The following is a 56056-nucleotide window of genomic DNA, read 5'->3' on the forward strand; positions in this document are numbered from 1 at the left end:
GCCTTCGAAGTCCTGCTCGGCCTCCTGGCACAGGGCCTCGTAGGCGGCCATGCCGCTGATGCGCGCGCCGGCGCTGGCGCGCGCGTCGGGCGGGAACACGCGGTTCTCGACCAGGACGGATTCGATGTTCTTCGATGCGCTGCTGCTCATTTTCTTGTCTCCTTGATCTAGGTGCGGCCGTAATGTCGGCGGGTCCACTTACGGGCCACTGACGATTGCGATGTTAGGGCCTGTTCACCCTGCCAGCGGAGATCCGTTGGCAGGGTGAACAGGCCCTCGCAGGGTTATCACGAGTCGGACATGGGGGCACCTCTAGAATCGCCGGTCGTTTCCAATCATCCTCTCCATGTCCGCTCCCGAATCCTTCGACCGCCCGAATACGCCTGTTCCAGCCCGCGGCTCGCCGCTCCGGCCGCTGCCCAAGCTGATTTTCGCGAGCCGTTGGCTGCAGTTGCCGCTGTACCTGGGGCTGATCGTGGCGCAGGCTGTGTACGTGGTGCACTTCCTGGTCGAGCTGCTGCACCTGGTGGAGGCGGCCTTCGGCAGCAAGGACGCGCTGCAGGCGCTGATCACCAGCATCGGCTACAAGACCACCGCGCCGGTGGGCACGCTCAACGAAACCGTGATCATGTTGGTGGTGCTGGCGCTGATCGACGTGGTGATGATCTCCAACCTGCTGATCATGGTGATCGTGGGCGGCTACGAAACCTTCGTGAGCCGCATGGACCTCGAAGGCCACCGCGACCAGCCCGAGTGGCTGAGCCACGTGAACGCCTCGGTGCTCAAGGTGAAGCTGGCCACGGCCATCATCGGCATCAGTTCCATCCACCTGCTGAAGACCTTCATCAACGCGGACAACTACACAGACAAGGTGCTGATCGCCCAGACCGTGATCCACATCGCGTTCCTGTTCTCGGCCATGGCCATCGCCTACACCGACAAGCTGATGAACGAGGCCGCGGCGGCCAACACGCGCCACTAAGGCATGTCCCAGGCCGGCGTTTCCGTGAAGCGCGCGGCCAGGAAATCGAGCATCGTGCGCAGCGTGGCCGGCATGTGCTTGCGCGAGGCGTACACCGCATACATACCCACCACCTGCGGCTCGACATCGCCGAAGAGCCGCACCAGTTCGCCTTCCTTCAGCAGCGGCGCCGCCAGATAGGTCGGCAGCATCGCGATGCCGGCCCCCGCCCGGGCCAGGCACATCAGGCTTGCCGCATCGTTGGCCGACACATTGCCGCCCACGGCCACCGACGCCGGCTCGCCGGTGTCCTTGCGCGTGAAATTCCAGAGGCTGCGCCCGAAGTACGAATGCGTGAGGCAATTGCGCTGGGCCAGCTCTTCCAGGCGCAGCGGCTGGCCATGCTCCTTCAGGTAGGCCGGCGACGCGCACACGGCCGAGCGGCAATCGGTGAGCCGCCGCGCGATCAGGTTGGGGTCGATCTCCGCGGCCACGCGGATCGCCAGGTCGATGCGCTCGTCCACGAGGTTCACCGCCCGGTCGAGCAGCACCAGGTCGACGGCCACGCCTGGATAGAGCCGCACGTACTCGGCCACCGCATCGGCCAGCTGCGCCTGCGCGAACGAGGTGCTGGCCGTGATGCGCAGTTGGCCGCGCGGCGCCTCCGCCGGCTGCCGCACGGCTTCCTGCATGTCGCCCGCGAGTTCGAGCACCTGGCGGCAGCGCGGCAGCAACTCCTCGCCCGCCGCCGTGAGGCTCAGCCGCCGCGTCGTGCGGTGCAAGAGGCGTGCGCCGGTCCATTGCTCGAGCTCGGCCACGTAGCGCGTGACCACCGGGCGCGAGAGGTCGAGCTTGTCGGCCGCGGCCGAAAGGCTGCCCGCATCCACCACGGTGACGAACACGCGCATTGCATTCAATCGGTCCATTCGAACGATTTTAGGAATAAACAAGCGCGCATTTCGAGGTATTTCTTTCGAAACCAGAAACCTAAGATGCGGTTCATCCCAACCATTTTCAGGAGCCATTCAATGAGCCACATCGCCATCATCGGCGCCACCGGACGCGCCGGCGGCCGCCTTCTCGAAGAGGCGCTGCGCCGCGGCCACACCGTGACGGCCATCGCGCGCAAGGCGAGCGAAAAGCTGTCGGGCCGCGCCAATGTGAAGGCCGTGGACCTCGACGTGCTCGACGGTACCGCGCTCGAAAAGGCACTGGTCGGCCACGACGCCGTGTTCAGCGCCGCGCACTTCGCCACCGTGCCGCCCGCGGCCATCATCGAGCCGGCCAGGCGCGCGGGCGTGAAGCGCCTGCTGGTGGTCGGCGGCGCCGGCAGCCTGTTCGCGGCACCGGGCCTGAAGGTGATCGACACGCCGAACTTCCCCGAGGCGTACAAGGCCGAGGCCTCCGCAGGCGCCGCATTCCTGGAGGTGCTGCGCAACGAGAAGGAGCTCGACTGGACCTTCCTGTCGCCCTCCGCCGAATTCGTCGAAGGCGAGCGCACCGGCAAATTCCGCCTGGGCAAGGACGACCTGCTCGTGAGCGCCGAAGGCCGCAGCTGGATCACCTTCGAGGACTACGCGATCGCATTCATCGACGAGCTCGAGAAGCCCGTTCACTCGCGCCAGCGCTACACGGTCGGGTACTGATCGCTCAACGGCCCGTCATGTTCTCCGGCACCACCCATTGGTCGAACTGCTCGGCCGTGAGGTGGCCCGAGGCAATCGCGGCTTCGCGCAGGCTGGTGCCCTCCTTGTGCGCCTTCTTCGCGATGTAGGCCGACTTGTCGTAGCCGATGTGCGTATTGAGCGCGGTCACGAGCATCAGCGAACGCTGCACCAGCTCGGTGATGCGCTCGCGGTTCGGCTCGATGCCCACGGCGCAGTGGTCGTTGAAGCTCACCATGCCGTCGGCCAGCAGTCGCACGCTCTGCAGGAAGTTATGCGCCACCATCGGGCGGAACACATTGAGTTCGAAATTGCCCGAGGCGCCGCCGATGTTGATGGCCACGTCGTTGCCGAACACCTGCGCGGCCAGCATCGTGACGGCTTCGCTCTGGGTCGGGTTGACCTTGCCCGGCATGATCGACGAGCCGGGTTCGTTCTCTGGAATGCTGAGTTCGCCGATGCCGCTGCGCGGACCACTCGCGAGCCAGCGCACGTCGTTGGCGATCTTGTTCATGCTGGCGGCGAGCGTCTTGAGCGCGCCGTGGGCATGCACCAGCGCATCGACGCTGGCCATGGCTTCGAACTTGTTCGGTGCGGTCACGAAGGGCAGGCCCGTGAGCCTGGCCAACTCGGCCGCCACCTGCTCCGCATAGCCCCTGGGCGCATTGAGCCCGGTGCCCACGGCCGTGCCGCCGAGCGCCAGTTCGCACAGGTGCGGCAGCGCGGCGCGCACATGCGCCTCGCCATGCGCGAGCTGCGCGACGTAGCCCGAGAACTCCTGGCCCAGCGTGAGGGGCGTGGCGTCCTGCAGGTGGGTGCGGCCGATCTTCACGATGTCGGCGAAGTCATTCGACTTCTGCTCCAGCGTGCCGCGCAGCTTGGCGATGGCGGGCAGCAGCTTGTGCGTGATGGCTTCGACCGCCGCCACGTGCATGGCGGTCGGGAACACGTCGTTGCTCGACTGGCTGCGGTTCACGTCGTCGTTCGGGTGCACGAGGCGCCCTTCCCCGCGCTCGCCGCCCAGCAGTTCGCTCGCGCGGTTGGCCAGCACCTCGTTGACGTTCATGTTGGTCTGAGTGCCCGAGCCGGTCTGCCACACCACCAACGGGAACTCGCCCGAATGCTTGCCGGCAATGACTTCGTCGGCCGCGGCCACGATGGCCTGGGTCTTCTTTTCGTCCTGCAGGCCCAGCGCATGGTTGACCACGGCCGAGGCGCGCTTGACCTGCGCCAGCGCCTTGATGATCTCGCGCGGCTGCTGCTCGCCGGAGATGTCGAAGTTCTGCAGCGAGCGCTGCGTCTGCGCACCCCACAGCTTGTCGGCCGGCACGTCGATCGGTCCGAAGGTATCGCGCTCGGCACGGGTCTTGGGGGAAGTCGTCATGGTGAAAAAAGCTCCGCAGTCTTGGATGGGTGCACCCGCTCGCCGGGCGCGAGGCCGAGTATGACCTCGATAAGAATGGCTCGCATTTGACGAGGCTTTGCTGCCCCATACATCCGGCCGACGATACGCCGTGGGCTTGACTCACGTAATGTCAAAAAGTTATAATTGCGGTCTTCAGACGACCAACAAGTCATGTTGGTTGCCCTTGCGCTACTCGCGGATCACCGAATCCCGTCGCGGTGCAAGGCTCTTCCCGCCGGGCCCTGCCCGGCAAACCGGCCGGAACTTTCCGGCCCCATTGCCACGTCACGCTCATCCAGGCGGCGCCCCTCGACCAGGCCCGCCGCTCTGCGAATGAAGCATCCGGCGGGCACTGGTTTCGTCGCCATGTCGTCTTCAGTGCCTGCTGGCAGCCCTCGAGGCTCGCCGGGCCATTGCACGCGCTTTTCTTCACGTGCTCTCTGTTCGGGCAGCCCCACCGGCTGATGGCGCGGCCGTTGCCGCCCTCCGGGGCGGCGCTGTGTCCAACCTTCACACAAGGAGCCCCGGCGTATGGCCAAAGGAATTCTCATCGACCATGTTTTCAAGGTGTTCGGCGACGCGCCCGGGCAGGCCCTGGAACTCGTGCGGCAAGGTTTCTCGAAGAAGGAAATCCTCGCCGAGACAGGCCAGTCGATCGGCGTGTTCGATGCCACCTTCGAGATCCAGGCCGGCGAGATCTTCGTCATCATGGGCCTCTCGGGTTCGGGCAAGTCGACGCTGGTGCGCCTCTTGAACCGTCTGATCGAGCCGACCGCCGGGCGCATCGTGATCGACGGCGCGGACATCAACGAGCACTCCGACGCCAGGCTGCGCGCGCTGCGCCGCAAGGACATCAGCATGGTGTTCCAGTCGTTCGCGCTGATGCCGCACATGACGGTGCGCGAGAACACCGCCTTCGGCCTCGAACTGTCGGGCACGAGCAGGAAGGAGCGCCTCGCCCAGGCCGACCTGGCGCTCGCGCAGGTGGGGCTCGCGGGCTGGGGCGACAGCTATCCCGACGAGCTCTCGGGCGGCATGCAGCAGCGCGTGGGCCTGGCGCGCGCGCTGGCCTCGGATCCTTCGATCCTGCTGATGGACGAGGCCTTCTCGGCGCTCGATCCGATCATCCGCACCGAGATGCAGTCGGAACTGCTGCGGCTGCAGAAGGAGCAGCGCCGCACCATCGTCTTCATCTCGCACGACCTCGACGAGGCCATGCGCATCGGCGACCGCATCGCGATCATGAAGGACGGCCAGGTGATCCAGGTCGGCACGCCCGACGAGATCCTGCGCAGCCCCGCCGACGACTACGTGCGCAGCTTCGTGCGCGGTGTCGATGCGGCGGCCGTGTTCAAGGCGGCGGACATCGCGCGCAAGTCGCTCACGGTGGTGTGCGAGCACCCCGAGCGCGGCGCGCGCGCGGCGCTCAAGCTGCTCGAAGACCAGGACCGCGACTTCGCCTACGTGACGAGCCCGAACAAGCGCTTCCTCGGCGTGGTGTCGGCGGACACGCTGCGCGGCGCTCTCGACGGGCATTCAGGCTCGCTGGGGCTGCAGCACGCATTCATCGACGATCTGCCGCGCATCGATGCCGAAGCCCCGGTGGCAGGCCTGATCGGCCAACTCGCGCAGGCGCCGTGCGCGCTGCCGGTGGTGGCGAACGACGGCCGCTTCTGCGGCGCGATCAGCAAGACGACGCTGCTCAAGTTCCTGGACCGCGACACGCCGCCGATCGAGCCCGTCCTGCCCAACGCCGCACCCGCGCTCGCCGCAGAGCCGCACTGAATTCACGAAGGCCCCTGAACGATGAACGACAACACACTTCCTTCCGACCCGAGCACGCCCGCAACCCCCGCCTACGTCGATCCGTGGGAAGCGCTCTCGGCCGCGCCCGACACGTCGGCCACCAGCGCCTGGCTCGATGCGCCCGCCGAGCCGGCCCACCAGTTGGCCGGCTCGGCCGATGCGGCGGCCAGCGGCTTGCAGCTGCACCGCCTCTGGGACGGCTCCCTGCCGGTCGAATCCTGGATCAACCAGGGCCTCGGCTGGGTGGTCGAGCATTTCCGCCCCTTCTTCCAGACCGTGCGCCTGCCCATCGACAGCACGCTGAACTGGGTGCAGGGCCTGCTGACCGGCCTGCCGACGCTCGCGATGATCGCGTTGATCGGCCTCTTTGCCTGGCAGTTCGCCGGTCGCGCGCTCGCCATCGGCACCACGGTGGCGCTGCTGCTCGTGGCCATGCTGGGCATCTGGCCCGAGGCCATGGTGACGCTGTCGCTGGTACTGACCTCGCTGGTGTTCTGCATGATCATCGGTTTGCCGCTCGGGGTGCTGCTGGCCAGCAGCGACCGCGCGCAGCGCCTCATGCGCCCGGTGCTCGACGCCATGCAGACCACGCCCGCCTTCGTCTACCTGGTGCCGGTGGTGATGCTGTTCGGCATCGGCAACGTGCCCGGCGTGATCGTGACCATCATCTTTGCGCTGGCACCGCTGGTGCGGCTGACCAACCTGGGCCTGCGCCAGGTGCGTCCGGATCTGATCGAAGCCGCGCGCGCCTACGGCGCCTCGCCCTGGCAGATGCTCGTGAAGGTGCAACTGCCGCTGTCCATGCCCTCGATCATGGCGGGCATCAACCAGGCGCTGATGCTGTCGCTGTCGATGGTGGTGATCGCCTCGATGATCGCCGTCGGCGGCCTGGGGCAGATGGTGCTGCGCGGCATCGGCCGGCTCGACATGGGCCTGGCGACCGTGGGCGGCCTGGGCATCGTGCTGCTGGCGATCTCGCTCGACCGCCTCACGCAGGCCATGGGCAAGTCGCGCCGCAGCGCCGGGCGCCGCTGGTGGCACACCGGGCCAGCCGGCCTGGTGCTGCGCCTCTTGCAGCGCCTCGTGGGCACGCCGCCCCGCGGTGACGGTGCGAGCGAACCCGCTCCCGCCCTCGCCGCGCAAGCGCAATAAAACCGCCACGCAGGAAATCAACGCATGAAGAAAATCAATCTCATCATCGCCCGCGGCCTGCTGGCGCTCGGTTTCGCCGCCTTCGGCATGGGCGCACAGGCCGCGAATGACCTGCCCGGCCAGGGCGTCACCGTGCAGCCGCTCAAGAGCTCGCTCGCCGAAGAGGCGTTCCAGACGCTGCTCGTGATGCGCGCGCTCGAAAAGCTGGGCTACACCGCCCTGCCGATGAAAGACCTCGAACCCGCCACCGAGCACCTGGCCATCGCCAACGGCGACGCCACTTTCATGGCCAACCACTGGAGCCTGCTGCACGCCGACTTCTACAAGAACAGCGGCGGCGACGCCAAGCTGTGGCGCAAGGGCGTGTACTCGGACGGCGCGGTGCAGGGCTACCTGGTCGATCGCAAGACGGCCGAGCAATACAACATCACCAACATCGCGCAGCTGAAGGACCCGGCCATCGCCAAGTTGTTCGATGCCGACGGCGATGGCAAGGCCGACCTGACAGGCTGCAACCCGGGCTGGGGCTGCGAACTGGCGATCGAGAACCACCTGACGGCCTACCAGCTGCGCGACACCGTCACGCACAAGCAAGGCAGCTATGCCGCGCTGATGGCCGACACCATCGCGCGCTTCAAGCAGGACAAGCCGGTGCTGTACTACACCTGGACGCCCTACTGGGTCAGCGCCGTGCTGCGCCCGGGCGCGGACGTGGTGTGGCTGCAGGTGCCCTTCTCGTCCTCCCAGGGCGGCGATGCAGACACGCAGCTTCCCAACGGCAAGAACTACGGCTTCCAGGCCAACCAGGAGCAGATCGTCGCCAACCGGGCCTTCGTCGAGAAGAACCCGGCCGCCGGCCGGCTGTTCGAGGTGATGAAACTGCCGATCGGCGACATCAACGCCCAGAACCTGCGCATGAGCCAGGGCGCCAGCACGCAGCAAGACCTGGAGCGCCACACCGATGGTTGGATCAAGGCGCATCGGCCGCTGTTCGACGGCTGGATCGAGGAAGCCCGGGCGGCGGCGAGGTAGGCGCATCGGCTGAGATAATCGGGGGGCGTTCCACACTCCAAAAAACACCCCCCCACCATGACGACCACGATCCAGCAGGCCGACCTGATCGAATCGATCAGCGCCGCGCTGCAGTACATCAGCTACTACCATCCCGCCGACTACATCGCCCACCTGGCCCGCGCCTACGAGCGCGAGCAGAGCCCCGCCGCCAAGGACGCCATCGCGCAGATCCTGACCAACAGCAAGATGAGCGCCACGGGCCACCGCCCGATCTGCCAGGACACCGGCATCGTCAACGTGTTCCTCAAGGTCGGCATGGACGTGCGCTGGGGCGGCTTCACCGGCTCGCTGGACGACGCCATCAACGAAGGCGTGCGCCGCGGCTACAACCACCCCGACAACACGCTGCGCGCCTCGGTCGTGGCCGATCCGCAGTTCGACCGCAAGAACACCAAGGACAACACGCCCGCGGTGATCTTCACCGAGATCGTTCCCGGCAACACCGTCGAAGTGACGGTGGCGGCCAAGGGCGGCGGCAGCGAGAACAAGAGCAAGCTGGTCATGCTGAACCCCGGCGACAGCGTGGTCGACTGGGTGCTCAAGACCGTGCCGACCATGGGCGCCGGCTGGTGCCCGCCGGGCATGCTGGGCATCGGCATCGGCGGCACGGCCGAGAAGGCCGCGCTGATGGCCAAGGAAAGCCTGATGGACGACCTCGACATGCACGAGCTGCAGGCCAAGAAGAAGTCGGGCGCCGAACTCAGCAAGGTCGAGGCGCTGCGCATCGAGCTGTACGAGAAGGTCAACGCGCTGGGCATCGGCGCGCAGGGCCTGGGCGGCCTGGCCACCGTGCTCGACATCAAGATCAAGATGTACCCCACGCACGCGGCCAGCAAGCCCGTGGCGATGATTCCCAACTGCGCGGCCACGCGGCATGCGCACTTCGTGATGGACGGCAGCGGCGCGGTCTACCTCGACCCGCCCTCGCTCGATTTGTGGCCCGACGTGAACTGGGCGCCCGACGAGAAGAAGAGCAAGCGCGTCGACCTCGACAAGCTCACGCCGGCCGAAGTGGCGAGCTGGAAGCCCGGCGACACCCTGCTGCTCAACGGCAAGATGCTCACCGGCCGCGACGCCGCGCACAAGCGCATCCAGGGCATGCTGGCCAAGGGCGAGAAGCTGCCGGTCGACTTTACGAACCGCGTCATCTACTACGTCGGCCCGGTCGACCCGGTCGGCGACGAAGCCGTGGGCCCGGCCGGCCCGACCACCGCCACGCGCATGGACGGCTTCACCGAGATGATGCTGGCCCAGACCGGTCTGATCGCGATGATCGGCAAGGCCGAGCGCGGCCCGGTCGCCATCGAAGCCATCAAGAAGCACAAGAGCGCCTACCTCATGGCCGTGGGCGGCGCCGCCTACCTCGTGAGCAAGGCCATCAAGACCGCCAAGGTGGTGGGCTTCGCCGACCTGGGCATGGAAGCGATCTATGAATTCGACGTGGTCGACATGCCCGTGACGGTGGCGGTCGATGCCGGCGGCACCAGCGCGCACATCACCGGCCCTGCCGAGTGGCAGAAGCGCATTGCGAGCGGCGAGTTCAAGACCATCATGATGGAAGAGGCTTGAACAACCCGGTCGGCGTCTTCGACAGCGGCGTCGGCGGGCTCAGCGTGCTGGCCGCGCTGCGCGCCGAGCTGCCGCACGAGCGCTTCGTGTACTTTGCCGACACCGCATTCGCACCGTACGGCGAGCGTGGCGATGGCTACGTGATCGAACGCTCGCGCAAGGTGGCCGAACAACTGATGGCCGAGCACGGCATCAAGGCGCTGGTGGTGGCCTGCAACACGGCCACCACGGCGGCGATCCACCTGCTGCGCGCCGAGCATCCGGCGCTGCCCATCGTGGGCCTGGAGCCTGCACTCAAGCCCGCGGTGGCGACCAGCCGTACCGGCCACATCGCGGTGATGGCCACGCGCGGGACACTGGCGAGTGCCAAATACGCGGCCCTGCGCGACTCCTTCGCAGGGGCGGCCGATGTCCGTCCCGTGCCATGCGACGGACTCGTGAAGGCGATCGAGGGCTTCGACACCGCCGCCATCACGCAACTCTGCGCCCGCTACATGGCCGAAGCCGGTCCTTTGGGCGACGCACCCGGCCAGGTCGATACCGTGGTGCTCGGCTGCACGCACTACCCGCTCGTGAAGAGTGAACTCCAGCGCCATGCGCCGCCCGCGCTGCGTTTCATCGACACCGGCGCGCCGGTCGCGCAGCAGACCCGGCGCGTGCTGGCTTCGCTCGGCCGCCTCGCGCCAAGCGGTGAAGGCGGACTGATCATGCAAGGCAGCGGCGATGCGGCCGTGCTCGAAGCCGCCGCCGCGCACTGGCTGCAACAGCCCCAAGCTGCTCCGGCCGCCTGAAGCCGACCCGACAACAACATGCGTCTTCGTCCTTTGCGCTGCGCCCTGTTGCTGCTTGGCCTCTCGGCAGCGGGCCTCGGCCATGCGGCCTGCGAGAGCGGCCTTGCCGAGCGCATGCATGCCAAGCTCCATCCGAACCGCCCGCTCGACGAGCGGCTGGCCGCCTGCAAGCTCTGGCCGGCCTTTCCGGGCCGCAGCATCGTGGTGCTGCCGGTGCCGCGCGAAACCAGCAGCACGGGCGCCAAGGTCTTCGACCTGGAGCTGCTGCTGATCCAGCGGCCCGACAACGGCAACACCGAGCGCGACACGGTGATCGGCCGCATCTTGCAGCCCGAGGCGCTCGACGAAGACGCCGCCACCGCCATCCAGGACATCCGCATCGACACCTCGCGTTATGTGCTGTCGTCCGACACGCGCGCCTTCGGGCTGCGCGTGCGCTACAGGGGCACGGCGCCGGGCAGCAAGGCGGCAAGCGAAACCATCCGCCTCTATGTGCACCACGGCAGCAAGCTGCGCCAGGTGCTGCAGGAGATCGAACTCGACCACGACAGCGGCGAATGGGACAGCAGCTGTACCGGCCGCTTCGAACAGCTTCGCACGATGCTGTCGGTCGGCAAGTCGGCGAGCAACGGCTATGCCGATCTGCAGTTGTCACGCACGCTGGTGCAGAGCCGAGCGCAGATGCAGGAGGACCAGGGCTGCACCGAAAAGGCCATGCCGGCGCACTTCAATACGGTGACGCTGCGCTACGACGGCGAGCGCTACCGCGTGCCAAAGTCGCTGCGGCAGCAGATGCCCTGAGCCGTCCGGTTCAGGCGCTGCGCAGCGCAGCCGCCCTGCCACGCGCCATGTCGATCGGCAGCAACAGCAGCAGCCCTGCAACGAACAGCGCTGCGGTCGAAAGAATCGCGATGCGCTGGTTGCCGCCCGCGGCCCAGGTGATGGCACCGAACATCAGCGGACCGATGATGCCTGCGAGCCGCGTCGCAAAGGTCCAGAGCCCGAAGAACTCCGCAAGCTGCCGCGGCGGCGCGAGGTAGCCCGTCATCGCGCGGCCGGCCGACTGGCTCGAGCCCATCGCGAGCCCCGCAATGGCGGCGGCCCACCAGAAGGTGCCCTTGGTGGTCGCCATCGCGGCAATCACGCAGACCGCGATCCATGCCACCAGCGTGCCGGCCAGCGAGATCTTGTGGCCGACGCGGTCCTGCACGTAGCCGAAGCCGAAGGCGCCGACGGCGGCCGCAATGTTGAGCACGAAGATCAGCACCATGGTCTCGCTCGCCACGAAGCCGATGACCTGCTCGGCATAGATGGCCGCGAGCGTGATGGCCACCGCCACGCCGCCCTGGTAGCAGACGGTGCAGACCAGCAGCTGCATGAAATCGCGGTAGGCGCGGGCCTGCCTGAAGGTGGCGCGCAATTGCTGCCACGCGCCCGCCGAACTGCCGGCCGTGCGGGGCTGCGCACGCTCGGGCAGGAGCGCAAAGGTGGCGCAGGCGGCAGCACCGTAGATGGCCGCCGTGATCAGCATCGTGACCGGAACGAAGTGCGACGCAGGCAGCCCTTTCGCCTGGGCCGACAGCACGTAGGCCAGGCACAGCCCGAGCGCCAGCATGCCGCCGACGTAGCCGAAACTCCAGCCCCATCCGCTGACCTTGCCCATGCCCTCGGCGGTCGCGAGTTCAGGCAGGAAGGCACCGGTCAGCGACTCGCCATACGAATAGAAGGTGTTGGAGACGATGATCAGCGCCATCGCCACCGCAACGCCCATGGGCCCGGCAAATCTCGGCGTGGATGCGAGCGCGGCCGTGGCAAGTACGCAGCCCAGCGTCGCCACGGCGAGCACGCGCTTCTTGGCGGCGCGCCGGTCGGCCCAGGCGCCGATCGCGGGCATCGACAGCATGACGACGGCGTAGGACGCGCTGAGCGCCGCAGTCCAGGCGAAGGCGGCCCATGGCGCCCCCTTGGCAATGCCGCCCACGAAATAGGCCGCAAACACGGCCGTGATGACGACCGTGGTGTAGCCCGAATTGGCAAAGTCGTACATCGCCCAGCCGAACACCTCGCGCTTGCGCACGCCGGCATTCAGGGCAGATGACGGAAACAGCGCCATGCGGCGACGGATGATCAACCGGGCGCCAGGCGCAGCCTCGGCCCGATCGGATCAGTGCAGGTGGCGCGGGCGGCGGCCGCCCCCATGCCCACCGCCGCTGCCACTGCCGCCGGTGCCGCGCGGCCGCTTGCCGATTTCGAGCGAATTCACGAGCGCATCGAAGCGGTCGCTGAACAGGCGGTCGATCTCGGACACCACGCCACCGAGCTCGGCGCCATCGAAGTGGCGCTCCATCAGGTTGACGACGTCTTCCACCAGCAGGTCGCGCTGCACCTGCATGATCGCGGCCGGATTGGGGCCGACGAACAGCATCAGGAAGTCGTCGCGCGATTCTTCGTCGGGATCGCCCTCTTCCTCGTCGAAGTCGGTGTCGTAGAAGGTGACCTCGATGGCGGCGCCGCGCTCGGACAGTTCGTTCAGGGCCATGCACATCTCGTCGAGCGCCTGGCGAAAGTCTTCGTCGCCCGGCACCGTCCAGCAGATCTGGAGCATGTGGTCCTTCTGCTCGAAGCGGATGCCGGGTTCTTCTTCGTAGGTGCTCGTCGCGCCGTCGGCCAGCGACTTGGCACCCGCATAAGCCCACAGCGGCTTGAGCGCTTCCTGGATCTGGTCGAAGCCGACGTCGGAGCGCAAAGGCACGTCGCCGTGCACATGGATTTCAAATGGAGCGTTGTAACGAGGCATGGAGTGCTCCCTTGTCTAAATGTGGTGCCCGGAACGGGGATCGAACCCGTATGCCCCGATTAAGGAAGCGGCGGATTTTAAGTCCGATGTGTCTACCAATTTCACCATCCGGGCCTCGGGTTGAACATCGACGATAACCCAAACGAAACGGGCCCCGGCAACGCAGGTTGGCGGGGCTGGTTTTTTCGATGGAGGGCGGATCGAACTTGATCAGAGGGAGAGAGTGGAGGCGCGACCCGGAGTCGAACCGGGCTAGACGGATTTGCAATCCGTTGCATAACCGCTTTGCTATCGCGCCACGCTGCTGAAAACGAAATCGAATTCGCGAAAAAAAGGGAAGCAGCGCTTCCCTTTTTCAAAACTGGAGCGGGAAAAGAGTCTCGAACTCTCGACCTCAACCTTGGCAAGGTTGCGCTCTACCAACTGAGCTATTCCCGCGTTTCGAGCCTCGAATTATAGAACACTTTTTCGGGGCTCGGCAAGTTCTGTCGATCAATGTTTGACGGAGCCCTCTGAAGCCGGCGTGCCCGCGCGCTGCTTGGCCAGTTCGGCCACAGCAGCCGCGGAGGCGGCAACCTCCTCGTCCGACAGCGGCTCGGGCATCTTCTCGAGCGCGATCTCCAGGACCTTGTCGATCCACTTCACGGGCACGATCTCGAGGCCGTTCTTCACGTTCTCGGGAATGTCCTGCAGGTCTTTCGCGTTCTCTTCGGGAATCAGCACGGTCTTGATGCCGCCGCGCAATGCGGCCAGCAGCTTTTCCTTCAGGCCGCCGATGGCCGTGACCTCGCCGCGCAGCGTGATCTCGCCGGTCATGGCGACGTCCGCACGCACGGGAATGCCCGTGAGCGCCGACACGAAGGCCGTGGTCATTGCGGCACCCGCGCTCGGCCCGTCCTTGGGCGTTGCGCCATCGGGCACGTGGATGTGGATGTCGCGCTTCTCGAACACCTCGTCCTTGATGCCCAGGCGGCGCGAGCGGCTGCGCACCACGGTGCGTGCGGCCTCGACCGATTCCTTCATGACGTCGCCGAGCGAACCGGTGCGGCTGATCACGCCCTTGCCGGGCATGGTCACCGCCTCGATGGTGAGCAGGTCGCCTCCCACCTCGGTCCAGGCCAGGCCGACCACCTGGCCCACCTGGTTCTGCTTCTCGGCCAGGCCGAAGCTGTACTTGCGCACGCCCAGGAAGTCGTTGAGGTTGGTGCCATCCACCGTGACCTTGGGCGTCATCTGCTTGAGCAGCAGGCCCTTGACCACCTTGCGGCAGATCTTGGAAAGCTCGCGCTCGAGCGAACGCACGCCGGCTTCGCGCGTGTAGTAGCGCACGATGTCGCGCACGGCCTCCTCGGTGACGAGCAGTTCGTCTTCCTTGACGCCGTTGTTCTTCATCTGCTTGGGCAGCAGGTACTTGATCGCGATGTTGGTCTTCTCGTCCTCGGTGTAGCCCGAGAGGCGGATGACTTCCATCCGGTCGAGCAGCGCCGGCGGGATGTTCATCGAGTTCGAGGTGGCGACGAACATCACGTCGGAGAGGTCGAAGTCGACCTCGACGTAGTGGTCGCCGAAGGTGTGGTTCTGCTCGGGGTCGAGCACCTCGAGCAGCGCGCTCGAAGGATCGCCGCGGAAGTCGGTGCCCAGCTTGTCGATCTCGTCGAGCAGGAACAGCGGATTGCGCGTGCCGATCTTGCTCAGCCCCTGCAGCACCTTGCCCGGCAGCGCGCCGATGTAGGTGCGGCGGTGGCCGCGGATCTCGGCCTCGTCGCGCATGCCGCCGAGCGCCATGCGCGTGTACTTCCGGCCGGTCGCCTTGGCGATCGACTGCCCGAGGGAGGTCTTGCCCACGCCGGGCGGGCCCACGAGGCACAGGATCGGCGCCTTGACCTTGTCGACGCGCTGCTGCACCGCGAGATATTCGAGGATGCGGTCCTTGACCTTCTCCAGGCCGTAGTGGTCGGCATTGAGCACCGCCTCGGCATTGGCCAGGTCGTGCTTGATCTTGGTCTTCTTGCTCCAGGGCAGGCCGACCAGCACGTCGATGTAGTTGCGCACCACGGTGGCTTCGGCCGACATGGGCGACATCAGCTTGAGCTTCTTGAGCTCGCCCTCGGCCTTCTTGAGCGCTTCCTTGGGCATCTTGGCGAGCTTGATCTTCTTCTCGATCTCCTCGATGTCGGCGCCCTCTTCGCCCTCGCCGAGCTCCTTCTGGATCGCCTTGACCTGCTCGTTGAGGTAGAAGTCGCGCTGGTTCTTTTCCATCTGGCGCTTCACGCGGCCGCGGATCTTCTTGTCGACGTTGAGGATGTCGACCTCGCGCTCGAGCTGGCCAAAGAGGTTCTCGAGGCGTGACTTGACGTCGTCCAGGTCGAGCACGGCCTGCTTGTTGTCGAGCTTGAGCGGCAGGTGCGCGGCGATGGTGTCGGCCAGGCGGCCCGGATCGTCGATGCTGGAGATCGACGTGAGGATCTCGGGCGGGATCTTCTTGTTGAGCTTGACGTACTGGTCGAACTGCTGCATCACGGCGCGGCGCAGCGCCTCGACCTCGGTGCCTTTCTCGCCGCTCGCGGTCGCCTCGACGGGCGTCACGTTGGCCGAGAAGTGGGTCTCGCCGTCGTCGATGCGGTTCACGCGGGCGCGCTGCTGGCCCTCGACCAGCACCTTCACGGTGCCATCAGGCAGCTTGAGCATCTGCAGGATGGTCGAGACGCAGCCCACCTCGAACATGTCCTCGACCGAGGGCTCGTCCTTGGCGGCGGCCTTCTGGGCCACCAGCATGATGCGGCGCTCGGCCTCCATGGCCAGTTCGAGCGCCTTGATGCTTTTGGGGCGCCCCACGAACAGAGGGATCACCATGTGAGGGAACACGACCACGTCGCGCAGCGGCAGCAGCGGCAGGTCGATCGCGTCGGCAGGCAGGGGGGTATGACCGGACATGAATATCCTTTGATTGATCAGGCAAAGATGGATGGGTGTTCGGGCATTTCAAGCCCATGCACCCGGTCTTTGTCGAAGGCGCCGGACGCCTTGCTGGAAAGTGCCGGCGCCGCGTTCACTCAGGCCTTCTTGGCCGCTTCGCGGTACACGAGCAGCGGCGGCTTGTTTTCGTCGATTGTGGATTCCTCGACCACAACCTTGTCGACGTTGGTGGCATTCGGCAGCTCGAACATGGTGTCGATCAGCGACTGTTCGAGGATCGAACGCAGGCCCCGCGCGCCCGTCTTGCGGGCCAGCGCCTTGCGCGCGATGGCCTTGAGCGCCGCGGGGCGGATCTCGAGGTCGACGCCTTCCATCTGCAGCAGCTTGGTGAACTGCTTGACCACCGCGTTCTTGGGCTCGGTCAGGATCTGCACCAGCGCGTCTTCGCTGAGTTCGGCCAGCGAGGCCACCACGGGCATGCGGCCCACGAGTTCGGGGATCAGGCCGAACTTGATCAGGTCTTCGGGCTCGACTTCGCGGAACACCTCGGTGATGCTGCGCTGCGCCTTGCTCTTGACCGAGGCGCCGAAGCCGATGCCCGAGGCTTCGGTGCGGTTCTCGATGACCTTTTCGAGCCCGGCAAAGGCGCCGCCGCAGATGAACAGGATGTTGGTCGTGTCGATCTGCAGGAAGTCCTGGTTCGGGTGCTTGCGCCCGCCCTGGGGCGGCACGCTGGCCATGGTGCCTTCGATGAGCTTGAGCAGCGCCTGCTGCACGCCCTCGCCCGACACGTCGCGCGTGATGGACGGGTTGTCGGACTTGCGCGAGATCTTGTCGATTTCGTCGATGTAGACGATGCCGCGCTGGGCGCGCTCGACTTCGTAGTTGCAGCTCTGCAGCAGCTTCTGGATGATGTTCTCGACGTCCTCGCCCACGTAGCCGGCTTCGGTCAGCGTGGTGGCGTCGGCCATCACGAAGGGCACGTCGAGCATGCGCGCGAGCGTTTGCGCGAGCAGCGTCTTGCCCGAGCCCGTGGGGCCGATCAGGAGGATGTTGCTCTTGCTGAGTTCGACGTCGTCGCCCTTGGCCTTTTCCTTGTGGCGCAGGCGCTTGTAGTGGTTGTAGACCGCCACCGACAGCATGCGCTTGGCCGGCTCCTGGCCGATCACGTAGTTGTCGAGGTTGGTCTTGATTTCCAGCGGCGTGGGCAGGTCGCTGCGCGCCTCGCGCGCCTCTTCACCGGCCGGGAGCTCGTCGCGGATGATTTCGTTGCAAAGGTCGATGCACTCGTCGCAAATGAAGACCGAAGGGCCCGCGATCAGCTTCTTGACCTCATGCTGGCTCTTGCCGCAGAACGAGCAATAAAGCGTTTTTTCGCTGGAGGAGCCTTTTTTTTCGGCCATGGACAGGTGCCTCGTAAAGGGGTGGGGACAATGATAACTAAACAAAAACGGCGTTTCCCGTGTGGAAAACGCCGGTTTTTGCCTTTTTGGCGCCGCCGGCGCCGCGGCACGGGCTCAATTGCCTCAGCTGCGCTTCGCAATGACCTGGTCCACCAGGCCGTAGTCCTTGGCTTCGTCGGCCGTGAGGAAATAGTCGCGTTCGGTGTCCGACTTGACTTTTTCGAGCGGCTGGCCCGTGCGTTCGGCCAGGATGCGGTTCATCTGGTCCTTGGTGCGCAGGATGTCGCGGGCATGGATCTCGATGTCCGTGGCCTGGCCGCGCGCGCCGCCGAGCACCTGGTGGATCATGATCTTCGAATTGGGCAGCGAGAAGCGCTTGCCCTTTTCACCGGCCGCCAGAAGGAAGGCGCCCATGCTGGCCGCAAAGCCGATGCACATGGTGGAAACGTCGGGCTTGATGAACTGCATGGTGTCGTAGATGGCCATGCCGGCGCTCACGCTGCCGCCCGGGGAGTTGATGTAGAACGAAATGTCCTTGTCCGGGTTTTCGCTCTCGAGGAACAGCAGCTGCGCCACCACGAGGTTGGCGGTCTGGTCGTTCACCTCGCCCACCAGGAAAATGATGCGCTCCTTGAGGAGACGCGAATAGATGTCGTAGGACCGCTCGCCGCGGCCCGACTGCTCGATGACCATCGGGATCATGCCGAGGCCTTTGATTTCCTGTGCGCTCATTGAATTGCTCTCCGGAAAAGGGTTCGTTCGCTGTTCGAATTTACTGTACGCCTGAGTGAAATGGGGCTCGTGCCGCAAAGCACAAGCCCCATTGGCATGCAGGCGGCGGCGGATCAGCCTTGTTGCGCCATCAGCTCGTCGAACGACACCGACTTTTCCTTGACCTTGGCCTTGGAGAGCACGAAATCGGTCACGTTGTTCTCGATGACCACGGCTTCGACTTCGGCCAGGCGGTTGTTGTCGCTGAAGTACCAGCGCACCACGTCGGCCGGCTTTTCGTAGCTGGCGGCCAGCTCGTCGATGTGGGCCTTGATCTGCTCGGGCTTGGCCTGCAGGTTGTTGGCGCGCACCAGCTCGGCCACCACGAGGCCCAGGCGCACGCGGCGCTCGGCCTGGGGACGGAACACTTCGTCGGGAATCGGTGCCTTGTCGGCGTCCTTGATGCCGCGCTGCTTGAGCTCGGCACGGGCGCCTTCGACCATGCGGTTGACTTCGGACTGCACGCTCGCGTTGGGCAGATCGAGTTCGGCGTTGGCCACCAGGGTGTCCATCACGGCGTTCTTGTTGCGCGCCAGCAGGCGGAACTTCACTTCGCGCTCGAGGTTCTTCTTGATGTCGGCGCGCAGGCCCTCGACCGTGGCTTCGGCAATGCCGAGCGACTTGGCGAGCTGTTCGTTGACTTCGGGCAGGTGCGAGGCTTCGATCTTCTTCACGGTGACCATGAAGTCGGCCTGCTTGCCGGCCACGTCCTTGCCGTGGTAGTCGGCCGGGAACGAGAGCGGGAAGGTGCGGCTGTCGCCGGCCTTCATGCCGCGCACGGCGTCTTCGAATTCCTTGAGCATCTGGCCTTCGCCGACGATGAACTGGAAGTCTTCGGCCTTGCCGCCGGGGAAGGGCTCGCCGTCGATCTTGCCTTCGAAATCGACCGTCACGCGGTCGTCGTCCTGGGCCACGGCATCCTGCGCGCGCTGGGCGAAGGTGCGGCGCTGCTTGCGCAGGATGTCCAGCGTCTTGTCGATGGCCTCGTCGCCCACTTCGGCCGAGAGCTTCTCGACTTCGGCGTTCGACAGGTCGTTGATCTTGACTTCGGGGAACACTTCGAAGACCGCGTCGAAGGCGAGCTGGCCTTCGGGCGACTCTTCCTTCTCGGTGATGCGGGGCTGGCCGGCCACGCGCAGCTTGGCTTCGTTGGCGGCCTGCGAGAAGGCTTCGCCGACCTTGTCGTTCATGACTTCGTAGTGCACCGAGTAGCCGTAGCGCTGGGCCACGACGTTCATCGGCACCTTGCCGGGACGGAAGCCATCCATCTTGACGGTGCGCGCGAGCTTCTTGAGGCGCGAATCGACTTCGGACTGGATGGTGCCGACCGGCAGGGTCAGCGTGATCTTGCGTTCGAGCTTCTCGAGAGTTTCAACGGTCACGGTCATGGTGTCTTCCTTGTGAGGGGTGTGGCTGGTGCGCGGGGCCGGACTCGAACCGGCACGTTCTTGCGAACGTCAGGACCTAAACCTGGTGCGTCTACCAATTTCGCCACCCGCGCTTGCCAAATTTTTCAGGTGAATGCAAAGGCGGACGGCCCTGGTGCCGCGGGCATCCGATTGCCGGACACCCGAAGCCCAAAGACCGTCCGCCTGAAATCGGTCAACCGCGTATTTTAAGCGCTAATCGGGAGCTCTTTCGGCTCCCGCTTGACGCGGAAGGCAGCGGCGTACATTGCCGGCAGCGCCAGCAGGGTCAACACGGTGGCCACGATCAGCCCGCCCATGATGGCCACGGCCATCGGCCCCCAAAACACGCTGCGGGAGAGAGGAATCATCGCCAGCACCGCCGCCGCGGCCGTCAGCACGATCGGCCGCAGGCGCCGCACGGCCGATTCCACGATCGCGTCCCAGGCCGGCACGCCGGCCTCGCGGTCGCTCTCGATCTGGTCGATCAGGATCACCGCATTGCGCTGGATCATGCCCATCAGCGCGATCACGCCCAGGAGCGCCACGAAGCCGAACGGCCGGTTCAGCAGCAGCAGCGCACCGGCCACGCCGGCGATGCCCATCGGGCCGGTGATGAACACCAGCAGCGAGCGGCTGAAGCTGTGCAGCTGCAGCATCAGCAGCGTGAACACCAGGAACAGCATGATCGGCACGCCCGCCACGATGGACGCCGAGCCCTTGCTGCTTTCCTCGACCGCGCCGGCCACCTCGATGCGGTAGCCGCCCTCGCCGGCCGCGTGCCAGCCGGCCTCGAGCTGGCGCAGCTTCGGCAGCAGCTGCTCGGTCACCGTGGCGCCCTGCAGGCCTTCGACCACGTCGCCCTGCACCGTGATGGCGTAGTCGCGGTTCTCGCGCCACATCACGCCGGGCTCCCAGCTGAACACCGGCCGGGCAATCTGCGTCAGCGGGATGGAGCGGCCCGAGGTCGTGGGCAGGTAGGCATTGCCGATGTCCGAGATGGCCTCGCGCTCGTCGGCCGACTGGCGCAGCACGATGTCGATCAGCAGGTCGTTCTCGCGGTACTGGCCCACGGTGGTGCCGGAGAACATCGTCTTGGACGCCTGGGCGATCGCCTGGCTGGTGACGCCGAGCGCGCGCGCCTTGGCCTGGTCGACCTCGAGCCGGATCACCTTGACCGATTCGTTCCAGTTGTCGTTCACGCCGCGCATGTTGGCGTTCTCACGCAGCACGGCCTTGACCTCGTCGGCATGCGCGCGCAGCTGGGCGGGGTCGGTGCCGATCACGCGGAACTGCACCGGGTACGGCACCGGCGGCCCGTTGGGCAGCAGCTTGACGCGGCCGCGCACCTCCGGGAATTCCTGCGCCAGCAGCGCCGGCAGCTTGATGCGCAAGGTCTCCCGCACCTTCAGGTCCTTGGCCAGCACGATGAGCTGCGAGACGTTGGTCTGCGGAAAGACCTGGTCCAGCGGCAGGTAGAAGCGCGGCACGCCGGAGCCGATCCAGGTGCTGACCGTCTTCACGCCCTCTTCCTTCATGATGCGCTGCTCGACGCGCTTGGCGACCTCTTCGTTGGCCGCGAACGAGGTGCCTTCGGGGAACCAGATGTCCACCATGATCTCCGGCCGGCTCGAATCCGGGAAGAACTGCTGCTGCACCTTGCCCATGCCCACGATGCCGAGCGCGAAGATCAGCACCGTGGCGCCGATGGTCAGCCAGCGGTGCTGCACGCACCAGTTCACGGCGCGGCGGAAGTTGTTGTAGAACGGCGTGTCGAACAGTTCGTGCGGCGGTGCATCGGGGTCGTGCGGCTTGACCTTGAGCAGCAGCGTGCCCAGGTAGGGCACGAAGTACACGGAGACGATCCACGACAGCACCAGCGCAATCACCGTCACCGCGAAGATCGCGAAGGTGTATTCGCCCGTGACCGACTTGGCGATGCCGATCGGCAGGAAGCCCGCGGCGGTGATGAGCGTGCCGGTCAGCATCGGCTTGGCCGTCACGTCGTAGGCGAAGGTGGCGGCGCGCACCTTGTCGTAGCCCTCCTCCATCTTTCGCACCATCATCTCGACCGCGATGATGGCGTCGTCCACCAGCAGGCCGAGCGCGATGATCAGCGACCCCAGCGATATCTTGTGCAGCCCGATGCCGAAGTAGTTCATGGACAGGAAGGTCACGGCCAGCACCAGCGGGATCGTGATGGCCACCACCAGCCCCGGGCGGATGTCGATGTACCAGCCGAAGCGCCCGCCCTTGTGCAGGCCCAGCGAGATGATGCTCACGGCCAGCACGATGGCCACGGCCTCGATCAACACGCCGACGAATTCATTGACCGAGCTGGACACCGACACCGGCTGGTCCTGCACCTGCGCGAGCTTCACGCCGGCCGGCAGGCGCTGGTCGATCTGCGCGGTGGTGGCACGCAGCGCCTTGCCCAGCGCGATGATGTCGCCGCCCTTGGCCATGGAAACGCCGAGCGCAACGACCTCCTTGCCCTGGTGATGCACCTTCACGGCCGGCGGATCGATGTAGCCGCGGTGGATCTCGGCAATGTCGCCGAGCCTGAGCTGGTTGCCCGAGCTGCCGCGGATCGGCATCTCGCGCAATTGCTCGACGCTGGTGAACTGCCCGCCCACGCGCACCTGCACCACGTCGAGCGGCGACTGGATCGTGCCCGCGCTCTCGATCGCGTTCTGCGAGCCGAGCTGGGCCAGCACCGCGTTGAAGTCCAGCCCCAGCTGCGCGACGCGCTTCTGCGAGATCTCGATGTAGACCTTCTGGTCCTGCACGCCGAACTGGTCGACCTTGGCCACGTCCTTCACGCGCAGCAGCTGCTGGCGCACCTCGTCGGCCAGGGTCTTGAGTTCGGCCGGGCTGAAGCCTTCGCTCTCCAGCGCGTAGATCACGCCGTAGACATCGCCGAAATCGTCATTGAAGAAGGGGCCCTGCACGCCCGGCGGCAGCGTGTTGCGCATGTCGCCGACCTTCTTGCGCACCGTGTACCAGACGTTGGCCACGTCGGCGGCCTTGGACGAGTCCTTGATCTGGAAGATGATCTGCGACTCGCCCGGCTTCGAATAGCTGCGGATCTTGTCGGCATACGGCGCCTCCTGCAGCGTGCGCTCGAGCTTGTCGGTGACCTGCTCGGCCACCTGCTGCGCGGTGGCGCCGGGCCAGTAGGTGCGAACCACCATGGCCCGGAAGGTGAACGGCGGGTCTTCGTCCTGGCCGAGCTGGAAGTACGCGAAGGCGCCCAGCACCATCAGCACCACCATCAGGTAGCGCGTGAGGGGCGCGTGGTCCAGCGCCCATTTGGAAAGATTGAAGCCGGCGGGCTTGGTGGCGGTGGTTGCTGCGCCTTCCGTCATTTGGAAGCACCTGCAGCGATCTCCTTCTTCGTGGCCGCCACGGCCTCGACCGGCTGCGCCGATTCCTTCGCGTTGGCGGCTGCCGCTGCAGCCTCCTTCGACTGGTAGATGGTGACCTTCTGCCCCGGCGAGAGCACGTGCACGCCCGCGGCCACGACCATCATGCCGGGCGTGAGCCCGGCGCCGATCACAGCCTCGTTGCCGTCGGCCGTGACCACCTGCACGGGCTGCGATCGCACCGTCATGGTCGGCTTGTCGAGCACCCAGACCGAGGTGCCCTTGCCTTCCTGGCGCAATGCGCTGGTCGGCAGCTTCATGACCGCGCCGCCGGTGCGTGCCAGCGCCTGCGGGCGGGCGTACACGGTGGCGCCGAGCGCCGGCGAGGTGGCGGCGTCGATCGCCACCTTGACCGCGTAGGTGCGCGTGACCGCGTCCGCGCTGGCCGCCACCTCGCGCACCTGGCCCTGCAGCTCGCTGCCGCCCGACCAGCCGCGCACCGTGACCGGCGAGCCGGGCTTGATCAGCGCGGCGCGGTCTTCGGGCACCGCGAACACCACGTCGCGCGCGCCATCCTGCGCAATGCGCACGACGGGCGTTCCCGCCTGCACCACCTGCCCGGGCTCGGCTTCGATCGCGGTGATGATGCCGGCCACGTCGGCCACCAGCGTGGTGTAGCTGGCCTGGTTGCCCTGCGAGGAAAGCTGGGCCTGTGCCTGCTCGAGCTGCGCCTGCGCGGCCTTCCAGGTGGATTCGCGGCGTTCCAGCTCGGCCCCGCTGATGAAGTTCTGCGCACGCAATTCGGTATAGCGCTTGAGATCGGCCGCCGCGAGATCGCGGTTGGTCTGGGCCGCCGCCAGCTGCGCGCGCGCCGCTTCAGCGGCCAGCCGGTAGTCCTGCGGATCCAGCTGGGCCAGCACCTGGCCGGCCTGCACGTGCTGGCCGAGCTCGGCCTGGCGCCTGGTGATCTTGCCCGCCACGCGGAAGCCCAGCCGGGATTCGACGCGCGCCCGGACTTCGGCCGAGAACTCGGGCTGGGCCTCGAAATCGCTGGTGCCCACGGTCACCAGCTTGACCGCGCGCACAGGTTCCTCGGCCGGCTTCGACTGCGAACAGCCGGCCAGGAACAAGGCGGGAAGCAGCAGCCAGGCGGCACCGCGGGCAAGAGGAGAAAAGCCGGAAGAGGCAGTCATGAGACACCCTAGAAAGGTCGAACCCGGTCATTACTGACCCACTGGTTAGTAATTTAGGGTAAACCTCAGGGGCTGTCAATCGCGATTCGGGGGTCGTCAGGTCCTCTGCCCCATTTCGACCAGCCGGTTGTCCGGCAGCTCGAAATAATCGGACGCGCGGCCCGCGTTGCGCTGCAGCCAGCCGAAGAGCGCGCGCCGCACCGGGTTCATGCCGGGCAGGTTCTCCTCCCCCACCGAGGCGCGCGAGACGAAGTAGGAAGTGGTCATCGAATCGATGGCCAGCGTCTTCTGGTAGGCGAGGATGCGGATGAATTCGGGCACGTCGGGCCGCTCCATGAAGCCGTGGCGCGCCGTGACCACCCAGATGCCATCCATCAGCTGCTCGGCCTCGATGCGCTGGCGCGCGTCCACGCGGGGCGTGTCGCAGGCCAGCACTCGCAGCACGATCACCTGCTCGTGCAGCACCTGGTTGTGCTTGAGGTTGTGAAGCAGCGCATGGGGCACGGCGGTGGCATCGGCGTTCAGGAACACGGCCGTGCCGCGCACGCGGTGCGGCATGTTGAGCGCCAGCGATTCGACGAAGGACTTCAGCGGCATGCTTTCGGCCGCGGCCGCCTCCAGGCCCAGCCGGCGGCCCTTGGCCCAGGTGGTGAACAGCAGCATCACGCCCGCCGCCACGGCCAGCGTGAGCCAGCCGCCTTCGGCGACCTTGAGGCTGTTGGCCACCACGAAGGTCAGGTCCACCGCGGCGAAAGCCGCCACCCCGAGCACCACCGCCACCCTGTTCCAGCGCCAGAGCCCCCAGGCCACGACGCCCGCCAGCAGCGTGGTGGCCACCATCGTGATCGACACCGCGATGCCGTAGGCCGCCGACAGCGCGCCCGAACTGCGAAAGCCCAGCACCAGCAGCAGCACACCCGTCATCAGCAGCCAGTTGACCACCGGCACGTAGACCTGGCCGATGGCCGAGCCCGAGGTCTGCACCACGCGCATGCGCGGCAGGTAGCCCATGCGCATGGCGTGGACGGTAAGGGAAAAGGCGCCGGAGATCACGGCCTGCGACGCGATGACGGTCGCCATCGCGGCCAGCGCCACCATCGGCACGACGCCCCACGAAGGAAAGAGCCGGAAGAAGGGGTTGTCGACGGCCGCAGGCTCCGCCAGCACCAGCGCGCCCTGCCCGAAGTAGTTCAGCACCAGCCCGGGCAGCGCGATGAAGAGCCAGGCAAGCCGGATCGAGCGCGCGCCGAAGTGCCCCATGTCGGCATACAGCGCCTCGCCGCCGGTAAAGGCAAGAAACACCGCGCCCAGCACCGCCAGCGACTGCAGCCGGTGCTCGACAAGGAAGCCGATGGCCCGGCGCGGATCGAGCGCCGCCAGCACCTGCGGATGCTGCAGCACCTGCCAGCCGCCCGCGACGGCCAGCACCAGGAACCACAGCAGCATGACCGGCCCGAACACCTTGCCCACGGCACCGGTGCCCTTGCGCTGCACCGCGAAGAGCCCGAGCAGGATCAGGATGGTGATCGGGATCACCACCCGCTGCAGCACCGGCGCCTGCACCTCCAGCCCCTCGACCGCCGACAGCACCGAGATGGCCGGCGTGATGAGGCTGTCGCCATAGAACATGGCCGCGCCGACGAGGCCGAGCACCCCGACGGCGTTCCATAACCAGGGCCGCGTCCGCGGGCCCCCAGCCGCATTGCGCGCAAGCGCCTGCAGGGCAAGAATGCCGCCCTCGCCGTCGTGGTCGGCGCGCAGCACGAACACCACGTACTTGAGCGTGACCACGAACATCAGTCCCCAGAAGATCAACGAGAGCAGCCCCAGCACCGCGTCGGGCGTGAACGCCACGCCGTGCTCGGGGTTCAGCGTTTCCTTGAAGGCGTAGAGCGGCGATGTGCCGATGTCGCCGAACACCACCCCCAGTGCGGCAATCATCAGGCCCGGTCCGGCTGCATGGGGCGCCTCGCCTGTCGTTGGAATCGGGGCGGCGGGAGCCTTCGTCGGTGGATTCATGAAGAAATGGGGAAATGGGGTGGCGGCAACGCCGCGAGCATAGTCTGCGCCGCGTGTCGCGGACAATCGCGGCGTGCCTGCACCACCCCACATTGCCGCGCCGCCGGCGCATTACGAGAACTTCCCCGTGGCCTCCTGGCTGTGCCCGCCGCATCTGCGCGCGCCGATTGCCGCGATCTACCATTTCGCTCGAACCGCGGACGACATCGCGGACGAGGGCGATGCCTCGCCCGGCGAGCGGCTGGCCGATCTTCGCGCCTACCGCGAAGAGCTGGCGGCGGCTGCGAGCGGGCAGGCGACGCCCTCCTCGCGCTGGCCGCAGGTGTTCGGCCCACTCGCCCACAGCATCGCGCAGTTCAAGCTCCCCGAAGAACTGCTCGCCGACCTGCTGAGCGCCTTCATGCAGGACATCGAGAAGACCCGCGACGGCGCAAGCTATGCCGACCGCGCCGAACTGCTCGACTACTGCCGCCGCTCCGCCAACCCGGTCGGCCGCCTGCTGCTGCATCTGTACGGCGTGAACGACCCGCAGGCGCTGGCGCAAAGCGACGCCATCTGCAGCGCGCTGCAACTCATCAATTTCTGGCAGGACCCGAGCGTGGACCTGCCGCGCGGCCGCTTCTATCCGCCGCTCGCCGACTGCGCCCGGCGCGGCCTGGCGCGCGAGAGCTTCAAGGTCTTCATGCCGCTGGCCGAGGCTCCGCCCCCGCAGGAAGCCATCAACCTGATTGCCGTCGAAAGCGCCTGGGCGCGGGAGCTGATGATGCAGGGCGCACCGCTGGTCCATCGCCTGCCCGGCCGCGCCGGCTGGGAGCTGCGCTTCGTCGTGCAGGGCGGCCTGCGCATTCTCGACAAGATCGAGGACCTGGGCTTCGACACCTTTTCGCAGCGCCCGAAAATCGGCAAGGCCGATGCGCCGCTGCTGGCCTGGCGGGCCCTGCGGATGCGGAGACAATTGCGGCCCATGAAAGCGCCCCTCCGATGACTCCCGAGCAATACGTACAAGACAAGGCCGCCGCCTCGGGCAGCAGTTTCTATTACGCGTTTCTGTTCCTTCCCAAGCCGCGGCGCGCCGCGATCACGGCCTTCTATGCCTTCTGCCGCGAGATCGACGACGTGGTCGACGAGGTCAGCGACCCCGGCGTGGCCGCGACCAAGCTGGCCTGGTGGCGCACCGAGGTGGCGCAATCCTTTGCGGGCCCGCCGCGCCATCCCGTGATGCAGGCGCTGGTGCCGCATGCCGCCGCCTACGGCATCGAGCCCGCCCAGCTCAACGAGGTGATCGACGGCTGCCAGATGGACCTCGAGCAGACCCGCTACCTCGACTTTCCCGGCCTCGCGCGCTACTGCCACCTGGTGGCCGGCGTGGTGGGCGAAGTCGCGGCGCGCATCTTCGGCCAGACCGACGCGCAGACCACCGCCTATGCGCACAAGCTCGGCCTGGCGCTGCAGCTCACCAACATCATCCGCGACGTGGGCGAGGACGCCCTGCGCGGCCGCATCTACCTGCCCGTGAACGAGCTGCAGAAATTCGACGTCAAGGCGCACGAGATTCTCAACCGCGTGCATTCGGAGCGCTTTGTGGCGCTCATGAAGTTCCAGGCCGAGCGCGCGCATGCGGCGTATGACGAAGCGCTCGCTCTGCTGCCCGCCGCGGACCGCCGCGCACAGAAGCCCGGCCTCATGATGGCCAGCATCTACCGCACGCTGCTGCGCGAGATCGAGCGCGACGACTTCCAGGTGCTGAACCAGCGCGTGAGCCTGACGCCGGTGCGCAAGTTCTGGCTCGCATGGAAGGTCCAAGCGTTGGGGCGCATTTGAGAACAGCCGTCGTCGGCGCCGGCTGGGCCGGCCTCGCCTGCGCCGTCGAAGCCACGCGCCTCGGCCATGCCGTGACGCTTTATGAAGCGGCGCACATGGCGGGCGGCCGCGCGCGGCGCGTCGACCACATGCACGGGCTGGTGCTCGACAACGGGCAGCACATCCTGATCGGCGCCTACGCCGCGACGCTGAAGCTGATGCGCGAAGTGGGCATCGATGCCGACCGGGCGCTGCTGCGGCTGCCGCTCTCGCTGCGCTTTGCCGATGGCGGCGGCCTGAAGCTGCCGCGGCTGCCCGCGCCGCTCGACCTGCTGGCGGGCATCTTCACGGCGCGCGGCTGGTCATGGCGGGACAAGTCCGCGCTGCTGCGCACCGCCGTGCAATGGCGCCTCGCCGGATTCCGCTGCGCCGCCGGCACCACCGTGGCCGCGCTCTGCACCGGCCTCACGCCGCGCGTGATGGAAGAGCTGATCGAGCCGCTGTGCGTTTCCGCGCTCAACACGCCGATCGATCAGTCGAGCGGCGAGGTGTTCCTGCGGGTGCTGCACGACGCCCTCTTCAGCGGCAGCGGCGGCGCCGACCTGCTGCTGCCGCGCGTCGACCTGGGCGCGCTCTTTCCCGATGCGGCCCTGGCGTGGCTCGCGCAGCACGGCACAACGCTGCGCATCGGCACGCGCGTGCACGCCATCTCGCCCGAAGGCGCGGCATGGCGGGTCGACGGCGAGCATTTCGACCACGTCGTTCTGGCGTGCGCGCCCTGGGACGCGGCGCGGCTCGTGCGCGCGTCCGGCGCGGCGGCGCAGCGCTGGCGCGAAACCACCGAAGCCCTGCGCTTCGAGGCCATTGCCACCATCTACGTGCGCGGCGCCTCGCCGCTTGCGCAGCCGATGCTGGCGCTGCGCAGCCATCCCGCCACTGCACCGGCGCAATTCGTGTTCGATCGCGGCCAGCTGGGCGGGCCGGAAGGCGTGCTGGCCCTGGTGGTGAGCGCGAACGAGACGCCGCGCGAAACGCTGGAGCAGCAGGCGCTTGCGCAAGCCGCCGCGCAGCTCGGCCAGACGTCGCTGCAGATCGTGCAGACCGTGGTCGAAAAGCGCGCCACCTTCGCCTGCGTGCCCGCGCTCGCACGGCCGCCGATGCGCATCGCACCCGGCCTGCAAGCCTGCGGCGACTACACCGAAGGCCCCTACCCTGCGACACTCGAAGGCGCGGTCCTGAGCGGACTGGCCGCTGCCAAGGCATCGACAACACCATGACCGAACTGCGCTACCTGGATTTCGACTACAGCGAAGACACCGAGGGCCACGGAACCTTCGATGCCATGGCCTCGACCGTGCCTGCAAGAACACACGAAGTGCTTGCCGAGATCGCCCAGGTGCTGGCCTGGGCCGATGCCACCTTTCCCGATGCGCGCGGCGCGCTCGACGACGGGGCAGCCTGGGACTTCGATCTGCAGCAGGCCCGCGAAGCGCCGGAGCTGGACACGGTGACCTTCTCGCTCAGCGGCACGCAAGATTTCTGCACAGCGCTGCGCGCGCACTTCGGCCTGGACTGACGGCCGCTCTGCTCATGACGGAAAGAACCATGGTCACCTGCTACCTGCGCTACATCGTCGATCCCTACAAGCTCAAGGAATTCGAGCACTACGGCAAGCTGTGGATTCCGCTGGTCCGGAAGTTCGGCGGCCAGCACCACGGCTATTTCCTGCCGTCGGAAGGCGCGAACAACGTGGCGCTGGCGATGTTCAGCTTTCCGAGCCTGGCCGCGTACGAGCAGTACCGCTGCGATTCGATGCAGGACCCCGAATGCCAGGCCGCCTTCAGGTACGCCGAGGACACCCGCTGCATCCTGAGCTACGAGCGCAGCTTCTTCAGGCCGGTTTTCTCGTAGCTCAGGCGCCGAGCGCCACGCACAGCGCGTGCAGGTTCGGCACGATCAGCTGCGGCCGCGCGCCATGCACCCACGGGCGCTCGTCGCGCACCAGCCAGGCTGCCTGCATGCCGGCGTTGAGCGCACCGACCACGTCGAGCTCCGCGTCGTCGCCCACGTGCAGCACGTCCTTGGGCAGCAGGCCGACCGATGCGGCCGCAGCACGGAAGATCGGCGCATGCGGCTTGCCGCTGCCGAAGGCGCGCGCGCTGAATGCGGTGCGGAACCAGCGGCCGACCCCGGTCTGGTGGATGTCCGCATTGCCGTTGGAAACCGCCACCAGCGGATAGCGCTCGCTGAGCCACTTGAGGGCCGGCAGCGCGTCTTCGTAGAGCGTCACGCGCTGGCGTTCGGCAAAGAAGGCGTCGAAGGCCGGATCGGCCAGCGCCGGGTCTTCGCCCGCGTGCTTCAGTGCCGCGCGGATCGACTCGCGGCGCAGCGCGCTCAGGTCGTGCGCGAGGTCGGAGCGCTCCTTGGCGGTGGCTTCGCGCAGTTCGCGCAGAACGCCCGGCGTGAGCAGCAGCGAGGCGGTCTTGGGTGCCTCGCGCAGCAGCCATTGCTGCAGCACGGTCTCGGCGCGCTCGATGGTCGGCCAGATCGGCCAGAGGGTGTCGTCCAGGTCGAGCGAGATCGCCGAGATGCGCTTGATGTCGAGGGGCGCGGCGCTTGCCGGCGCCGTGGAAGCGGAGGTCATGCCCGAGAATATCGCATGCCTCAAGACAATGGGAACCATGGTTCCATCGCCCCCGAACGCGCCATCGAACGCACCGCCATCCTCTGGTGCAACCTGGGCTCGCCCGATGCCCCCACCGCGGCCGCCGTGCGGCCCTACCTGGCGGAGTTCCTGGGCGACCCGCGCGTGGTCGAGATTCCCAGGCTGCTCTGGGCGCTGATCCTTTACGGCATCATCCTGCGCGTGCGGCCCGCCAGATCGGCCGCCAAGTACGCGAGCATCTGGATGGCCGAGGGTTCGCCGCTGAAGGTGTGGACCCGCAAGCAGGCCACGCTGCTCGCCGGTTGGCTCGGCGAGCGCGGCCACCGCGTGGCGGTGCACGACGCCATGCGCTACGCCAGTCCGTCGATCGCTTCGCGCCTCGATGCGCTGCAGGCCGAAGGCGCCACGCGCGTGCTGGTGCTGCAGGCCTATCCGCAGTATTCGGCCACCACCACGGCCAGCGTGATCGACGCGGTGAACGACTGGAGCCGCCGCCAGCGCCGCATACCGGAGTTCCGCTTCGTCAACCAGTACCACGACGACCCCGCCTACATCGAGGCGCTGGCACTCGGCATCGAAGCGCACTGGAAGCGCGAAGGCCGCGGCGAGCTGCTGCTGATGAGCTTCCACGGCATTCCGCTGCGCAACATCGCGCTCGGCGATCCCTACCAGGCCCAGTGCCTCGAAACCGCGCGCCTGCTCGCGGCGCGGCTGGGCCTTGCGGACACCGGATACCGCGTGACCTTCCAGTCGCGCTTCGGCCGCGCCAAATGGCTCGAACCCTACACCGAGCCGACCCTGCGCGAGCTCGGCGCGAGCGGCGTGAAGCGCGTCGACGTGGCATGCCCGGGCTTTCCGGCCGACTGCCTCGAGACGCTGGAGGAAATTGCCATGGAAGGCCGCGAAGCCTTCCTGCATGCGGGCGGCGAAGCCTTCAGCTACATCCCCTGCCTCAACGACAGCTCGGCGTGGATCACCGCGCTGGCGGGCATTGCCGAGCGCAACCTCGCGGGCTGGCCCACCCGGCCCGCCGCCAACGCTCAGAACTTGCCCAGATAGTCCATCTTGCCGATGGGCATGCCCTTGTGGCGCAGCACATCGTAGGCCGTGACCACGTGGAAATAGAAATTGGGCAGCGCGAACTGCAGCAGGTAGCGCTGCGCCGTGAAATGCGCCTCGCCTTCGCGCGTCTTGATAGTCACGGGGCGCTCCTCCTGGCCGTCGACCAGCGCGCGGTCCACGGACGCGAGGAAGTCCTGCGTCTTCGCGATGCGAGCCAGCAGATCGTCGTAGGTCTTTTCCTCGTCGGGAAAGCTCGGCGCCGTGATGCCCGCGATGCGCGCCACGCCGAGCTTCGAGGCATCGCTCGCGCGCTGGATCTGGCCGGCCAGCGTGAGCATGTCCGGCGCGAGCCTCGCGTCCACCAGCGTTGCCGGATCGATGTCGTTGGCCCGGGCGTGCGCCAGGCTCTTCTCGAGCAGGTGGGTGAGCTGGCCGAGTCCGCGGGAGAAGACCGGCACGGAAAGGTCGTACATCGAAAGCGCCATGGCGTGGATCCTTGTGGTTGGAAGTCGGCGGCGATTGTCTCGCCGACACGCGCCTAGCGGCCGGCGGCCCGGATAAACCCTTCGATCAGCTGCAGTTGTTCGGGCACGTTGAGCGCGGGCGCGTGGCCGCACCCCTGGATTTCGACGACCTTCAGCAAGCCGGCGGCGCCCGGCCCCCGCTGCTGCATCTGCTGCGTCACCTCGGGCAGCACCAGGTCCGACTCGGCGCCGCGCAGGCACAGCACCGGCGCCTCGATCACGTCGTAGTGCGGCCAGATCAGGTAGTCGTTGTCGTGCGCGCTGAACTGCCGGACCATTGCCGGGTCGTAGTGCGGCGTCACGCGGCCATCGGGCAGGCGGCGCGTGGAGCTCTCGGTCAGGCGGCGCCACTGCGCATCGCTGAGCCAGCCATAGGGCTTGTAGACGGTGCGGAAGAATGCCTCCAGCTCGGCCACCGTGCCGAACGCGGGCGGCTCGCCGGCATAGGCGCGGATGCGCTCGATGGCCGCCTGCGCGAGCTGCGGCGCGTTGTCGTTGAGCGTGAGGCTCGCGATGCGCGCCTTCATGCGCGGCTCGAACAGGCCCGACGCGCAGACCGTGCCGATGGCGCCGCCCATCGACGTGCCGACCCAGTGCACGCGGTCCAGGTGCAGTTCGTCGCACAGCGCGCCGGCCAGGCGCGCATAGAACGAGAGCTGGTATTCCTCGTCGGGCAGCGGGCTCCACTGGCTCAGGCCCCGGCCGAGGGTGTCGGGGCAGACCACGCGGAAGCCGCGCGCTGCAAAGTGCTGCGCCAGTTCGTCCATGTCGCGGCAGGTGCGCGCGAGGCCGTGCCAGGCAATGACCACCGGCGCATCGGGTGCGCCCCAGTCGAGCCAATGGATTTCGCGGCCCGCGAGCTGCGCGTAGCGGGAAGACGGAACGAGGAGATCGTTGCTCATCGTGCAGCCCTCGCCCTGAGCTTGCCGACGATGCCGGTGGGAAAGTAATAGACCGAGAGCACGAACAGCACGCCCAGCCACAGCAGCCAGCGGTCGGGCGACAACAGCGCCGCGAGCCACGGCAGCCCGCTCGCGGCCTCGCTGCCGACGCGCAGCAGGTCCTGCAGGTAGCTTTGCGCCACCACGAACAGCACCGCGCCAATCGCCGCGCCGTAGATCGTGCCCATGCCGCCGATCACCACGATCAGCAGCACGTCGATCATGATCTCGAAGCTCAGCGAAGTGTCCGGCCCGTTGTAGCGCAGCCAGATCGCGAGCATGGCGCCGGCCAGTGTGGCGAAGAGCGCCGACAGCACGGCCGCCGTGGTGCGGTACACCACCACGCGGTAGCCGATGGCCTCGGCGCGGAACTCGTTCTCGCGGATGGCCTGCAGCACGCGGCCGAAGGGCGAATTCACGATGCGCAGCAGCGCGAGCATCAGCACCACCGCCGCCACGAAGAGGAGGTAATAGCACAGCAGCCGTCCGTCGAGCGAGACGCCGAGGAAAGGCTCCTCGGCAAACTCGAAGCTCGGCGATATCAGCTCGGGCAGCTTGAAGGTCAGGCCGTCCTCGCCGCCGGTGAAGTCCGACAGCTGCGAGGCCAGCGTCTGGAAGGCCGAGGCCACCGCCAGCGTGATCATCGCGAAGAAGATCGCGCGCACTCTGAGCGAGAACAGCCCGATCGCAAAGGAAAGCACCAGCGAGACCGCGAGCGACGCCGCGAGCCCGAGCAGCACCGCGCCCCAGCTGGGTCCGAGCCGCGACGCCGAGATGGCGATGCCGTAGGCGCCGATACCGAAGAACATGGTGTGCGCGAAGCTCACGATGCCGGTGTAGCCCAGCAGCAGGTCGAAGCTCGCGACCAGCACCACGAACACCAGGATCTTGGCGGCCACGCTGAGCGCCTTGACGCCCGGGAAGATGAACGGTGCGAACGCCAGTGCGATGAACAGCGCCAGCAGCAGCAGCGCCAGCAGGCGGCTGCGGGGCATGTCGTTGGAGAGAAGTCGTTTCAGGAACATGGCAGCTTCTTTCTCAACGATTCGCCACCGGGTACACGCCCTGCGGCCGCCACAGCAGCACCGCCACCATCAGCAGGATGCTCGCGAACTGCGTGAGCGTGGGCAGCAGGAAACCGATGTAGTTGGTCATGAGCCCCACCAGCAGCGCACCGATCAGCGCACCGCCCGTCGAGCCGAGCCCGCCGATGATGATCACGATGAAGATCAGCACGTTGACCTGCGCGCCCATCTGCGGCACCAGGTTCTGCTGGAACAGCCCCCACATCACTCCGCCCAGGCCGGCCAGCGCGCTGCCGACCACGAACACGCCGACGAACAGCCGGCCGATGCGGTAGCCGAGCGACTCGACCATCTCGCGGTCCTGCACGCCGGCGCGGATCAAGAGGCCGATCTTGGTGCGCGCGAGCGTCCATGCGAGCAGGCCGAACACCACCGCGCCCACCGCCACCGCGAGCAGCCGGTACTTGCTGATGGCCGCGTCGGCCACGAACAGCGAGCCGCGCAGCGCCTCGGGCAGCGGCAGCGGAATCTGTGCCGGGCCCCAGATCACCTTGATGAGCTCCTCGCCGATGATCATGCCGCCCATGGTGATCAGGATCTGCTTCAGGTGCTGCCCATACACCGGCCGCACGATGAAGCGCTCGAATGCAAGGCCGACCGCGCCGGCCACCGCCATGGCGACCAGCATCGCAGGGAACACGGCCACGAGGTTGCGCCACAGGTCGCCCGAGCCCGTCCAGTCGCCCATCAGGCCGAGCACGCTGCTGGCGACGAAGGCGCCCAGGGCAATGAACACGCCGTGGCCGAAGTTGAGCACGTCCATCAGGCCGAACACCAGCGTGAGGCCCGAGGCGATGATGAAGATGATCATGCCCATTGCCAGCCCCGCGACCGTGAGCGTGAGCCAGGTCGAGAACGAGCCCGTGAACGGCAGCGCGGCCAGCGCGAGGATCGGGGCCAGCAGCAGCGGCTTCCAGTCGAAGTCGAATTTCATAGAGCCAATCCAAGCAGCGATTGCTGCAGTTGCGCGTCGGCGGAGAACGCCGCCATCGAGCCGCTGTGCACCACGCGGCCGTTGTCCATCACCGCGACGGAGTCGCCCAGGCGCTGGGCGAAGTTGATGTTCTGCTCCACCAGCAGGATCGTCACGCCGCTGGCCTTGAGTTCGGCGAAGGCGTCGATCATGTTGTTGATCATCACGGGCGCGAGGCCCTTGCTGGGCTCGTCGATCAGCAGCAGTTCGCGCGGCTCGACGATGGCGCGCGACACCGCCAGCATCTGCTTCTGCCCGCCCGAGAGCTTGCCGGCCGGATGGTTCCAGAACTTCTCCACCGCGGGAAAGAGCTTGAAGATCCACTTGAGGCGCGTGTCGTCGATCTCTGCCGCGTTCCTGGCGCCGCGCGCGGCCAGCAGCATGTTCTCCTTCACCGTCAGGTCGGAGAAGATGCCCATGCTCTCGGGCACGTAGGCGATGCCGCGGCCGGCGATCTGGGGTGTCTGCATCGCGGTGATGTCGGTGTCACCGAAGCGCACCCTGCCCTGCGACGCATGCCACAGGCCCATGATGGTCCGCAGCGTGGTCGTCTTGCCCGCGCCATTGCGGCCCAGCAGCATGGTGAGCTGGCCCCGCGGCACGGCCAGGTCGACGCCGTGGAGGATGTGGTACGCCCCGATGTGCGTGTGCACGCCTTCGAGGGTCAGGAGATTCTGAGTGCTCATCGGTCTTGCTCCTTCCCCTTCCGGGGGAAGGTTGGGATGGGGGCAGACGGCGCCTGAAAGGCTGCCGCGGTTAGAGGGCCGCGAGCCCCCACCCCTGCCCTCCCCCGGCGGGGGAGGGAGAAATTCATCATCAACGCCTTCATGTGGCCCCCTCCTTCGCGATGCCCAGGTACGCCTCCTGCACCACCGGCGAGGCAATCACCTCGGCCGGTTCGCCATCCGCCACCAGCGTGCCGTTGTGCAGCACGATGATGCGGTCCGCGAGCTCGCGCACCACGTCCATCTTGTGTTCGACCAGGAGGATGGTCTTGGTCTTGTCCTGCTTGAGCTTGCGGATCAGGTCGAGGATGACCGGCGCCTCGGCCGCGTTCATGCCGGCCGTGGGTTCGTCGAACATGAAGACCTTGGGTTCGAGCGCCATGAGCAGCGCCACCTCGAGCTTGCGCTGGTCGCCGTGCGGCAGGCTGGCGACCGTCGCGTGCTCGCGCGACTTCAGCGCCACGTCGGCCAGGATCTGGTCGGCGCGCTCGGTCAGCCCCTTGTGGTCGCTCCAGATGCTCCAGAGGTTGAGCCCCCGCCGGTGCGCGCCCTCGCGCGTGGCCTGCACCGCCAGGCGCACGTTCTCCAGCACCGTGAGGTTCGGGAACAGGTTGGTGAGCTGGAAGGCCCGCCCCAGCCCCGCATGCGTGCGCGCCGACGGCGCCAGGCCCGAGAGCGATTGCCCGTCGAGCGACACCGTGCCCGCGCTCGCCTTGAGCTGGCCCGAGATCAGGTTGAAGTAGGTGGTCTTGCCCGCGCCGTTGGGGCCGACGATGGCCGTCAGCGTGCCCGGCGCAAACGCGCAGCTCACGCCGTTGACGGCCACGTGCCCGCCGAAGCGGATGGTCAGGTCTTGCGTCTCAAGCATCGTGTGTCATTGCAAACAGGAAAAGGTGCAGATCGGCCTCAGCAGGTGCCGATCACGTAGTAATTGGGCCCGGTCTGCTTGAGCGTGGTGGTGACGTAGACGTTCCACAGGCCCATCGACTGGCCCGAGCCGTAGGCATAGGTGAGGCCCCACAGCGCGTAGGCACGCCCCGCCACGGTGTGCGCATAGTTGCTGGCGGTGTAGCAGGTGCCGCCGCCACCGCTGCCGGCGAGGGTGGTGCCCGTGGCCGCGGCCGACATCGCGCCTTGCGCATTGCCTGCGTCCAGCGCCGCCACGGTCCAGCTGTAGGTGGTGGACGGGGCCAGGCCGGTGTCGGTGTAGTTGGTGCCGGCCACCGGCGCGGCGTTGACCTTGCTGCCGCCGCGGTAGACGTTGTAGCCGCTCGCACCCGAGACGCCCGCCCAGCCGACCACCATGCTGCTGCTGGTCGCGCCCGAGGTGCCCACGCCGGTGGGCGCCGGCAGCGACGAGCCGCCGCCGGCGCCGGTCACGCGGTCGACCATGGCCTTGAGCGCCGCCATCTGCGGGCCCGACTTCTTCGCGTAGTTCGCGTTGTCGTAGCCCCACCAGTCCCAGCAGCTGTTGGTGGCTGCGGTGCTGGTCTGCGGGTAGATCAGCACGATGTTGTTGGTGTCGGCCCAGCGGTTGTAGCCGGTCTTCTTCACGTACTGGTCGGCCACGTCGGTGTAGTTCTGCTTGCAGCCGTGCAGCACCAGGTGCACGCGGCACGATGCCGTGGTGCAGGCCTGCGGCACGTAGATCCAGCCGGTGGCGGCCACGCCGTGGCCGGTGATGAATTCCGACTGGTTGAACTCGGTGAAGCTGCCGCCCAGCGTGCCGTTGTTGCGCGGGTTCAGCGGCCCGTAAAGCTGCTGCAGGATCTCGCCCGCCAGGTCGAAGCCGCAGTTGTTGATGTAGGGCGCGGCCGTGGTGCTGCAGGCGCCGCCGTAGTCGTCGGTGACCATCGCATGGCCGGCGCCGATGTTGTTCCTGTAGACCGTGTTGGCCGCAGGCACGAAGCTCTGGTAGTAGGTCTTGAGGTCGTCCATCACCGCGGGCTTGACGGTGTTGTCCGAGGTGCCCGAGAACATGTACACCTTGGAGTTGCTCATGTTCGACACCGGGTCGATCGCACCGCTGGCGGCCCAGCTGTTGGTGGTGCTCACGAGCGTCGACACCGGAATGCTGCTGCCGTGCGCCATGCAGCGCCCGGTGGCATTGAGCACCGAGCCCTCGGCGCAGTAGTACGGCCCGCCGGCCACCACGCCGGCGCCGCGCTTGAAGGTGGCCGAATAGGCCACGTGCAATTGCACGGCCATGAAGCCGCCCGCCGAGAGGCCGGACACACTCACCTCCGCCGGATTGGCGCCCAATGCCGGCAGCGGCACTGCCGCTGTCGCGGCCTGCCCCGCCGCCATCGTGATCGCCGCAAGCGCGGCCCATCCCTTCCAGTTTTTCCATCGCATCGCTGCCATCGCTGTCTCCTTCTGTTGTAGGTGTATCGAACGCTTGCTGGATTGCTGACGAATCGGCCGTTGGTTGCACCGCCCGGGCCTCGGCGGCGCAGGCTGGCGCCTCGCCCGGCGGCCACTCCGGGGCGAAGGGAGTGCGGCCTCAGGGCCGCGGCTGTGGATTGGCGCTCAGCGCTTGTTTTTGATGGGGATGTCCATCTCTTCGGGCTTGATCTCGCGCACCAGCTCCGGCACACCCCAGGCGAAGGCCGGGTCGGCCTTGATCTTGAAGTGGTACATCGACTGCATCGCCTGGTGGTCTTCCTTGCGGAAGGTCATCTTGCCCTTGGGTGTATCGAAGCTCATGCCTTCCATGGCGCCGATGAGTTTGTTGGTGCCGGTGTCGCCGCCCGTCTTCTTGAGCGCGGTGACCACTGCCATGGCGGCCGAGAAACCGCCGGCCGTGAAGAAGTCCGGGGGTGCCTTGAACTGCTTGTAGTGGGCCGACACCAGCGCCTCGTTGACCGGGTTCTTCGGGATGCCGAAGTAGTAGTACGCCGCACCTTCCATGCCGGGCAGGTTCTTGTAGGCCGCCATGGCCGGCAGGATGTTGCCGCCGGTGGCGATCTCGATGCCGTAGCGCTTGAGGTCGAGGTCGACGATCTTGAACGGATTGCCCGCGCCGGCCCAGACGATCCAGATGATCTTGCGGCCCGGCTGGTCCTTGAGCTTGTCGATCAGGCGCTGCGCACCCGCCGTGAAGTCGGTGGTGGCGGGCGGCAGATATTCCTCGTGCACCAGCTTCGCTTTCTTGAGCGCGGCGCCGAAGGCCTTCACGCCGTCGCGGCCGAAGGCGTTGTCCTGCGCGAGCGTGGCGACCGTCACGCCGGCCTTGTCGATGGCCACCGCATTCGAGATCGCATCCTGGCTCGAATTGCGGCCGGTGCGAAAGATGTACTTGTTCCACTTGTCGCCGGTGATCGAATCGGCGACGGCCGGCTCCACGATCAGGATCTTCTTGTACTCCTCGGCCACCGGCAGCATGGCCAGGGCCACGCCCGAAGCCGTGGGGCCCACCGCCAGCGCGGCCTTGTCGTCGGAGTACGCGGCGGCCAGCAGCGACTTGCCGAGGTCGGGCTTGCCCTGGTCGTCCTTCTCGATGACCACCAGCTTCTTGCCATTGACCATCATCGTGCCGCCGGTGGCGTAGTCCAGTCCCATCATCAGGCCGGTCTGGGTCTGCTTGCCGTAGGCCTCGAGCGGCCCGGTCTTGCTGTAGATGTGGGCGATGCGGATTTCGTTGGACTGGGCCCAGGCGGGTGCAGCGGTGACACAGGCGGCGAGTGCGGCCAGGGCGACGAGGTGGCGACGGTTCATTCTTTGTCTCCTGAAATAGGTGACTGAATATTGCACACTTCGTGCCATCTGCTAACCCCTTGATACCAAACGCTTCTTCATTCGGAGGAAGCGCAAGTCGACTGAATTCAGAACACTTGATGTGTCTGAATTTCAATCAACTGTCTACTTGTCGGTCAGGGTTTTCTCGGAGATTTGGCGCTCGGCGATCCAGCGCTGGAACTGGCGCTCGGCCTGCATGCGGAACTCGTTGCGCGCGTGGTTGCAGGCGGCGTGCGCAAGCCGGCGGTGCTTCTGCGAGCGCACGCCGCCCAGCGTCGAATCGATCAGGTGTTCGATGGTCGCGGACTCGGGCCTGCCGTGCGGCTCGTCGAAGTCCATGGCCAGGCCGCACCAATGGCAATTGGGGCCGAAGGTGGAACGCAGGGCGCGCACGCTCATGGGCTCGCTCGCTTCAGGCCGATGCAGCGGGCGAGGCTCGAAGGCTTCACGCCGGCCGCTCCTGGTTCGTCATGCGCTCGTAGAGCGTGGCACGTGAAATGCCGAGCAGCCTCGACGTCGCCAGCTTGTTGCCACCGGTGGCCGCAAGCGCCGCGGCGATCGCCTTGCGCTCCAGTTCGGCGACCTGCTGCGCGAGCGGCCGCAGCAGCAGCGCCTCTTCGTCGGCATCGTGCGCGCTCTGCAGGGTGGCGGGCAGCTCGATCTGCTCCAGCCCCGCTTCGCGCAGGATGCGTTCGAGTTGCGCGGCATCGATGCGCTGCGAGTCGCTGCGCATCGTGACCTGCTCCAGCACGTTGCGCAGTTCGCGGATGTTGCCGCGCCAGTGCTGGCCGGCCAGCAGCGCGAGCGCATCGGGCGTGATCTCGGGCGGCGCCTCGCCGCTGCGCAGCGCCATGTCCTCCCCCAGCGCCTCGACCAGCGCCGGAATGTCGCTGCGCCGCTCGCGCAGCGGCGGCACGCGCAGCGGCAGCACGTTGAGGCGGTAGTAGAGGTCTTCGCGGAACTGGCCGCGGCGCACCAGCTCGGGCAGGTCGCGCGAGGTGGCGGCGATCACGCGCGCATCGAAGGGCACGAGCTTGTTGGAGCCCAGCGGCTCGATCTCGCCCTCCTGCAATGCGCGCAGCAGCTTGGCCTGCAGGCCGAGCGGCATGTCGCCGATCTCGTCGAGAAAGAGGCTGCCGCCGTCGGCCAGCTTGAACTTGCCTTCGCGCCCTCGCCTGTCGGCGCCCGTGAAGGCACCGGGCGCGAAGCCGAAGAACTCGGCCTCCAGCAATGTGTCGGGCACGGCCGCAATGTTGACGCTGACGAACTGCCCCTTGGCGCGCGCCGAGGCCGCATGGATCGCATGCGCGAGCAGTTCCTTGCCGGTGCCGGTTTCGCCCAGCAGCAGCACCGGGCTCGCGGACTGCGCGGCGCGCCGCGCATGGCGCTTCACCTCCACCGCGGCCGGGCTGCTGCCGATGAAGCTGGCAAAGGTGTACTTGGAGCGGCGCTGCCCGTCGGCCGCATGCTGGTAGAGCGGATTGTTGCGCTGGCTTGCAAGCTCGCGACGTGCATCGTCGAGGTCGCGCTGCAGCAGCGCGAACTTGCTGATGAGCGGCTGCAGCGTGGTCTCGGGCTGGTCGAACAGCACGATGCCGATGGCACCGATGACTTCTCCCGCCTCGCCCTCGCGCCCGCCGCTCTCGGCGCGCAGCGGAATGCGGCTGACCACGAAGGTACCCGCCTTGTTGTTGAGCAGGTCGACCAGGATCGGCTCGCCGGTCTCGAGCACGCGCCGCATCTGCGTGTTGGGAATGACGTCCTCGACCATGTGGCCCATGAACTGGTCGATCGACGAAAAGCCCAGTGCCGGCAGGAAGCGGCGATAGCCTTCGTTGACCCACACGATGCGCCCGCTGCGGTCCACCAGGAACATGCCCTGGCTGATGCTCGAGAACAGATGGAACATCGAGCGCGCGGCCAGCGCGAGGATGCCTTCGGCATCCAGAGGCAAGGCGGGCGATGCGGTGGCGGGCGGAACGGCGGACATGGGCGGATCGTAGCGCGCCTCATTCGGCCGCTCGCCGGGCCGCTTGCGGTGGCATCGATGCAGCCGGCGGAAATGCGCCAAAAGCGCATTCGCCGCCAATGCGAAGAAAGCCCTCATCGCGCCATAAGTAAATCAAACGTTTGATTTGCTGCATGATCTAATCGCCTGCATGAGCGCCTCCGCCCTGCAAGCACTTTCCGCCCGCGCGCCGCGCAGCGACGGCGTCGAAGCACGCCAGCGCCTGCTCTACGCCGCCCTGGCGCTGTTCGCCGCCAACGGCTACGCCAAGACCTCGACCCGCGAGATCGCGCGCGCCGCGGGCGTGAACATCTCGGCCATCAGCTATTACTTCGGCGACAAGGCCGGCTTGTATGCCGCCACCTTCGGCGAGCCGATGGGCGGCAACGCGGGCGATTTCATCTCGCTCTATGCCGCGCCCGAGCTGCCGCTGGAAGAGGCGCTGCGGATCTTCTTCACGCGCATGATCGAGCCCCTCAAGCAGGGAGAGATCGTGCGCCAGTGCATCCAGCTGCACCTGCGCGAAATGCTCGAGCCGACCAGCCAGTGGGCCGAGGAGATGGAGCGCGACATCAAGGGCCCGCACAATGCCATTGCCCGGGTGCTGTGCCGGCGCCTGGGCCTCGCGCGGCCCGACGACGACGTGCACCGGCTGAGCTTTGCGATCACCGGCCTGGCGATGCAGCTTTTCGTGAGCCAGGACCTTGTCGAGGCGATACGCCCCTCCCTGCTGAACACGCCGCGCAGCGTGGACACCTGGGCCCAGCGCCTCACGGGCTATGCCGTCGCGCTGGTCGAGGCCGAAGCACTGCGCCGCCAAACCGCCGCCAGGCCCGCGGCCGCGCCTGCCCGTTCCGGGAGAAAGAAGACATGAGACGACTCCGATCGATTGCCGCCCTCTGCCTGACACTGGGCCTTGGTCTCGGCCTTGCGGGCTGCGGCCTGACGCGTCCGCCAGCCACGGTCGAGGCACCCTTCCCCGCGCGATGGCACGCGCCGCTGCCGCACGGCGGTTCGCTGGCGTCGCTGGCCGACTGGTGGCGCCAGCTCGACGACCCGCTGCTGGTCGAGCTCATTGCCGCGGCCGAGGCCGCAAGCCCCACTCTCGCAAGCGCCGCGGCGCGTGTGGCCGAGGCGCGTTCCACGCGCGTGCAGGCCGGCGCGGCGCTGCTGCCCAACCTGGACGCCACGGCCTCGGCGAGCCGCGGCGTCTCGGGCTCCTCCTTCGGCGCCGGCGGCGCGGCTTCCTCGTCCAGCAGCAGTACGGCCGCCGTCGCGCCGCTGACCACGCTGCAGGCCGGCCTGCAGTCCAAATGGGAAATCGACCTGTTCGGCCGCCTGCGCGCCGACCGCGATTCGGCCGAGCAGAAGTTCAACAGCGCCACTGCCAAGTGGCACGACGCGCGCGTGGCCGTCGCGGCCGAAACGGCCAACGCCTACTTCGCCGAACGCGCCTGCCAGCAGCAGCTGCGCGTGGCCGAGTCCGATGCCAGATCGCGCGGCGAAACCGCGCGCCTCACCGACCTGTCGGCGCGCGCCGGCTTCACCGCGCCGGCCGATGCAGCGCTCGCGCGCGCCAGTGCCTCGGACGCCTCGGGTCGCCTGACCCAGCAGCGCGCCCAATGCGCGGTTCAGCGCAAGGCGCTGGTGGCGCTCAGCGGCATCGACGAGCCCACGCTCGAACGCAAGCTCGCCGCCTCGCCCGCGCAGCGCACGCTGCCCGCGGTCGGCAGCATCGCCAGCGTGCCGGCCGAGGCGATCTCGCAGCGGCCCGACGTGTACGCGGCTGAGCTCGGCGTGGCGTCGGCCAGCGCCGATGTGGGCTCCGCCGAGGCCGAGCGCTATCCCAAGCTCAGCATCTCGGGCTCGATCGGCCGCATGCAGATCCGCACCAGCGGCTTCCGCGAATCGCTCGACACCTGGACCATCGGCCCGGTCTCGCTCACGGTGCCGCTGCTCGACGGCGGCGCCCGCGCGGCCAACAGCGACGCGGCCAAGGCGCGCTACACCGAAGCCGTGTCGCTCTACCGCGCGAACGTTCGGCAGGCGGTACGCGAGGTGGAGGAAGCGCTGGTCAACCTCGACGCCACCGACGCGCGCGCGGCCGATGCCGACGCCGCGGTGAGCAACTACCAGGCCTCGTTCGATGCCACCCAGGCGCGCTACCAGAGCGGCCTGGCCAGCCTGTTCGAGCTCGAGGATTCGCGCCGCACGCTCTTCGCCGCGCAGACCGCCCGCGTCTCGCTGCAGCGCGAACGCACCGAAGCCTGGGTGGCGCTCTACCGCTCGATGGGCGGCGGCTGGGCCCGCCCCGAATCGCCCTCAATGACTTCCAACCCGGCCGCCAAGGTCGCGACGTCGCCATGAAAAGAATCAAACGCTCCACCCTTGCCATCGCGCTGCTGGCGCTGGTCGTCATCGTCGCCGCGGCCGTGTGGCTGACCCGCAAGCCCGCGAACGAAGCCGGCACGCCGGCCGCCACCAAGGGCAAGGCGGGTGCGCCGGCCGCTCGCCCGACGCTGACGGTCACCGTCGCCAAGGCCGAGCCCACCGAACTCGCGCTCACGCTTGCGGCCAACGGCAATGTGGCGGCCTGGCAGGAGGCCAGCGTGGGCTCCGAATCCAGCGGCCTCAAGCTCGCCGAAGTGCGCGTGAACGTGGGCGACGTAGTGAAGAGGGGCCAGCTGCTGGCCGTGTTCTCGCCCGAGACGGTGCGCGCGGACATCGCGCAATCGCGCGCCTCGCTCGCCGAGGCCAGGGCCACCGCGGCCGACGCCGCGGGCAACGCGGCGCGCGCACGCACGCTGCAGGCCACCGGCGCACTGAGCCAACAGCAGATCAACCAGTACCAGACGGCCGAGCAGACCGCCAAGGCGCGCGTCGAGGCCGCCGAAGCCGTGCTCGCAGCGCAGGAAGTGCGCGGCCGCAACACGCAGGTGCTGGCGCCCGACGACGGCGTGATCTCCTCGCGCACCGCCACGGTCGGCAGCGTGGTGCCCGCCGGCACCGAGCTGTTCCGCCTGATCCGCCAGGGCCGGCTCGAATGGCGTGCCGAAGTCACCTCGGCCGAGCTCAGCCGCATTGCCGTGGGCACCACCGCCTTCGTGGTCAGCGCGAGCGGCGCCCAGGTGCGCGGCAAGGTGCGCAGCATCGCGCCCACCGTCGATCCGCAGACCCGCGCGGCGCTGGTCTATGTCGACCTGCCGAACGTGCAGCAGAACACCGGCATCAAGGCCGGCATGTTCGCGCGCGGCGACTTCGAGTTGGGGCGCAGCTCCGCGCCCACCGTGCCGCAGAGTTCCATTGTTCCGCGCGACGGCTTCAACAACGTCTTCGTGCTGCAGCCCGACAACCGCGTGGTGCAGCTCAAGGTGCAGACCGGCCGCCGCGTCGGCGAACGCGTGGAAATCACCAGCGCATTGCCCGAAGGTGCACAGATCGTGGTGCAGGGCGCCGGCTTCCTGAACGACGGCGACCTGGTGCGCGTGGTGGCGCCGCCGGCCCCTGCGGCCGCGGGCGCCCGGCCTGCCGCAGCGCCGGCCTCGGCCGCCGCGGGCGGCCAGGGCAACGGCGAAGCGAGGGCACGCCCATGAACGTCTCCGCATGGTCCATCCGCAACCCGATTCCGGCGGTGATGCTGTTCGTGCTGCTCACCTTCGGGGGGCTGCTGTCCTTCAACGCCATGAAGGTGCAGAACTTTCCGGACATCGACCTGCCGACCGTGACGGTCTCGGCATCGCTGCCCGGCGCGGCGCCTTCGCAGCTGGAGACCGACGTCGCGCGCAAGCTCGAGAACTCCATTGCCACGGTGCAGGGCCTCAAGCACATCACCACCAAGGTGCAGGACGGCGCCGCCACGCTGATCGTCGAGTTCCGCCTCGAGAAGCCGGTGCAGGAAGCCGTGGACGACGTGCGCTCCGCGGTGCAGCGCGTGCGCGCCGACCTGCCGGCCGACGTGCGCGACCCGGTGGTCACCAAGCTCGACTTCGCAGCCCAGCCGGTGCTGGCCTTCACCATCGCCTCGTCGCGCATGGACGCCGAGGCGCTGAGCTGGTTCGTGGACAACGACATCACCAAGAAGCTGCTCGCGCTGCCCGGCGTGGGCGCGGTGAACCGCGTGGGCGGCGTCACGCGCCAGGTGCACGTTGACCTCGACCCGGCCAAGCTGCAGGCATTGGGGGCTTCAGCGGCCGACATCTCGCGCCAGTTGCGCCAGGTGCAGACCGAAAGCGCGGGCGGCCGCATCGACCTGGGCGGCAGCGAGCAGCCGGTGCGCACACTGGCCACCGTGCAGTCGGCCGACCAGCTGGCCGACATGCAGATTGCGCTTTCCGACGGCCGCCGCATCCGGCTCGACCAGGTGGCGCGCATCAGCGACACCATTGCCGAGCCGCGCGCCGCGGCGCTGCTCAACGGCAAGCCGGTGGTCGGCTTCGAAGTGGCGCGCAGCCGCGGCGCGAGCGAGGTCGAGGTGGGCCGCGCGATCCAGAAGGCGCTGGCCGAACTGCGCGCGCAGCGCCCCGACATCGAGCTGACCGAGGCCTTCAATTTCGTCGAGCCGGTGGAAGAAGAGTACGAGGGCTCGCTGCACCTGCTGTACGAGGGCGCAATCCTGGCCGTGATCGTGGTGTGGCTGTTCCTGCGCGACTGGCGCGCCACCTTCGTCTCGGCCGTGGCGCTGCCGATGTCGGTGATTCCGGCCTTCATCGGCATGCACCTGCTGGGCTTTTCGGTCAACGTGATCTCGCTGCTCGCGCTCTCGCTGGTGGTGGGCATATTGGTGGACGACGCCATCGTGGAGGTGGAGAACATCGTGCGCCACCTGCGCATGGGCAAGTCGCCCTACGAGGCGGCCATGGAAGCGGCCGACGAGATCGGGCTGGCGGTGATCGCCACCACCTTCACGCTGATCGCGGTGTTCCTACCCACCGCCTTCATGAGCGGCGTGGCCGGCAAGTTCTTCAAGCAGTTCGGCTGGACCGCCTCGCTCGCGGTGTTCGCGTCGCTGGTGGTGGCACGGGTGCTCACGCCGATGATGGCGGCCTACATCCTGAAGCCGGTGGTGGGTGCCGAAAAGGAGCCGCGCTGGCTCACGGCCTACATGCGTGCCGTGGAGTGGAGCACGCACCACCGCTTCAAGACGATGGTGCTCGCCACCCTCTTCTTCTTCGGTTCGCTGGCGATGATTCCGCTGCTGAAGACCGGCTTCATTCCGCCTGACGACAACTCGCAGACGCAGATCTACCTGTCGCTGGCGCCCGGCTCCACGCTCGCGCAGACCACCGCGGCCGCGGAGGAAACGCGCAATCGCGTGATGAAGATCGACCATGTGCGCAGCGTCTACACCACCGTGGCCGGCGGCAGCGCGGGCGGCGATCCGTTCGCCAACTTCGGCACGCCCGAAACGCGCAAGGCCACGCTCACCATCAAGCTCGACGAGCGCGGCGACCGTCCGCGCAAGCAGGTGATCGAGAACCAGATCCGCGCCGCGCTCGAAACGCTGCCCGGCGTACGCAGCACCGTGGGCCTGGGCGGCTCGGGCGAAAAATACATCCTCGCGCTCACGGGTGAAGACCCCGCGGCGCTGGCCAGCGCCGCCAGCGCGGTCGAGAAAGACCTGCGTACGGTGCCCGGCCTCGGCAACATCACTTCCACTGCGAGCCTGATCCGCCCCGAGATCGCCGTGCGCCCGGACTTCGCGCGCGCCGCCGACCTGGGCGTGACCAGCTCGGCCATCGCCGAGACGCTGCGCGTGGCCACGCTGGGCGACTACGACCAGGCGCTGGCCAAGCTCAACCTCGCGCAGCGGCAGGTGCCCATCGTGGTGAAGCTCGAGGACTCGGCGCGGCAGAACCTCGAACTGCTCGGCCGCCTCTCGGTGCCCGGCGCGCGCGGCCCGGTCATGCTGAGCCAGGTGGCCTCGCTGACGATGGAAGGCGGCCCGGCTGTCATCGACCGCTACGACCGTTCGCGCAACGTCAATTTCGAGATCGAGCTCTCGGGCGTGGGCCTGGGCGACGCCAAGACCGCGGTCACCGCGCTGCCCTCGATCCAGAAGCTGCCGCCCGGCGTGCGCGTGACCGAGGTGGGCGACGCGGAAGTGATGACGGAGCTGTTCAACAGCTTCGGCCTCGCGATGCTCACGGGCGTGCTGTGCATCTACATCGTGCTGGTGCTGCTGTTCAAGGACTTCCTGCATCCGGTGACGATCCTCTGCGCGCTGCCGCTGGCGCTCGGCGGTGCCTTCGTGGGTTTGCTGATCGGGCAGAAGGCGCTGTCGATGCCGTCGCTGATCGGCCTGATCATGCTGATGGGCATTGCCACCAAGAACTCGATCCTGCTGGTGGAATACGCCATCGTGGCGCGCCGCGACCACGGCATGAGCCGCTGGGACGCGCTGCGCGACGCCTGCCACAAGCGGGCACGGCCCATCATCATGACCACGCTCGCGATGGGCGCCGGCATGCTGCCGATTGCCGTGGGCCTGGGCACTGCCGATTCGAGCTTCCGCTCGCCGATGGCGATGGCGGTGATCGGCGGATTGATCACTTCGACCGTGCTGAGCCTCCTGGTGGTGCCGGCGGTGTTCACCTACGTGGACGACATCGAGCACTGGATGCGGCGGACCGTGCGCAAGCTGCGGGGGCAGCCGGCCGATCCGCATATCGATGATGATCTGGTGGAGAGGCCGGCTGGTTGATTCTGTTCTCTCGCTCTTTGTGACGCTGACCGGCGTTTGCTTCCCGAGGCCGGGATATCCGCCCGGCGGCGGACTTACTTTCTTTTGCTTCGCCAAAAGAAAGTAAGTCGCCCGCCGGGGCGAGACCCGGCCCCGGGAAAAAACAGCAATCTCAGGCCGCCAGCCTCGCCAGCTTGCGTTCACTCATCCGCTTGGCAACGCGCGGCAGCACCAGCACAGCCACGATGACGACCACCAGCGTGATCGACATCGGCCGCTGGAAGAACACCGAGGCACTGCCCTCCCCGATGGACATCGCGTTGCGCAGCTGCGCCTCGGCCAGCGGCCCGAGGATCATGCCCACCACCACGGGAGCGGTCGGAAAGTCGAAGCGCCGCATCGCCACGCCGAGCAGGCCGATGCCGTAGAGCAGGAACAGGTCGAATGCACTCTGGCGCATGCCGTAGGCCCCCACCGTCGCAAAGATCAGGATGCCGGCGTAGAGCTGCGGCTTGGGAATCTTCAGCAGCTTGACCCACAGGCCCACCATCGGCAGGTTCAGCACCAGCAGCATCACGTTGCCGATGTAGAGCGAAGCGATCAGCGCCCACACCAGCGCAGCCGACGTGGTGAACAGCTGCGGTCCCGGCTGGATACCGTAGTTCTGGAACGCGCCGAGCAGGATGGCGGTGGTGTTCGAGGTGGGGATGCCAAGCGTGAGCAGCGGGATCAGCGCCGCCGTCACCGTGGCGTTGTTGGCGGCTTCGGGGCCGGCCACGCCCTCGATGGCGCCCTTGGTGCCGAACTCGGCCCTGGCGTCCGCGTCCTTGGCCAGCTTTTTTTCCGTCGCGTAGCTCAGGAAGGTCGGAATCTCGGTGCCGCCGGCCGGAATGCAGCCGAACGGCGTGCCGATGGCGGTGCCGCGCAGCCATGCCGGAATCGAGCGCTTCCAGTCGCGCGCCGTCATGTGAACGCGGGTCAGCTTGTTCTGGTCCTCGACCACCTTGCCCTCGTAGAGCACGGCGTACAGCACCTCGGCCACCGCGAACAGGCCCACGGCCACCAGCACGATCTCGATGCCGTCGAGCAGTTCGGGAATGCCGCCGGTGTAGCGGCCCTGGCCCGAGATCTGGTCCAGCCCGACGCAGCCGGCCGCCAGGCCGATGAACAGCGCCGTCATGCCGCGCAGCGTGCTCTTGCCGAGCACCGCGCTCACCGTGGTGAAGGCCAGCAGCATCAGCAGGAAATACTCGGGCGGGCCGAGCTTCACGGCGAACTCGGCCACGAACGGCGCGAACAGCGTGACGATCACGGTGGCGATGGTGCCGGCCACGAAGGAGCCGATGGCGGCGGTGGCAAGCGCCGCGCCCGCCCTGCCGCTCTTGGCCATCTTGTTGCCTTCCATCGCCGTCACCATGCTGGCCGTTTCGCCGGGCGTGTTGAGCAGGATGGACGTGGTCGAGCCGCCGTACATGGCGCCGTAGTAGATGCCCGAGAAGAAGATCATCGAGGCCGTGATGTCGACCTTGCCGGTGATGGGCAGCAGCATGGCCACCGCCACCGCCGGGCCGATGCCCGGCAGCACGCCCACGGCCGTGCCCAGCGCGCAGCCCACCAGGCACCAGAGAAGATTGACAGGGGTGATCGCCGCGGCGAAACCCGTCATGAGTGCGTTGAAAATGTCCATGTCAGGCCTCCCGCCGGGCCGCCCCAAGGCAGGCCTGCGCCCCCTCGGGGGGCAGCGAATACACGAAGTGATGAGCGTGGGGGTTCATGTCAGATCCAGCCGGTGGTCGTGAGGCCCGGCAGGTTGATGGCCAGGAACTTGGTGAACATCCAGAACACGGGCGCCGAGATGAGCGCGCCGGTCAGCAGGTCGATGGCCCAGGTGCGCGGCTGGTTGGCCGAGGGCTGGCCGCTCGCGCGGCGCAGGCCCTGCACCGCCAGCACGTAGCACAGCGTGCAGCTCAGGATGAAGCCCAGCGTGGTGATCAGCGCCGCATTGAGCAGCAGGCCGGCCGACACCCAGACGAAGCCCGGCCAGTAGGCGTGCTCCGCGCCCGAGGGTGCATCGAGCTCGCGAAAGCCGCCGGTGCGCGCCTCCCAGAGAATCCAGCCGCCGCACAGCGTGAGCACGCCCGACACCAGCCAGGGCAGGAAGTTGGGGCCGACGCCGCCGTAGCCGGCCTCGGAGGAAATGCCGATGGCGCCGAAAGCCAGCGCCAGGCCGGTCAGGAACACGCCGATGCCGACCAGCGTTTGGGGCCAGATGGCCGTCGGTGGCGGCGCGGCCGAGGAGTCTGGAGTTGTCATTTTTTCTCTCGGGATGTGGAACTGGATTTGAAAACGGCACGCTGTCGTCTCTTTCGAGGACAGCGCGCCGTGTGGCGGCCAGTGGTGCGCGCCGGGTTCAGACCATGCCGGACTTGGCCATGATGGCGCGCAGGCTCGCGAAGTCGTCGTCGACGAACTTGGCAAAGGCCTCGCCCGAAAGCACGGCCGGCGTCCAGTCGTTCTTCTTGAGCGACTCGGCCCACGACGGACTCTTCATGGCGGCCAGCACCATGTCGGTCAGCGCCTTGCGCTGCTCGGCGCTGATGCCTGGGGCGCCGTACACGCCGCGCCAGTTGCCGATCTCCACGTCGATGCCCTGCTCCTTGAGCGTGGGCACGTTGATGCCGGGCAGGCGCTGGGCCGACGTGACCGCAATGGCCTTCATCTTGCCGGCGGCAATGTACTCGGCGAACTCGCTGTAGCCACTGCCGCCGATCGTGACGTTGCCGCCCAGGATGGCCGCGGTGGCCTCGCCGCCGCCGCGGAAGGCCACGTAGTTGATCTTGGACGGATCGGCACCGACCTTCTGCGCGATCATGGCCGCGGCGATGTGCTCGGTGGAGCCGCGCGAACCGCCGCCCCACTTGACGCTGCCCGGATCCTTCTTGAGCTGCTCGACCACGTCCTTCATGGACTTGAAGGGCGAGTTGGCCGGCAGCACGAACACGTTGTATTCGGTGGTCAGGCGCGCGATCGGCGTGGCCTGCGAGAGATTGACCGGCGGCTTGCCGGTGATGATGCCGCCCAGCATGACGGAGCCCATCACCATGAGCGCGTTCGGATCGCCCTTGGAGCCGTTCACGAACTGGGCCAGGCCCAGTGCGCCGGCGGCACCGCCCTTGTTGTCGTAGGTGACCGTGTCGGCCACCTTGGCTTCGGTCATGGCCTTGCCCAGCGCGCGGCCCGTGGTGTCCCAGCCCCCACCCGGGTTGGCCGGGATCATCATCTTGACGTTGGCAGCGGCGCGTGCCGACAACGGCAGGGCTCCGGCGGCGGCCAGCGCGGCCAATGACTTCAAAAAGGTGTCGCGACGCATCGTTGTCTCCTGAGAACTAAAGAAAACCTGACTTGAACCTGAGCCGCTATCATGCGCCGCCCTGCTGTCAGTTGGCTGTCCACCGGACTGGGGAAAACACCGAAGTACCATTCCCCCACCACACCCCATGAAGCTGCTGCTGGTCGAAGACGATCCCTCGATGCAGGTCACCCTGCAGCGCGCCCTCGCCCGCAGCAGGATCGACGTGCGCATCTGCGGCGACGGCGCGCTGGCCGTCCAGCAGTGGCGAGAGCTGGAGCCCGACGTGGTGGCGCTCGACCTGAGCCTGCCCAACCTCGACGGCCTGCAGGTGCTGGCCCAGGCGCGCGCCGCGGGCCTGCGCACGCCCGTGCTGCTGCTCACGGCCCGCGGCACGGTGGGCGACCGCATCATGGGCCTGAACGCCGGCGCCGACGACTACCTGCCCAAGCCCTTCGACCTCGATGAGCTGGAAGCGCGCATCCGCGCACTGCGCCGTCGCCACCAGAATGCCGGCGCCGACGCGGGCCCGAACCCGCAGGAAGTGGGCGGGCTGCGCTTCGAGCCCGAGAGCGGCGCCATCTATCACAAGAGCGGCATCCTGGAGCTCACGCCGCGCGAACTGGCGCTGCTCAAGGCGCTGATGATGAAACCCGGCCATGCGGTGAGCAAGGAGCGGCTTTTCGAACTCGTGTTCCCGGGCGAGACCGATGTGCAGTACGAGGCCATCGAAGTGGTGGTGTATCGGCTGCGCAAGAAGCTCGCAGGCACCGGGGCGGCGCTGATGACGCTGCGCGGGCTGGGCTACCTGCTGCGCGCCGAGCCATGAAGGCCGCCTTGTCGCTGCGCGCGAGGCTGCTGCTGGGCATTCTCGCGCCGGTGGCGCTGTTCATCGTGATCAACAGCGTGAGCCTGTACCGCCAGAGCCTGGCCGCGGCCACCACGGCCTACGACCGCACCCTGCTCGCCTCGGCCAAGACCATCGGCGAGCAGCTCGACGTGGAAGGCTACGACGAGCATGCGCGGCTGCGCGCGATCGTGCCCTATTCCGCGCTCGAAGCCTTCGAGGCCGACAACCGCAGCCGCCTTTTCTACCGCGTGTCGGCGCTCGACGGCGAGATGGTCTCGGGCTTTGCCGAACTGCCGTTCTGGCGCGGCCGCATCCCGGACCGCGGCGCCTATGCGGCGCTGGTCGATTTCTACGACGCGCGCTTTCGCAACCAGCCGGTGCGCATGGCGGTGTTGCTGCAGCCCGTGGCCAGTGGGCACGGCCGCGGCATGGCCGTGGTGCAGGTGGCCGAGACGCTGGAACTGCGCGAAACCCTGGTGCGCAAACTGCTGGTGGACATGCTGTGGCGCCAGTTGCTGCTGATGGGCGTGATCGCGCTGGTCACCGTGCTGGTGGTGCAGCGCGCCACGCGGCCGGTGCGTGAGCTCGGCGAAGCCATCGAGAAGCGCGCCGCCGACGACCTTTCCCCCATCGACGCGCCCGATGCGCCGCGCGAGCTGCGCCCGCTGGTCGACGCCACCACCGAGGTCATGGGCCGGCTGCAGCGCCTGCTCGACCACCAGAAGCGCTTCGTGCGCGACAGCGCCCATCAGTTGCGCACGCCGCTCGCGGTGCTCAAGGCGCAGGTGCAGTCGGCGCGGCGCGGCGACGTGCCGCCCGAGCAGGCGCTGGGAGAGATCAGCCAGACCGTGGAGCGCGCCACCACGCTCGCCAACCAGATGCTGTCGCTCGCCAAGGTCGAGCAGCTGCGCCAACAGCCTGAATCGATGCCGCTGGAGCTTGGCGAGGTGGTGCGCCAGATTGCGCTGGACCTGTCGCCGCTGATCGCCGACAAGGCGCTCGACTTCGAACTGGCCATCGACGCGCCCGTGACGGTGCGCGCGCACCGATGGATGCTGCAGGAGCTCACGCGCAACCTGCTGCACAACGCCATCAAGCAGAGCCCGCGCGGCGGCGCCCTTTCGGTGATGGTTCGCTCGGACGGCCCGGAAGCCGTGCTGACGGTGCGCGACCAGGGGCCGGGCATTGCAGCCGAACTGCGCCAGCGCCTGTTCGCGCCGTTTTCCGCCGGCGACACGGCCAGCGGCTCGGGGCTGGGCCTGGCCATCTGCCGCGAGATCGTGCTTGCGCTCGGCGGACGCATCAGCCTCGACAACCGCGGCGCGCAGGAAAATTCCGCACACACGGTCGGCCTCGATGCTGTCGTGCGCCTGCCCGTCTACCGCCACAATTCCTGAACCTATGGATCGCCTGCGCATCGACAAATGGCTCTGGGCCGCCCGCTTCTTCAAGACGCGCTCGCTGGCTGCGGACGAAATCGGCAAGAACCGGGTGCAGGTCAACGGCGACATCGCCAAGGCCTCGCGCGAGGTCAAGCCGGGAGACACGGTGGCCATCCGCCTGGGCGCCGTGACGCGAACCGTCATGGTGCGCGGCCTGAGCGGCCAGCGCGGGCCAGCGCCGGTGGCGCAGCAGCTCTACGAAGAAACGCCCGAAAGCATTGCCGCGCAGGCGGCCCTGCGCGAGCAGCGCCGCATGGGCAGCGAGCCGGCGCTGGCCATCGAGCAGGGCCGGCCCACCAAGCGCGACCGGCGCGAGCTCGACGGCGCCGCTCGGCATGCCGAATGGGACAGCCGCTGGAGCGCTTCCATCGATCCGGACGACAGCGAACGCTGACCGGGCCCCGATCGCGTACGCTGCGTGCTTTTGCACGGAGTCCGGATTCATGGCCAGCTTCAAGAAATACCGCGCCGACAGCAAGTTCAAACTCTCGCAGGTGGACCCCGGCGAATCTCCGTTCCTGGACGGCAACGAAGCCGCCCAGCTCGCCGAGATCGACGCCCTGGCCATCGAGCTCGACGAGATGCAGAACCTGCTGCATGCCGAGGGCCGCCGCAAGGTCCTGCTGGTGCTGCAGGGCATGGACACCAGCGGCAAGGACGGCACCGTTCGCTGGGTGTTCTCGCGCACCTCCCCGCTGGGTGTGCGCGTCACCGCCTTCAAGGCACCCAGCGACGACGAGCGCGCGCACGACTACCTCTGGCGCTGCCATGCAGTGGTGCCGCGCAGCGGCGAGATCGCGGTCTGGAACCGCAGTCATTACGAGGACGTGCTGGTGCCCGTGGTCGAAGGCTGGATCGACAAGGCCGAGACCCAGCGGCGCTATGCGCAGATCAACGATTTCGAGCGCCTGCTCGTCGAGACCGGCACGGTGATCGTCAAGTGCATGCTGCACATCGACAAGGACACGCAGCGCGAACGCCTGCAGGCGCGCATCGACACGCCCGGCAAGCAATGGAAGTTCAATGTGGGCGACCTCGAGGTGCGCACCAAGTGGAGCGCCTACCAGCAGGCCTACGACAAGGCACTGCGGGCCACCTCGACCGAGCACGCGCCCTGGTACGTGATACCGGCCAACAACAAGCGGCACCGCAACCTGATGATCGCGCGGCTCCTGATGAAGATCCTGCGGCAGATGAAGCTCAAGGCGCCGCCCGCCGACCCCGCGCTCAAGGGCATGCTCATCAAGTGACGAGCGCCCGCGCCGTCAGGAGGAGCGCCGGACGGCCGACTGGCCCAGCACGCGGCACTTGCCGAATTCGCAGCGCACGGCCCAGGCCGTGCCGTTCGAGCAGGGCACGCTGTACGACTCGTAGCCCGGGCCCTTGGCCGTGAGCTCGGCGCGCGGCTGGATGCTGCACTGCCCGGCCTTGGCAAGCACTTCGGCGTTGTAGGTGTCGACCCCGGTCCTGCGCGGCGCGAGCACCACTTCCGGGTTGAAGGCATGTCCGTAGAAGGTGTCGCGCACGTTCGGGTCGAGGTTGCGGTAGCCGCGCTTGGCCATGCAGTGCACCACGGCGATCTGCTGGTGCTCGGCAACCAGCTCCGCGCTGGGCCGGTAGGACATGTCGATCACCGCAGCCGAAATGCCGGTGTACGAGGCCGCAGCCACGATGCCCTGTCCATGCACGGTGATCAATCCCAGGCCCAGCGCAAGCCACATGGCGTCGCCGGTTTCGCTGCGCGCGGTGATCCGCATCGCGGCCGTGCGGCAATCGGCCACGTCGCTGTCGTAGCGGGCCCGGTCCACGCCTTCCATGGCGACCATGGGCACGTAAGACAGCCCGGTTCCGGTGCCGGGTTGGGTCGGCGTGGGCGGCGTGCTGGCGCACCCTGCCAACGCAACAACGGCGCACACGATGCTC

Annotated in this window: 49 protein-coding genes and 4 tRNA genes (1 of these 53 cut by a window edge); 22 read left to right on the plus strand and 31 right to left on the minus strand. The window is 67.6% G+C overall.

Annotated features, from left to right (window positions below):
* Positions 1–346 precede the first annotated feature (346 nt).
* Positions 347–982 (plus strand): YqhA family protein, encoded by a 636-nt coding sequence (locus IB278_RS08355; protein ID WP_145745196.1) that lies wholly within the window; start codon positions 347–349, stop codon positions 980–982.
* Here the strand turns inward: IB278_RS08355 and IB278_RS08360 are convergent.
* Positions 979–1887, minus strand: a complete 909-nt coding sequence (locus IB278_RS08360; protein ID WP_192323203.1) for a LysR family transcriptional regulator — start codon at positions 1885–1887, stop codon at positions 979–981. The two genes, IB278_RS08355 and IB278_RS08360, sit on opposite strands and share 4 nt — an antisense overlap.
* A 102-nt stretch (positions 1888–1989) precedes the next feature.
* On the opposite strand from IB278_RS08360, the gene IB278_RS08365 reads away from it, so the two are divergent.
* Positions 1990–2607 carry an NAD(P)-dependent oxidoreductase gene (locus IB278_RS08365; RefSeq protein WP_192323204.1) on the plus strand — a complete coding sequence of 206 codons (618 nt, stop codon included), beginning with the start codon at positions 1990–1992 and terminating at the stop codon, positions 2605–2607.
* 4 nt (positions 2608–2611) lie between these two features.
* On the opposite strand, the gene fumC is transcribed toward IB278_RS08365, so the two are convergent.
* Positions 2612–4009, minus strand: a complete 1398-nt coding sequence (gene fumC, locus IB278_RS08370; protein WP_145745190.1) for a class II fumarate hydratase — start codon at positions 4007–4009, stop codon at positions 2612–2614.
* 552 nt (positions 4010–4561) lie between these two features.
* Between fumC and proV the strand changes: the two genes are divergently transcribed.
* From proV to IB278_RS08400, 6 genes are read left to right on the plus strand one after another with little or no spacing between them, the layout of a single operon-like run.
* On the plus strand, positions 4562–5815 hold the full coding sequence (gene proV, locus IB278_RS08375) for a glycine betaine/L-proline ABC transporter ATP-binding protein ProV (RefSeq protein WP_192323205.1): 1254 nt from the start codon (positions 4562–4564) through the stop codon (positions 5813–5815).
* A gap of 21 nt (positions 5816–5836) precedes the next feature.
* Complete coding sequence (gene proW, locus IB278_RS08380) at positions 5837–6988, plus strand: glycine betaine/L-proline ABC transporter permease ProW (RefSeq protein ID WP_192323206.1); 1152 nt, start codon at positions 5837–5839, stop codon at positions 6986–6988.
* A gap of 24 nt (positions 6989–7012) precedes the next feature.
* Positions 7013–8020: a glycine betaine/L-proline ABC transporter substrate-binding protein ProX gene (proX, locus tag IB278_RS08385; RefSeq protein ID WP_145745184.1), complete on the plus strand. Its 1008-nt coding sequence runs from the start codon at positions 7013–7015 to the stop codon at positions 8018–8020.
* A 57-nt stretch (positions 8021–8077) separates the two neighbouring features.
* A complete protein-coding gene (locus tag IB278_RS08390; RefSeq protein ID WP_145745182.1) occupies positions 8078–9631 on the plus strand; it encodes a fumarate hydratase in 1554 nt (517 codons plus the stop codon).
* Positions 9628–10422 (plus strand): glutamate racemase, encoded by a 795-nt coding sequence (gene murI / locus IB278_RS08395; RefSeq protein ID WP_145745180.1) that lies wholly within the window; start codon positions 9628–9630, stop codon positions 10420–10422. The genes IB278_RS08390 and murI overlap by 4 nt, the downstream gene beginning before the upstream one ends.
* Positions 10423–10440: 18 nt before the next feature.
* Positions 10441–11223 carry a hypothetical protein gene (locus IB278_RS08400; protein WP_145745178.1) on the plus strand — a complete coding sequence of 261 codons (783 nt, stop codon included), beginning with the start codon at positions 10441–10443 and terminating at the stop codon, positions 11221–11223.
* Positions 11224–11233: 10 nt separating this feature from the next.
* On the opposite strand, the gene IB278_RS08405 is transcribed toward IB278_RS08400, so the two are convergent.
* The 13 genes from IB278_RS08405 to IB278_RS08465 all read right to left on the minus strand — a co-directional run bounded on the left by IB278_RS08405 (position 11234) and on the right by IB278_RS08465 (position 26292).
* The gene (locus tag IB278_RS08405) at positions 11234–12535 is read right to left on the minus strand and encodes an MFS transporter (RefSeq protein ID WP_145745239.1); all 1302 of its coding nucleotides are present in this window, start codon (positions 12533–12535) and stop codon (positions 11234–11236) included.
* A gap of 51 nt (positions 12536–12586) precedes the next feature.
* The gene (locus tag IB278_RS08410; RefSeq protein WP_012747623.1) at positions 12587–13219 is read right to left on the minus strand and encodes a DUF6806 family protein; all 633 of its coding nucleotides are present in this window, start codon (positions 13217–13219) and stop codon (positions 12587–12589) included.
* Positions 13220–13241: 22 nt separating this feature from the next.
* Positions 13242–13333 (minus strand) — tRNA-Leu (locus IB278_RS08415).
* 110 nt (positions 13334–13443) lie between these two features.
* A tRNA-Cys gene (locus IB278_RS08420) sits at positions 13444–13517 on the minus strand.
* Positions 13518–13581: 64 nt separating this feature from the next.
* Positions 13582–13657: transfer RNA gene (locus IB278_RS08425), tRNA-Gly, on the minus strand.
* A 54-nt stretch (positions 13658–13711) separates the two neighbouring features.
* Entirely contained in the window at positions 13712–16153 is a 2442-nt protein-coding gene (gene lon, locus IB278_RS08430; RefSeq protein WP_145745176.1) for an endopeptidase La, read from the minus strand.
* A gap of 119 nt (positions 16154–16272) precedes the next feature.
* A complete protein-coding gene (gene clpX, locus IB278_RS08435; protein ID WP_012747621.1) occupies positions 16273–17538 on the minus strand; it encodes an ATP-dependent Clp protease ATP-binding subunit ClpX in 1266 nt (421 codons plus the stop codon).
* Between the two features lie 123 nt (positions 17539–17661).
* Entirely contained in the window at positions 17662–18270 is a 609-nt protein-coding gene (gene clpP / locus IB278_RS08440) for an ATP-dependent Clp endopeptidase proteolytic subunit ClpP (protein ID WP_012747620.1), read from the minus strand.
* 113 nt (positions 18271–18383) lie between these two features.
* On the minus strand, positions 18384–19697 hold the full coding sequence (gene tig / locus IB278_RS08445; RefSeq protein ID WP_192323207.1) for a trigger factor: 1314 nt from the start codon (positions 19695–19697) through the stop codon (positions 18384–18386).
* A gap of 26 nt (positions 19698–19723) precedes the next feature.
* A tRNA-Leu gene (locus IB278_RS08450) sits at positions 19724–19810 on the minus strand.
* A gap of 114 nt (positions 19811–19924) precedes the next feature.
* A complete protein-coding gene (locus IB278_RS08455) occupies positions 19925–23083 on the minus strand; it encodes an efflux RND transporter permease subunit (RefSeq protein ID WP_145745172.1) in 3159 nt (1052 codons plus the stop codon).
* Entirely contained in the window at positions 23080–24273 is a 1194-nt protein-coding gene (locus tag IB278_RS08460) for an efflux RND transporter periplasmic adaptor subunit (RefSeq protein WP_145745171.1), read from the minus strand. The genes IB278_RS08455 and IB278_RS08460 overlap by 4 nt, the downstream gene beginning before the upstream one ends.
* 96 nt (positions 24274–24369) lie before the next feature.
* The gene (locus tag IB278_RS08465; protein ID WP_412556321.1) at positions 24370–26292 is read right to left on the minus strand and encodes a potassium transporter Kup; all 1923 of its coding nucleotides are present in this window, start codon (positions 26290–26292) and stop codon (positions 24370–24372) included.
* A gap of 73 nt (positions 26293–26365) precedes the next feature.
* Between IB278_RS08465 and hpnC the strand changes: the two genes are divergently transcribed.
* Genes hpnC through IB278_RS08490 form a run of 5 tightly spaced genes read left to right on the plus strand, consistent with a single transcriptional unit; the run spans position 26366 to position 30003 of the window.
* Positions 26366–27277 carry a squalene synthase HpnC gene (gene hpnC / locus IB278_RS08470; protein ID WP_307697906.1) on the plus strand — a complete coding sequence of 304 codons (912 nt, stop codon included), beginning with the start codon at positions 26366–26368 and terminating at the stop codon, positions 27275–27277.
* Positions 27274–28113: a presqualene diphosphate synthase HpnD gene (gene hpnD / locus IB278_RS08475; protein WP_192323208.1), complete on the plus strand. Its 840-nt coding sequence runs from the start codon at positions 27274–27276 to the stop codon at positions 28111–28113. Before hpnC ends, hpnD begins: the two co-directional genes overlap by 4 nt.
* Entirely contained in the window at positions 28110–29369 is a 1260-nt protein-coding gene (hpnE, locus tag IB278_RS08480; protein WP_225612819.1) for a hydroxysqualene dehydroxylase HpnE, read from the plus strand. The genes hpnD and hpnE overlap by 4 nt, the downstream gene beginning before the upstream one ends.
* Entirely contained in the window at positions 29366–29668 is a 303-nt protein-coding gene (locus tag IB278_RS08485; RefSeq protein WP_145745166.1) for a hypothetical protein, read from the plus strand. Before hpnE ends, IB278_RS08485 begins: the two co-directional genes overlap by 4 nt.
* A 29-nt stretch (positions 29669–29697) precedes the next feature.
* Positions 29698–30003, plus strand: coding sequence for an NIPSNAP family protein (locus IB278_RS08490; RefSeq protein WP_145745235.1), 306 nt, complete (start codon positions 29698–29700; stop codon positions 30001–30003).
* 1 nt (position 30004) lies between these two features.
* Here the strand turns inward: IB278_RS08490 and IB278_RS08495 are convergent, their stop codons facing one another.
* Positions 30005–30736 carry an HAD family hydrolase gene (locus tag IB278_RS08495; RefSeq protein WP_145745165.1) on the minus strand — a complete coding sequence of 244 codons (732 nt, stop codon included), beginning with the start codon at positions 30734–30736 and terminating at the stop codon, positions 30005–30007.
* 15 nt (positions 30737–30751) lie between these two features.
* Here IB278_RS08495 and hemH point away from each other — a divergent pair, with 15 nt between their 5' ends.
* On the plus strand, positions 30752–31816 hold the full coding sequence (gene hemH / locus IB278_RS08500) for a ferrochelatase (RefSeq protein ID WP_145745164.1): 1065 nt from the start codon (positions 30752–30754) through the stop codon (positions 31814–31816).
* On the opposite strand, the gene IB278_RS08505 is transcribed toward hemH, so the two are convergent.
* The 11 genes from IB278_RS08505 to IB278_RS34065 form a co-directional block, all read right to left on the minus strand.
* Positions 31798–32304: a DUF1993 family protein gene (locus IB278_RS08505; RefSeq protein ID WP_192323210.1), complete on the minus strand. Its 507-nt coding sequence runs from the start codon at positions 32302–32304 to the stop codon at positions 31798–31800. The genes hemH and IB278_RS08505 overlap by 19 nt on opposite strands.
* Before the next feature lie 53 nt (positions 32305–32357).
* A complete protein-coding gene (locus IB278_RS08510) occupies positions 32358–33245 on the minus strand; it encodes an alpha/beta fold hydrolase (RefSeq protein ID WP_145745162.1) in 888 nt (295 codons plus the stop codon).
* Positions 33242–34309: a branched-chain amino acid ABC transporter permease gene (locus IB278_RS08515; protein ID WP_145745161.1), complete on the minus strand. Its 1068-nt coding sequence runs from the start codon at positions 34307–34309 to the stop codon at positions 33242–33244. The genes IB278_RS08510 and IB278_RS08515 overlap by 4 nt, the downstream gene beginning before the upstream one ends.
* Positions 34310–34322: 13 nt before the next feature.
* A complete protein-coding gene (locus IB278_RS08520; protein ID WP_145745160.1) occupies positions 34323–35303 on the minus strand; it encodes a branched-chain amino acid ABC transporter permease in 981 nt (326 codons plus the stop codon).
* Entirely contained in the window at positions 35300–36028 is a 729-nt protein-coding gene (locus tag IB278_RS08525) for an ABC transporter ATP-binding protein (protein WP_192323211.1), read from the minus strand. Before IB278_RS08525 ends, IB278_RS08520 begins: the two co-directional genes overlap by 4 nt.
* Positions 36029–36167: 139 nt before the next feature.
* Positions 36168–36935 (minus strand): ABC transporter ATP-binding protein, encoded by a 768-nt coding sequence (locus IB278_RS08530; protein WP_145745158.1) that lies wholly within the window; start codon positions 36933–36935, stop codon positions 36168–36170.
* A 38-nt stretch (positions 36936–36973) separates the two neighbouring features.
* A complete protein-coding gene (locus IB278_RS08535; RefSeq protein WP_145745157.1) occupies positions 36974–38431 on the minus strand; it encodes a PHB depolymerase family esterase in 1458 nt (485 codons plus the stop codon).
* A 165-nt stretch (positions 38432–38596) separates the two neighbouring features.
* Complete coding sequence (locus IB278_RS08540) at positions 38597–39784, minus strand: substrate-binding domain-containing protein (protein WP_145745156.1); 1188 nt, start codon at positions 39782–39784, stop codon at positions 38597–38599.
* A gap of 144 nt (positions 39785–39928) precedes the next feature.
* Positions 39929–40204, minus strand: coding sequence for a hypothetical protein (locus IB278_RS08545; RefSeq protein WP_145745155.1), 276 nt, complete (start codon positions 40202–40204; stop codon positions 39929–39931).
* Between the two features lie 46 nt (positions 40205–40250).
* Positions 40251–41795, minus strand: coding sequence for a sigma-54 interaction domain-containing protein (locus IB278_RS08550; protein ID WP_145745154.1), 1545 nt, complete (start codon positions 41793–41795; stop codon positions 40251–40253).
* 19 nt (positions 41796–41814) lie between these two features.
* A complete protein-coding gene (locus IB278_RS34065) occupies positions 41815–41949 on the minus strand; it encodes a hypothetical protein (RefSeq protein WP_261380343.1) in 135 nt (44 codons plus the stop codon).
* 15 nt (positions 41950–41964) lie between these two features.
* Here IB278_RS34065 and IB278_RS08555 point away from each other — a divergent pair, with 15 nt between their 5' ends.
* The 4 genes from IB278_RS08555 to IB278_RS08570 are packed head-to-tail and all read left to right on the plus strand — an operon-like array spanning position 41965 to position 48513.
* Complete coding sequence (locus IB278_RS08555; RefSeq protein WP_192323212.1) at positions 41965–42687, plus strand: CerR family C-terminal domain-containing protein; 723 nt, start codon at positions 41965–41967, stop codon at positions 42685–42687.
* A complete protein-coding gene (locus IB278_RS08560) occupies positions 42684–44180 on the plus strand; it encodes an efflux transporter outer membrane subunit (RefSeq protein ID WP_192323213.1) in 1497 nt (498 codons plus the stop codon). The genes IB278_RS08555 and IB278_RS08560 overlap by 4 nt, the downstream gene beginning before the upstream one ends.
* Positions 44177–45406, plus strand: coding sequence for an efflux RND transporter periplasmic adaptor subunit (locus IB278_RS08565; RefSeq protein WP_192323214.1), 1230 nt, complete (start codon positions 44177–44179; stop codon positions 45404–45406). Before IB278_RS08560 ends, IB278_RS08565 begins: the two co-directional genes overlap by 4 nt.
* On the plus strand, positions 45403–48513 hold the full coding sequence (locus tag IB278_RS08570; RefSeq protein WP_192323215.1) for an efflux RND transporter permease subunit: 3111 nt from the start codon (positions 45403–45405) through the stop codon (positions 48511–48513). The genes IB278_RS08565 and IB278_RS08570 overlap by 4 nt, the downstream gene beginning before the upstream one ends.
* 151 nt (positions 48514–48664) lie before the next feature.
* Here the strand turns inward: IB278_RS08570 and IB278_RS08575 are convergent, their stop codons facing one another.
* The 3 genes from IB278_RS08575 to IB278_RS08585 form a co-directional block, all read right to left on the minus strand.
* Positions 48665–50179 (minus strand): tripartite tricarboxylate transporter permease, encoded by a 1515-nt coding sequence (locus IB278_RS08575; RefSeq protein WP_145745145.1) that lies wholly within the window; start codon positions 50177–50179, stop codon positions 48665–48667.
* 89 nt (positions 50180–50268) lie between these two features.
* Complete coding sequence (locus IB278_RS08580) at positions 50269–50805, minus strand: tripartite tricarboxylate transporter TctB family protein (RefSeq protein ID WP_145745143.1); 537 nt, start codon at positions 50803–50805, stop codon at positions 50269–50271.
* A gap of 97 nt (positions 50806–50902) precedes the next feature.
* Positions 50903–51862, minus strand: a complete 960-nt coding sequence (locus IB278_RS08585; RefSeq protein WP_145745141.1) for a tripartite tricarboxylate transporter substrate binding protein — start codon at positions 51860–51862, stop codon at positions 50903–50905.
* 127 nt (positions 51863–51989) lie between these two features.
* Between IB278_RS08585 and IB278_RS08590 the strand changes: the two genes are divergently transcribed.
* Genes IB278_RS08590 through IB278_RS08605 form a run of 4 tightly spaced genes read left to right on the plus strand, consistent with a single transcriptional unit; the run spans position 51990 to position 55383 of the window.
* A complete protein-coding gene (locus IB278_RS08590) occupies positions 51990–52670 on the plus strand; it encodes a response regulator transcription factor (RefSeq protein ID WP_145745140.1) in 681 nt (226 codons plus the stop codon).
* The gene (locus IB278_RS08595; RefSeq protein WP_145745138.1) at positions 52667–54088 is read left to right on the plus strand and encodes a sensor histidine kinase; all 1422 of its coding nucleotides are present in this window, start codon (positions 52667–52669) and stop codon (positions 54086–54088) included. Before IB278_RS08590 ends, IB278_RS08595 begins: the two co-directional genes overlap by 4 nt.
* Before the next feature lie 4 nt (positions 54089–54092).
* On the plus strand, positions 54093–54527 hold the full coding sequence (locus IB278_RS08600) for an RNA-binding S4 domain-containing protein (protein ID WP_192323216.1): 435 nt from the start codon (positions 54093–54095) through the stop codon (positions 54525–54527).
* Positions 54528–54576: 49 nt separating this feature from the next.
* A complete protein-coding gene (locus IB278_RS08605) occupies positions 54577–55383 on the plus strand; it encodes a PPK2 family polyphosphate kinase (protein ID WP_192323217.1) in 807 nt (268 codons plus the stop codon).
* 15 nt (positions 55384–55398) lie between these two features.
* Here the strand turns inward: IB278_RS08605 and IB278_RS08610 are convergent, their stop codons facing one another.
* Positions 55399–56056: the 3' portion of a hypothetical protein gene (locus IB278_RS08610; RefSeq protein ID WP_145745135.1), read on the minus strand. The gene runs 14 nt beyond the window's last position; the window shows 658 of its 672 coding nt (coding positions 15–672); its start codon lies off the right edge, out of view; it ends in the stop codon at positions 55399–55401.

Origin of the sequence: Variovorax sp. VRV01 (genome assembly GCF_014852545.1) — a bacterium.
Classification (GTDB): domain Bacteria; phylum Pseudomonadota; class Gammaproteobacteria; order Burkholderiales; family Burkholderiaceae_C; genus Variovorax; species Variovorax beijingensis_A.

Excerpts from the sequence above, each read along its gene's own strand:
- IB278_RS08495 (WP_145745165.1), bottom strand. The coding sequence starts at position 30,736 with ATGACCTCCGCTTCCACGGCGCCGGCAAGCGCCGCGCCCCTCGACATC.
- IB278_RS08485 (WP_145745166.1), top strand. The coding sequence starts at position 29,366 with ATGACCGAACTGCGCTACCTGGATTTCGACTACAGCGAAGACACCGAG.
- IB278_RS34065 (WP_261380343.1), bottom strand. The coding sequence starts at position 41,949 with ATGCAGCAAATCAAACGTTTGATTTACTTATGGCGCGATGAGGGCTTT.
- IB278_RS08565 (WP_192323214.1), top strand. The coding sequence starts at position 44,177 with ATGAAAAGAATCAAACGCTCCACCCTTGCCATCGCGCTGCTGGCGCTG.
- IB278_RS08600 (WP_192323216.1), top strand. The coding sequence starts at position 54,093 with ATGGATCGCCTGCGCATCGACAAATGGCTCTGGGCCGCCCGCTTCTTC.
- IB278_RS08545 (WP_145745155.1), bottom strand. The coding sequence starts at position 40,204 with ATGAGCGTGCGCGCCCTGCGTTCCACCTTCGGCCCCAATTGCCATTGG.
- IB278_RS08535 (WP_145745157.1), bottom strand. The coding sequence starts at position 38,431 with ATGGCAGCGATGCGATGGAAAAACTGGAAGGGATGGGCCGCGCTTGCG.
- IB278_RS08580 (WP_145745143.1), bottom strand. The coding sequence starts at position 50,805 with ATGACAACTCCAGACTCCTCGGCCGCGCCGCCACCGACGGCCATCTGG.
- IB278_RS08390 (WP_145745182.1), top strand. The coding sequence starts at position 8,078 with ATGACGACCACGATCCAGCAGGCCGACCTGATCGAATCGATCAGCGCC.
- IB278_RS08570 (WP_192323215.1), top strand. The coding sequence starts at position 45,403 with ATGAACGTCTCCGCATGGTCCATCCGCAACCCGATTCCGGCGGTGATG.
- IB278_RS08355 (WP_145745196.1), top strand. The coding sequence starts at position 347 with ATGTCCGCTCCCGAATCCTTCGACCGCCCGAATACGCCTGTTCCAGCC.
- proV (WP_192323205.1), top strand. The coding sequence starts at position 4,562 with ATGGCCAAAGGAATTCTCATCGACCATGTTTTCAAGGTGTTCGGCGAC.
- IB278_RS08490 (WP_145745235.1), top strand. The coding sequence starts at position 29,698 with ATGGTCACCTGCTACCTGCGCTACATCGTCGATCCCTACAAGCTCAAG.
- IB278_RS08595 (WP_145745138.1), top strand. The coding sequence starts at position 52,667 with ATGAAGGCCGCCTTGTCGCTGCGCGCGAGGCTGCTGCTGGGCATTCTC.
- IB278_RS08590 (WP_145745140.1), top strand. The coding sequence starts at position 51,990 with ATGAAGCTGCTGCTGGTCGAAGACGATCCCTCGATGCAGGTCACCCTG.
- IB278_RS08365 (WP_192323204.1), top strand. The coding sequence starts at position 1,990 with ATGAGCCACATCGCCATCATCGGCGCCACCGGACGCGCCGGCGGCCGC.
- IB278_RS08575 (WP_145745145.1), bottom strand. The coding sequence starts at position 50,179 with ATGGACATTTTCAACGCACTCATGACGGGTTTCGCCGCGGCGATCACC.
- IB278_RS08505 (WP_192323210.1), bottom strand. The coding sequence starts at position 32,304 with ATGGCGCTTTCGATGTACGACCTTTCCGTGCCGGTCTTCTCCCGCGGA.
- IB278_RS08405 (WP_145745239.1), bottom strand. The coding sequence starts at position 12,535 with ATGGCGCTGTTTCCGTCATCTGCCCTGAATGCCGGCGTGCGCAAGCGC.
- IB278_RS08555 (WP_192323212.1), top strand. The coding sequence starts at position 41,965 with ATGAGCGCCTCCGCCCTGCAAGCACTTTCCGCCCGCGCGCCGCGCAGC.
- IB278_RS08605 (WP_192323217.1), top strand. The coding sequence starts at position 54,577 with ATGGCCAGCTTCAAGAAATACCGCGCCGACAGCAAGTTCAAACTCTCG.
- fumC (WP_145745190.1), bottom strand. The coding sequence starts at position 4,009 with ATGACGACTTCCCCCAAGACCCGTGCCGAGCGCGATACCTTCGGACCG.
- IB278_RS08410 (WP_012747623.1), bottom strand. The coding sequence starts at position 13,219 with ATGCCTCGTTACAACGCTCCATTTGAAATCCATGTGCACGGCGACGTG.
- IB278_RS08530 (WP_145745158.1), bottom strand. The coding sequence starts at position 36,935 with ATGCTTGAGACGCAAGACCTGACCATCCGCTTCGGCGGGCACGTGGCC.
- IB278_RS08560 (WP_192323213.1), top strand. The coding sequence starts at position 42,684 with ATGAGACGACTCCGATCGATTGCCGCCCTCTGCCTGACACTGGGCCTT.
- clpX (WP_012747621.1), bottom strand. The coding sequence starts at position 17,538 with ATGGCCGAAAAAAAAGGCTCCTCCAGCGAAAAAACGCTTTATTGCTCG.
- IB278_RS08585 (WP_145745141.1), bottom strand. The coding sequence starts at position 51,862 with ATGCGTCGCGACACCTTTTTGAAGTCATTGGCCGCGCTGGCCGCCGCC.
- lon (WP_145745176.1), bottom strand. The coding sequence starts at position 16,153 with ATGTCCGGTCATACCCCCCTGCCTGCCGACGCGATCGACCTGCCGCTG.
- IB278_RS08525 (WP_192323211.1), bottom strand. The coding sequence starts at position 36,028 with ATGAGCACTCAGAATCTCCTGACCCTCGAAGGCGTGCACACGCACATC.
- tig (WP_192323207.1), bottom strand. The coding sequence starts at position 19,697 with ATGACCGTGACCGTTGAAACTCTCGAGAAGCTCGAACGCAAGATCACG.
- IB278_RS08460 (WP_145745171.1), bottom strand. The coding sequence starts at position 24,273 with ATGACTGCCTCTTCCGGCTTTTCTCCTCTTGCCCGCGGTGCCGCCTGG.
- IB278_RS08520 (WP_145745160.1), bottom strand. The coding sequence starts at position 35,303 with ATGAAATTCGACTTCGACTGGAAGCCGCTGCTGCTGGCCCCGATCCTC.
- IB278_RS08465 (WP_412556321.1), bottom strand. The coding sequence starts at position 26,292 with ATGAATCCACCGACGAAGGCTCCCGCCGCCCCGATTCCAACGACAGGC.
- IB278_RS08540 (WP_145745156.1), bottom strand. The coding sequence starts at position 39,784 with ATGAACCGTCGCCACCTCGTCGCCCTGGCCGCACTCGCCGCCTGTGTC.
- hpnD (WP_192323208.1), top strand. The coding sequence starts at position 27,274 with ATGACTCCCGAGCAATACGTACAAGACAAGGCCGCCGCCTCGGGCAGC.
- IB278_RS08510 (WP_145745162.1), bottom strand. The coding sequence starts at position 33,245 with ATGAGCAACGATCTCCTCGTTCCGTCTTCCCGCTACGCGCAGCTCGCG.
- IB278_RS08515 (WP_145745161.1), bottom strand. The coding sequence starts at position 34,309 with ATGTTCCTGAAACGACTTCTCTCCAACGACATGCCCCGCAGCCGCCTG.
- IB278_RS08400 (WP_145745178.1), top strand. The coding sequence starts at position 10,441 with ATGCGTCTTCGTCCTTTGCGCTGCGCCCTGTTGCTGCTTGGCCTCTCG.
- proW (WP_192323206.1), top strand. The coding sequence starts at position 5,837 with ATGAACGACAACACACTTCCTTCCGACCCGAGCACGCCCGCAACCCCC.
- proX (WP_145745184.1), top strand. The coding sequence starts at position 7,013 with ATGAAGAAAATCAATCTCATCATCGCCCGCGGCCTGCTGGCGCTCGGT.
- hemH (WP_145745164.1), top strand. The coding sequence starts at position 30,752 with ATGCCTCAAGACAATGGGAACCATGGTTCCATCGCCCCCGAACGCGCC.
- IB278_RS08550 (WP_145745154.1), bottom strand. The coding sequence starts at position 41,795 with ATGTCCGCCGTTCCGCCCGCCACCGCATCGCCCGCCTTGCCTCTGGAT.
- IB278_RS08360 (WP_192323203.1), bottom strand. The coding sequence starts at position 1,887 with ATGGACCGATTGAATGCAATGCGCGTGTTCGTCACCGTGGTGGATGCG.
- IB278_RS08455 (WP_145745172.1), bottom strand. The coding sequence starts at position 23,083 with ATGACGGAAGGCGCAGCAACCACCGCCACCAAGCCCGCCGGCTTCAAT.
- clpP (WP_012747620.1), bottom strand. The coding sequence starts at position 18,270 with ATGAGCGCACAGGAAATCAAAGGCCTCGGCATGATCCCGATGGTCATC.